Origin of the sequence: Myxococcus sp. AM010 (genome assembly GCF_013372585.1) — a bacterium.
Taxonomy (GTDB): domain Bacteria; phylum Myxococcota; class Myxococcia; order Myxococcales; family Myxococcaceae; genus Myxococcus; species Myxococcus vastator.
Window position 1 is genome coordinate 1 of record NZ_JABXEO010000061.1, and the last position, 54,377, is coordinate 54,377.

Below are 54,377 nucleotides of genomic sequence, written 5' to 3' on the forward strand. Positions count from 1 at the left end.
CCGCCCGTCCCGCCCACGCCCCCCGTCGTCCCCGCCACGGGGGGCTCGCTGACGCTGACGAGCCGGCTGTCCCATCCGTACATCCCCACGGGCGCCTCCGACCTGTTCGCCACGTTCGACCTGTCGGGTGCGCAGGTGCCGGGGGCGCAGCGCAGCCCCGTCAACCTGGCGCTCGTCATCGACCGCTCGGGCTCCATGAGCGGCTACAAGCTGGCCCAGGCCAAGCAGGCGGCGCGGCACCTCATCGGGCTGCTGAGTGACGCGGACCGGCTGGCCATCATCCACTACGGCTCGGACGTGAAGAGCCTGCCGTCCCTGGAGGCCACGGCCGCCAACCGCGAGCGGATGTTCCAGTACGTGGACGGCATCTGGGACGAAGGCGGCACCAACATCGGCGCGGGCCTGTCCGCCGGGCGCTACCAGCTGTCCACCGCGCAGCGGAACTACGGCGTCAACCGCCTCATCCTCATGAGTGACGGCCAGCCCACCGAGGGCCTCACCTCCGACGACGAGCTGACGCGGGTGGCGCGGGAGCTGCGCGCCACCGGCATCACCCTGAGCGCCATTGGCGTGGGCACCGACTTCAACGAGGACCTGATGCAGGCCTTCGCCGACTACGGCGCCGGCGCCTACGGCTTCCTGGAGGACGCCGCCCAGCTCTCCACCCTCTTCCAGAAGGACCTGCAGCAGGCCGGCACGACGGTGGCGCGCGGCGTGACGATGACCTTCACCCTGCCCCCTGGCACGTCCCTGGGCGAGGTGCTGGGCTACCGCGCCAGCCAGTCTGGCAATCAGGTGCACGTGTCGCTGCCCGACTTCTCCGCGGGCCAGTTGGAGCGCGTGGTCATGCGGCTCAACGTCACCGGGGACGCGGCGGGGCGGACGGCACGGGTGATGGACCTCAAGCTGGCGTACACCGACCTCATCCGCGACGCGGACGTGGCCACCGAAGCCTCTCTGTCCGCGGTGGTGACCCACCGGCGCGAGGAGGTGCTCGCCCGCCAGGACCGCGAAGCCACCGTCTACGCCGCCCGGGCGCGCAGCGCCGTCAACATGCAGAAGGCGGCCGAGGCGCTGAGCGAGGGACGCAAGGACGAGGCGAAGCTCTACCTCCAGCGCAACCAGGCGCTCTTCGACGAGGCCAGCGAGGTGTCCGGGAGCGCCGCGGTGGCGGCGGACCAGGCCGAGCAGCGGGCCGTCATGGATGCGTACGACAGCGCGGAGGGCGAAGAGGCCCGGCGCTCGCTCGTGAAGCAGAGCAAGGTGAAGGCCCTCAAGAGCTTCGGCAAGCTCGGCTCCACGTACTGAGAGTCGTCCCGCACGTCACCCAGACGCCCCGCCGCACTGCGTCGTGTTCACGATTATGTGCAGGTGGAGCGTGAAGTTTCAGGAATGGGCCCACCCGGGACGCGTTCAGCCTTAAGCTGCGGCGCCTCAAACCAACCTGTTTCCGAGTGGAGCCCCCCTCATGCAGCTCCCGCAGTTCCAGACCCTCATCGACATCTTCAAGCGCAGCACCTCCACCTTCGGCAGCCGCGACCTCTTTGGGGAGAAGAAGAACGGCCAGTGGGTCTGGACGACCTACTCCCGCTTCGGAGAGATGGTCGACGACCTGCGAGGCGGGCTCGCACAGTTGGGCGTGGGCGTGGGCGACCGCGTGGCCGTCATCTCCAACAACCGCCTGGAGTGGGCGGTGGGCGCGTACGCCACGTACACGCTCGGCGGCGCCTACGTCCCGATGTACGAATCGCAGCAGGTGAAGGAGCTGCAGTTCATCATCAACGACAGCGGCGCCAAGGTCGTCTTCTGTGCCACGGATGAAATCGCGCAGCGCATCCAGTCCGTGCGCGCGGAGTTGCCGCACCTGGAGCACATCATCCGCCTCAGCGGCACCCCCAGCGACGCGGACAGCTTCGCGACGCTGCTGCGGCGGGGCGCGGAGACGCCCACGCCGCTGGTGAGCCCCAAGCCCACGGACCTGGCCGGCCTCATCTACACGTCGGGCACCACGGGACAGCCCAAGGGCGTGATGCTCAGCCACGCGAACATCGCCCGCAACGTGTCGGCGATGCACGAGGTGTTCCCCATGAGCACGGAGGACCGCTCCCTGGCCTTCCTGCCCTGGGCGCACGTCTTCGGCCAGACGGTGGAGCTGCACGCGCTGCTGTCCATGGGCGCGTCCATGGCCATCGCGGAGGCGGTGGAGAAGATCATCGACAACCTCTCCGAGGTGAAGCCCACGCTGCTGTTCAGCGTGCCGCGCATCTTCAACCGCATCTACGACGGCCTGCAGAAGCGCATGGCCGGCGAGAAGGCGGTGACGCGGTTCATGTTCCACCGCGGCCTCGCGGTGGCGGCCCAGCGGCGCGCGCTCGCGGAGGCGGGCAAGTCGAGCGGCCTGCTGGACTTGCAGCACGCCTTCTTCGACAAGGTGGTCTTCTCCAAGGTCCGCGCGCGCTTCGGCGGGCGGCTGAAGTACGCCTTCTCCGGTGGGTCGGCCATCTCCAAGGAGGTGGCGGAGTTCATCGACAACCTCGGCATCACCGTCTACGAGGGCTACGGCCTCACGGAGACGTCGCCCATCGCCACGGCCAACTTCCCCAACAACCGGAAGATTGGCTCGGTGGGCAAGGCGCTGCCCGGGGTGCGCATCGAAATCGACACGGCGGCCACCGGCGAGGCGACGCAGGGCGAAATCGTCGTCCACGGCCACAACGTGATGATGGGCTACTACAACAAGCCCGAGGAGAACGAGAAGGTGTTCACCGGGAACGGCGGCTTCCGCACCGGTGACATGGGTGTCCTGGACGCGGACGGCTACCTCTACATCACCGGCCGCATCAAGGAGCAGTACAAGCTGGAGAACGGCAAGTACGTGGTGCCCAGCCCCATCGAGCAGTCGCTGACGCTCTCCACCTACATCGCCAACGCGTTGGTCCACGGCATGAACAAGCCGTACAACGTGGCCATCATCGTCGTGGACGTGGACACGCTGAAGAAGTGGGCCACGGAGAAGGGCCTGGACACGACGTCCATGCCGGAGCTGCTCAAGCGCCCCGAGGTGCTCCAGCTCTACCGCGAGCAGGTGAACGAGTTCACCCGCGACGTGAAGGGTTATGAGCGGCCGCAGCGCTTCCTGCTCGTCAGCGAGGACTTCACCGTCGCCAACGACATGCTCACCCCCAAGATGAGCGTGAAGCGCCGCAACGTCGTGGCCCGCTACAACGACGCCATCGAGGCCCTCTACCGCGAGGGCAGCGACCGCAACGTCTCCGCGGCCTAGCCGTCTGGGTGGCGGGCAGGGGCTCCTCCCCTGCCCCACCCTGTGTGCGGGTGCACACCGGGAATGCGGGAAGGCCGGCGTGTCATCCGTGTCACCCGCGCCTTTCCGTGTTGACCCGCGGAATCCCCCCGCCCTATCTCCGCGTTCCTCCTGGTTTCGGCGGGACAGCGCACGGAGGCGCGCACACCAATGGCGAGCACGGTCACCCCATGGGTCGGGGTCATCATGGGCGGGAAGAGCGACCTGGAGCACCTGCAGCCCGCGGTCGACATCCTCAAGGAGCTGGGCATCCCGCACGAGGTGCGCGTGGTGTCCGCGCACCGCACCCCGGACTGGATGATGGAGTACGCGTCCACCGCGGAGTCGCGCGGGCTGTCCGTCATCATCGCCGCGGCGGGCGGCGCGGCGCACCTGCCGGGCATGGTGTCCAGCAAGACGCTGCTGCCCGTCATCGGCGTGCCCATGCCCACCACGCTGCTCAGCGGCCTGGACGCGCTGCTGTCCATCGTCCAGATGCCCAAGGGTGTGCCCGTGGGGACGCAGGCCATTGGCAAGCCAGGCGCGGCCAACGCAGCCCTGCACGCCGCGGCCATCCTCTGCCTGAAGTACCCGGAGCTGCGCGAGCGGCTCGGGGCCTGGCGCAAGGCGCGCACCGACGAGGTGCTGGCGCACCGGGAGCTGTCATGAGCTCGCGCGTGGTGCTGCCCGGCGGCACGATTGGCATGCTCGGCGGCGGCCAGCTGGGGCGGATGATGGCCCTGGCCGCGCGCACGCTCGGCTTCCAGGTCCAGGCGTTGGACCCGGACGCGGACTGCCCGGCCCACTCCGTGGTGGACCGGTGTGTCACCGCGTCCTTCGGTGACACCGCGGCCGCGGAGACGCTGGCGCGCGCGTGCGACACCGTGACGCTCGAAATCGAGAAGATTCCCCTCGCCACGCTGGAAGCGGTGGCGCGGCACGCGCCCATGCGCCCGGGCGCGGACGTGCTCCGCGTGATTCAGCACCGGGGCCGGCAGAAGGGCTGGCTCGCCAAGGGCGACTTCCCCCTGGGCCCCTGGCGCGAGGCGCACTCCGCCGCGGAGCTGGCCGAGGCCATCCAGGCGCTGGGCGGACGCTGCTTCGTGAAGTCCAGCGAGGGCGGCTACGACGGGCGCGGGCAGGTGGAGGTGACGTCCGCGGGCGAGGCCGCCCAGGCGTGGCGCGAGCTGGGTGAGCGCTCCGTGGTGGTGGAGGCCGCGCTGGCGCTCCAGTCCGAGCTGTCCGTGCTGGTGGCCCGCAGCCCCAACGGAGAAGTGGCGGTGTATCCGCCGGCCTTCAATCACCACGAGGAGCGCATCCTCGCGTGGTCGCTGCTGCCGGGGCCGCTGCCGACCGCGGTCCTGGACAAGGCCACGGAGCTGGCGCGCGGCATCACCGAGTCGCTCCAGGTCGAGGGCCTGCTCGTCATCGAGCTGTTCCTGCTGAAGGACGGCGGCGTGCTCGTCAACGAGCTGGCGCCGCGCCCGCACAACAGCTTCCACTCCACCGAGGTGGCGTGCCTCACCTCGCAGTTCGAGCAGGCGGTGCGCGCGGTGTGCAACCTGCCGCTGGGCTCCGTGGAGGTGGTGCGTCCGGCGGCCATCGTCAACCTGCTCGGCGACTTGTGGCTGAAGGACGGCGGCCCGCGCTTCCAGCAGGTGCTGGCCATGCCTGGCGTCCGCCTGCACCTGTACGGCAAGCGGGAGGCGCGCAAGGGCCGGAAGATGGGGCACCTGTCCGCGGTGGGCAGCTCGCCCGAGGACGCGCTCGCCCGCGTGCAGGCCGCCGCCACCGCGCTGGGGATGTAGGGCCGTGAAGACGAACGCCGCCCGGCTCCTGGACTCGCTCGGCGTGACGTACTCGCTGCGCGACTACGACGTGGACCCGGAGGACTTGTCCGCGGAGACGGTGGCGGCCAAGGTGGGCATGCCCGCCGAGCAGGTCTTCAAGACGCTGGTGGCGCGCGGCGACCGCACCGGCGTGTTGATGGCGGTGGTGCCCGGCAACGCGGAGCTGGACTTGAAGGCCCTGGCCCGGCTCAGCGGCGATCGCAAGGTGGACACCGTGCCGCTCAAGGAGCTCCAGCCGCTCACCGGGTACATCCGGGGCGGCTGCACTGCCATCGGCGGCAAGAAGGACTTCCCCGTGTACGTCGACGAGACGATGGCGCTGTTCGACGCCATCGCCGTGTCCGCGGGCGCGCGTGGCACGCAGCTCGTGCTCGCTCCCGCGGACTACCTGCGCGTGACAAAGGCCAAGACGGGCCCCATCTCTCGCGACAAGGCGTGAGTCCGGCTCACGGTGACTGCCCCTGCCCGGGCATGAAGAGCACCTTGCCGGACGTCATGTCCGCGGAGGCGATGCGCACCGCCTCGCCCGCCGACTCCAGCGGGAGCCGGGCGCGCACGGGCGTCTCCAGCGTCTGGCCCACCAGCGATGGCACGCCCATCAGCGCCTTGATTTGCGCGGCGCCGAAGCCCTGGCGGTGCCACTCCGACAGCCAGAAGCCCTCCACCCGCTTGCGCCCGAAGATGAGGTCCGCGGGCGCGATGCGGCACTCCTGTTCGGAGAGCGCCCCATACACGATGACCGTGCCGCCTTCCGGCAGCGCGTGGAGCAGTTGCCCGGTGAGCCGGCCGCCCACCGGGTCGAAGGCGAGCGACACCTTCAGCTCGTGACAGACGCGGAGCAGCCGCTCCTCGAACTCGGGCTCGTGGGTGCTCAGCACGTACTCCGCGCCCAGGTCCTGAAGCAGGGCCACCTGCTCCGGGCGCCGCACCACGTTCACCAGGGCCACGCCGCGTCGCTTCGCGAGCGCCAGCAGCATCCGTCCCATGGTGCCCGCGGCGGCCGTCTGGGCCAGCGCGGCGTGGCCGCCCTCCTTCGCGCGCTCCATCAACACCCACGCGGTGAAGGGGTTGATGAAGAGGCTGGCGCCTTGTTCGTCGGAGACCTGGGAGCGCAGGGGCAGGCACTGGCCCAGCGGCACCGCCGCGTACTCCGCCCACAGGCCGTCCCCCTCACCGGGCGCCACACACGCCACGCGGCGCCCCACCAGGAGCCGGCCCGCGACGCCGCCCGAGTCCACCACCGTCCCGCTGGCCTCCAGGCCCGGCACCACGGGCAGCGGCTTGCGGATGCCGTACTGCCCGCGCATGAACATCAAGTCCGCCGGGTTGATGGGCGCCGCGGCCACGCGAACCAGGACCTGGCCCGTGGTGGGCCGGGGCACCGGCCGGGACTCCACGCGCAGGGACTCCGGCCGTCCGTCATAGGCGGTGAGGACCAGCGCGCGCATCGTCTCGGGAACGACGGGGCTCTTCATCGCAGACCTTTTTCGCCACCCATGCGTGAAAGGAACAGTTCCTGCCCGGCCTACATCCGTGGGGAGTCGATGAACGCCACTCTATTGCAGCTCCATCACCGCGAGGCCTTCGAACAGACCGTGACGCGCGCGCTCACTGCGGGGGCCGGGGCCGGCATCCTGCATCTGGCCATCACGCGTCTGGGCCTGCCGCTGCCATTGGCGTGGATGGTCCCCGCCGCCGTCGTGCTCGGGTGTGCGCGAGGCGACAGGTGGGACCGCGTGCTGCTCGGGGGCCTGGGGGTGCTCCTCACCGCGCTGCCCTATGCCCTGGGCATGGCCCCAGGCTGGACGGTGGCGTTCAGCGCGGCGGCGGCGGGGGCGCTGCTGGTGCGCTCGCGACTCAGTGAGCGCGGGGAGAATGGCCAGGTGGCGGAAGCGCGCCCCACCCTCTTCCACTTCGGACTGGGCGCGGCGCTGTGCGCGGGATTGACGCTGGGCGGCATGGAAGTGTCCCGCGTCTTCTCCGCGCGACTGACGGACCTGGCCACGCCGGCGCTGCTGGGCGCGGGCGTGGCGGGCGGCATCCTGGGCCTCTTCGTGGGACTGAGCGCGGTGGCCGCGCACCTGGCGCTGTCAGCGGACCCCGTGGAGGCGCGCGTGGAGGCGCTGTTGCCGCAGCTCGCCGGTGACTTCCATGCGCTGACCGAGCGGGCGTTGAACCTGTACCGGCAATGTGGCCAGTCCCTGGCGATGCTCCCTCGTGAGCCCGCGCGCGAGGAGCTGGCGCGCACGCTGGGGAAGATGACGCGCGACGCGGCGGAGCTCGCGTCCGAGTGGGCGGGCGTGGAGGCTCAACTCGAGGAGCACGCGCAAGCGGACCTCCAGGCCGAGCGCGAAGACTTGGAGCGCAGCGCCCGCGCCAGCACGGATGCCTTCGCGCGACGTCAGCTCGAGCTGGCCGCGGCCTCCCTGGGCGAGGAGGTGGAGCGGCTGGGCGGCCTGAAACAACGGCGCGAGCGCATCCTCGCCCGCCTGAGGGTAGAGGTGGCGCAGTTGGAGCGGGCCCGCGTGGCCCTGCTGTCACTGCGCAGCGGCCAGGCCCAGCTCAAGGCCGCGGAGCTGTCCGCCCTGGCGCGCCGCTTCCGGGCCCTCTCCTCCCTTCAGTCGGAGGAAGCTCAGTCCATGGAGGACGTAGTTCCAATGATTCAGGGGGCTTCCATGCACTCGGATGCGTCGGACGGCAGCCCGGCGTCTGGCTCGGCAGGCGAGCTGCCGAGGGTCCGCGAGCCTTGAGCGCCGGCCTCGCCCTGGCGTTTTGCCACGCCATGACATGCGGCCCTGCAGCTTCTTTCGGGGAGGGCATGGAGCCTGCGGTGGGTTCGGCTACAATTTCCACACATGAGCCTGCCCCTCTCCTCCGCACCAGCCCCCGCCTGGCTGTGGAATGGTGACGAGCCGAGCGTCACCTCGGTGTTTCAGCCCATCGTGGACTTGCTGCGAGGTGAGGTCATCGGGCACGAAGTGCTGTCGCGAGGACCAGGCGAGTTCCGCGAGCCGCACGTGCTCTTCACGCAGGCGCGCTTGGAAGGCTACACGTGGGAGCTGGAGCGCGCGTGCTGGACCTCCGCGCTGCGCTGCATCGCCACGCTGCCAGAGGCACAACGCAGCGCGCCCTTCTTCTTCAACGTCAGTCCCGACGTGTTGAGCGACCCGCGCTTCGGGGATGGCTCCACGGAGGAGTTGCTGGCGCGCTACGGGCTGAACCCGAAGAACCTGGTGCTCGAAATCACGGAGAAGGCGGCGTTCGAGGACAACGCGCTGCTACAACGGCTGACGCGGCAGTGCTCGGCGCTGGGCTTCGGCATCGCGCTGGATGACTTCGGCGCGGGGCACTCCGGACTGGTGACGCTGGTGAACAGCGCGCCGCAGTTCATCAAGCTGGATCAGGCGCTGGTGCGCGACATCCACCGGCACAGCTATCAGCAGCACCTGGTGAAGTCGCTGGTGGCCTTCGCGGCAAGCGTCAACGCGACACTGATCGCCGAAGGCGTGGAGACGTGGGACGAGCTGACCGTGCTGCTCCGCCTGGGCATCCGGCACGCGCAGGGTTACCTGGTGGCCCGCCCCGCGCCCGTGCCGGTGCTGCCCAGCGGCGAGTTCGAGGCGCGGCGCCATGAGGCCATGCGCGCGCTCGACTTCCGCGAGGACGAGGACGACGAGACGGTGGGCAGCATCGTCATCCGCCGCAACTGCGTGGAGCGGCCCGTCACGCCCGAGGAGCTGGAGCGGCTGTTCCAGCAGAAAGCCGACGTGGACCACGTCGCCGTGGTGCATGGCGAGCGGCTGGAGGCGCTGGTGCTGCGGCGCCTGACGGGCACGAAGGGCGCGGCGCAGGTGGCTCCGCTCATCGTCGAGGACCGGATGGCGCTCACCACCCTGGCGCGGCTCGCCATGGAGCGCGCGCCCGAGGCGCTCTATGACCCGGTGGCCGTCACGGATGCCCAGCAGCGGTTCCTGGGCACCGTCACCATTCAGCAGCTCATCCGCCGCGCCACGGAGCTCCTGGAGCGGCGCACGCCAGCTTGATTACGGGCAGGGCATTTCGGGCAGCCGCTCGATGACGTGCATCGACCTGCGTCCCCAGGCCACTGGCGTCGAGCCGCACGCACACCCGACTTGTCCGACGAGCGTCTGGTACGAGCTGGCGCTGTAATAGTCATACCAATCATCTGCATACCCCCTCGGTTGCGTCACGCGTTGTTGCCTCAACCACGGACTGTGATGGGGTGGAATCGGTCCGTCCATGACTTGCCGAGCAAGCGCGCTCATTCACAGACACGGGCTCGTGCCGTCCGCGCCTGGCGCTGACTCCAGTGCGCGTCGATTCGTGACGCGAACGACTCCAGCACGCCGGGTTCCGCGGTCAGCAACGTCTCGTCAATCTCATCGAGATTCGCCCACCACGCCGGGGCCCGGATTGTCCCACGGGTCGGTCATGTCACTTTGGTTCGGAGGTCGTGGCCGTTCCTCACGGCTCGATATCCAAGCCCGCCACGCCCTCGAAGCGGACGGTGCTGCCCTTGCGGATGCCGACCTTCTCCGTCCAGCCGCCAGGCACCTCCAGCACGTACTGGCTGGGCGCGCCCACGGAGCGCGTCGCACGCGACCGGGGCTCCGCGCGCGACACGATGCCCGCCACACGCAGGTCGGAAGTGATGAAGAGCATGTCCAGCGGAATGAGCGTGTTGCGCATCCAGAAGCCCTGGACCTCTTCGTGCGGGAAGAGGAACAGCATGCCCTTCCCCTCCGCCAGCTCCTTGCGCCACATCATGCCCCGGGCGCGCGCGTCCGCCGTCGCGGCGATCTCCACCTCCACCCGGTGCGCTCCGCCAAAGGCGTCCTCCAGCCGCACATATCCACGCGGAAGCGGCTGCATGACGTAGTCCTCGGCGGTGACGTCGGTGACGCGCGGACGCGGCTCGGCGGCCTTCGGCGTGGCGCGGGGCGCGCTGCCCTGCGCCTCCTGCTGGCAGGCCGATGCCAGCAGCGGCACCGCCACCACCATCCACCGAAGGCCGTGCTTCATGAGTGCGAGTGCAGCGGCTTGTTGAGCAGCTTCTCCGTCAGCTCGCCGCCGAGGCTGTCGGACATCAGCCCCTCCACCACCGTCTCGAACTCCACCCGCTGCGCTTCGCTGCTGTAGATGAAGCGGATGCCCATGCCGGGCTCGTCCGCGTCCGCCTTGGACCAGACGACCTCACCCAGCAATTCGAAGGGGGCCTCCCGGTGTGGCACCGTCAGCTTGAAGAGGAAGCGCGTGCCGATAGGCAACGGCTTCTTCGTCTTGATGAACGTGCCACCCTTGCTGATGTTCTTCGTGTAGTCCGCGAAGAACGAGTTGAGCTTCTTGTAGTCGACCTTCAGCTCGATGGGCGCCCGCCCGTTCTGGCGGTGCTCTGGACCTGTCTTCTGTTCGGACATGCTGGCCGGGAGTATAGGAGAGGCCATGCGGCAAGTCCTCACCCGCGCCTCTGGCCTGTTGCGTCGCCCCGCCGTCCTGGCCACCGGCCTCCTGCTCGCGGGCGGGGGCTCGGCGCTCGTCCTGCTCCCCCTCTTCGGCGTCCCCGGCTTCGAGCTGAGCCTGGCCCTCTCCATCGCCGTGGGCCTGCTCGGAGGGGGGATGGGCATCGCCGCGGCCGCCCAGGAGCGCCGAATCCTCATGGGCACCGCCCCGACGCCCCCCGGGGCCCTCCGGCCCCAGACGCCCGCCGGAGCAGTGGCCCGGGCCCTGGGCGCCGCCCTGCTCCTCAACGTCGGCGTCCTGGTGCCCCCCTTCCTGGTGGCCACCCTGTTCGCCTGGCTGCGCACCGAGTGTGACCCGTTCGCACTGGTGGGCTTCTATCCGATGCTCACCCTCCCCTCGGCCGCGCTGGCCGCCTCGGCGGGCGTGCTGTGCGGCTTCACGGCCGAGCGCCCCCGCCGGGCCGTGGGGCTGTACGCCCTCCTCATCCTCGTCTCCGCCGTGCCCACCGCGTGGCCCATCGTCGCCGGGCCCCAGGTGTTCGCCTTCAACCACTTCCTGGGGCACATGCCCGGGCCCCTGTACGACGAGGCCCTGGGCGTCTCCGCCGCGCTCGGCTGGTTCCGCCTGGAGACGCTGCTGTGGGTCACCGTGCTCGCGGGGCTCTCCTGCGCCCTGCTGGACCTGGGCACCGGGCGCCTGCGCCGTACCGGCCTGCGCCGCGCGACGCTGGCCGCCCTGGCGCTGCCCCTGGCCGCCATCGCCTACATGGAGGCGCGCGGCCCCGCCCTGGGCCTGCGGATGACGGACGCGTGGCTCACCCAGGAGCTCGGCGGCCTGCGGGAGACGGAGCACTTCGTCTTCCACTACTGGCGAGGCAAGCCGCGCGAGGACGTGGACCGCTTCGCGCGCGACTTGGAGTTCCGCTGGGCCCAGACGCGGCACTTCCTGGGCGTGGCCCCCACCGAGCCCATCCACGTCTGGCTCTACCGCGACGAACACGAGAAGCAGCGCCTGGTGGGCGCCGGCCGCACCCAGTTCGCCAAGCCCTGGCGCCATGAGCTGCACATCCAGGACCGGCCGTTCCCCCACTCCGTGCTCCACCATGAGCTGGCGCACGTCATGGCAGCCCCCGCGGGCAGCGGCCCCTTCCGCGTCACCACCCGGCTGGGCGTCTGGCCGCTCATGGGCGTCATCGAAGGGTTCGCCGTCGCCGCGGACGGCCCGGTGCAGGGCGACCTCACGCTGCACCAGTGGGCAGCGGGCATGCGCCGGCAGAAGCTGGCGCCGGACATGCGCAAGCTGATGGGGCCGCAGGGCTTCTACCAGTCGGCGCCCGCGCGCGCGTACACCGTGGCGGGCTCGTTCCTGCGCTACCTGGCGGACACCTACGGCGCGGACCGGCTGCGCGCCGTCTATGCCCACGCGGACTTCGACGCCGCCTACGGCCGTCCCCTGGGAGAGCTCGTCACCGAGTGGGAGCAGTACGTGGACGCGCTCCCCCTGGACGACGCCTCCGTGGCGCGGGCCTTCGCGCGCTTCCGCGCCGGCAGCCTCTTCACCCGCGCCTGCGCCCGCGAGGTGGCGCGGCTGTCGGACGCCGCCCGGCAGGCGCTGGCGAGCGACCCCGAGGACGCGCTGGCGCGCTACCGCCGCGCCGCCGAGCTCCAGCCCGACGAGCCCTACTTCCGCCTGGGCGAGGCCGTCGCCCTGTCCCAGTTGGAGCGCTACGCGGACGCGGACGCCGTGCTCGCCGCGGTGGGCGAGCGCATGAAGGGACAGGCCGTGCTGGAGGCGGAGGTCGCCATGGCGCGGGCGGACGTCGCGCTGCGCCGTGAGCAGCCCGGCGAGGCCCGCCGCTTCCTCGACACCGTCCTGTCGAAGGACGCCGGGCCGGAGCTGACGCGCACCGCCCAGGTGAAGCTCGCCGCCATGGAGGACGCCGCGCGCCAGGCCCCCATCGACGCATACTTCCGGGCCGGCCAGGACGAGGTGCGCCTGCTGCTCCTCGCGCGCGCCCTGGACGCGGTGCCCACGGACCCGTTCCTCAACTACCTCATGGGCCGGCGGCTCCAGCAGGTGGGCTCGCCCACGCTGGCCACCGGCTACCTGCAACAGGCTCTGGCGGCGGAAGGCCTGCCGGACGCGCTGCGCCGCGAGGCCCTGCGCATGCGCGTGGAGTCCGCCTACTTGTCAGGCGACTGCGGCGCGGTGCGGCACGAGGTCGGTGCACTACCGGACTTTGGCGCCGCCTTCCGGGCCTCCGCCGACGAGTGGCGGGAGCGCTGCGACTTCGAGGAGAAGACCTTCCGTGGACTGCTCGTGCCACGACAGGCTTTCCGCTAGCCACGCTTTTCGGCTAGGCAGGCAGCCAGACAGCGGTGACGTGCCAGCCTGGCAAGGAGGACGTGGATGCGTTTCGAGTCGCGGCATCGGATTCAGGGGACGGTGGATGAGGTGGAGCGCGCGCTCCTCGACGAGCGGTACTTCGCGTTCCTGCTTCAGCACCACGGCGTGCTGCTGGAGCTGCAGCCCCTGGAGGTGAAGCCGGACGGAGACGTCGTGCGCCGCCGCGTGCGCTACCGCCCCAGGCCCGTCATCGAGAAGATTGGCCCCAAGACGGTGCCCCCGGAGTGGTTCGCGTTTGTCGAGACGTCCACCTATGACAAGCGCCGCAAGGAGCTGAGGTTCGAGAACGTCCCCACCTCGAACAAGATCTCCAAGATGTTGGTGAACACCGGCACCATGCGCTTCCGCGACGTGGGCGGTGGCCAGACGGAGCGGGTGATGGACGGTGAAATCGCCCTCAAGCTGCCCTTCCTCCTCAAGCCCCTGGGGCTCATCGCGGAGAAGGTCATCCAGTCGGAGGGCCTGAAGATTCTCGACAACGAGGTGCCGGTGCTCAACCGGTTCATCGCCGAGGTCATCCGCCCCGGTTAGTCGTCCACCCGCCCCTGGCGGGGCCTGGGAATGGGTTGACTTCCGTCGGGTTGTCCCAATAAGGCCCCGCCATGCTCAAACGCTTCCTCGCCTTCTGCGTCCTGTCCCTGCTGGCCGCGTGCGCCCCGAAGCGCATCCCCGGCACGGACATCGTCGACAACTCCGACACGCGCGCCATCCTGGCCGTCATGGAGCAGTACCGCACCGCGCTGGAGGCCCGGGACGCCCAGGCCATCCAGAAGCTCATCTCACCTTCGTTCCGGGATGATGGCGGCACGCCGAACGACCCCAGCGACGACCTGACGGCGGAGACCCTGGTGCCCTACCTGGAGCGGGTGTTCCCCCGCATCCAGGGCCCGCGCATCGAGCTGAGCATCCGCCGCATCCAGGTGGGCGAGGACGTGGCCGCCGCCATCTACTACTGGGACGCCACCTGGCGGATGCCGTCGCTCCACTCGCGCCCCATGAAGGAGTCCGAGCTGGAGCAGATGGTGCTGCGCAAGGAAGACGGCACCTGGAAGATCATCACCGGCATCTGACGCCGCCGGGCCCTCACAGGCCCAGCAGCGCGGCGAAGCCCTCGGGCCCCATGGCATTCAAGGCACGGGCCCGGTTCAGGTAGGTGCGGTAGTCCTTGCGCACCAGCTTGTCCGCCGGCAGCGGGGACAGGTGATAGTCGCGGATGCGGCTCGCCGTGAAGCGCACCGCCCCGTAGAGCGCATGGCCGAAGAGGTTCGTGCGCTCCACGGCGGACAGCGGCCGGACGTCCACGTAGCCACGGATGAAGGCCCGGCACAGCTCCGGCAGGTACTGCCCGCCGTCGAAGCACCAGGCATTGAGGGTGATGGCCACGTCCAGGCCGTAGTCCTCCCGGCACGCCATCTCGAAGTCGAAGAAGGCGCCCACGCGGTCCCCCAGCCACTTCACGTTGTCCATGAAGAGGTCCGCGTGGATGACGCCGCGAGGCTCCAGCCCCTGCCGCAGGGTGCGCGACGTCTCCATGTCGCGTTGAAGCTCACGCGCCACGGCCGCCAGCGCCGCGTCCGGGTGCGCCGCCAGCGCCTCCAGCCAGCCGCTCACCGTCTCCGGGCCGTAGGGATTCTCCCGCGAGCCGGAGAAGGACTGCGTGTCGCGGTGCAGCTTGCCCAGCTCCGCGCCCAGCCGCTCCAGGTGGTCGGCGGTGAGGGCCGGGTGGCGCAGCTCCTCGCCCGGCAGCCAGCGGAAGACGCTGACGCGGCCGCCCTCCAGCTCCAGGAAGGTCGCCCCGTCGAGCGTCGTCAACTGCACGGGCCCGGGGAAGTGGTACGCGGCCAGGTGCGCGAGCAGCGCGGATTCGAAGCGCAAGTCGTCCGCGGAGCGCACCGTGGTGTGCCGGACGAAGTAGCGCCCGCGCTGCGTCTCCACGCGGTGGTTGGTGTTGATGGAGCCCTGGGGAATGGGCGTCACCTCGTGCACAGCCCCCAGCCCGAATGCCTCCGCGACCCGCTCGAATGCCTCGGGGGGTAGCGCCGTGTGTACCGCCATACCTCTGACCTCCCACGTCCGTGTTCACGCCGCCGCCCCCCGTTGACAGCCCGGGGGACCATTCCTATCTGAGCGCGGCTCCTATACCCGGCATCACGGCCGGCGCACATCCAACTCCAGCGCGGGGGACAGGTCCATGGGCACCGAAGGGCGCAAGGACTGGCAGCGGCGCGAAAGTCTCACCAGCGCGCTGGTTCAGGTGGGCGTGGTGGCGGTGCTGCTCGCGGGAGCGGTGGCCCTCTTCGTCCACCGAGGCACCGTCCGCAAGCAGACGGAGGAGCACCTGCGCGCGGCCCGCACGGCCGCCATGCGTGGCAACCCCGCCGACCTCGCCCGCGCGATGACGGAGCTGGAGGCCCTGTTCCAGCTCGACGCAGAGGCCCGCGACGCCCAGGCCCTGGCCGCCGACATCCAGACGGTGCTGTGGCTGGAGCACCGTCAGCCCGGCGCGGACGCCAAGGCCCGCGAGCACCTCTCCCGCGCCGAGCAGTTGGAGTCGCAGTCCGGCGAGCGCTACGGCGCCCACGCCCTGCACCTGCTGGCCGCGGGCAAGGCCGCCGAGGCGGAGCAGTACCTGGCCGGGCTCGAGGCCCGCGGCGCCAACAACGCCCGGCTGACGCTGGCCCGGGCCCTGGCGCTCCAGGCGCGCGGCGACCTCCCCGGCGCGAGGCAGGCCTTCGCCCGCGCGGCGGAGGCGGCCTGGCGCGACCCACGCTTCACCACCGCATACGGCGAGGCCCTGCTGGATGAAGGCCAGTACCCGCAGGCGGTGGAGGCCTTCGCCAAGGCCACCAGCGTCAACCCGGACCACCTGCTGGCCCGCGTGTCCACCGCGCTGGCCCACACCTACCAGGGGCGCAAGGCGGAGGCGGCGCGGCAGGTGCTCTCCGGCGTGGAGGCCCGAGGCGCGGAGCTGACGCCCGGCCTGAAGGCCCGCGCGGGCGCGCTGAAGGCGGAGCTGGCGCTGGCCCGCGGCGCACCCGACGAGGCACTGAAGGCCGCGGACGAAGCGCTGAAGGCCGTCCCCGATGAGCACTACGCCCTCTTCGCCCGGGCCCGGGCCCTGGCGGTGAAGCGTGACGCCCAGGCGCGCGCGGCGTTCGAGGCGGCCGTGGCCCGGCGTCGCAACGCCCCCCTGCTCTACCTGGACGGCGCGCGGGCGCTGCAGACCGCGGGCGACACCGACGGCGCGGTGGCCCTGCTGGACGCATACGAGGCCACCTTCGGCCCGGTGCGGACCACCAGCCCGGACGGCACGCAGGTGGGCCTCCTGGAGAAGGACAGCCGCTACTGGCTGGCGCGCGGCGGCGTGCTGGAGGCCGCCTCTCGTCAGGACGATGCCCTGGCCGCCTACGACAAGGCCCTTGCCGCGCGCGGCGTGGACCTGGCCCGGGCCCAGTACGCCAAGGGCGCGCTGCTGCTGGCGCGCAAGGACTACGAGGGCGCCCGCCCGCTGCTGGCCGCCGTGGCCCCCGACAGCGGCGCGGGGTTGATGGCGGAGGCCTATACCGCCATGGGGGACCTACTCTTCGCGCAGGGCGAGCACGCCGCCGGCTGCCAGCACTACTTCTTCGGGCTCGCGCGAGCCCGGGCGCAAGGCACTCCGCGCGAGGCGCTGGCGGAGCGCGTGGAGGACATCCGCGAGCGGCTGGAGTCCGCCGGCCAGGCCCGCATGGCCAAGGCCTGGAAGGCGGAGTCGGGCTCGCTCCTAGAGTAGGTCCGTGGGGCTGATGGACTCAGGGCGGGCGCGCACCACGCGCCACTCGCCGTCCTCTTCCTTCTCGAAAGCGCCTTCGATGAGGTAGGCGCTCAGCACGCTGTCGGCGGCCAGGTCCTCCACCTTCTCCGCCTGCGAGCGGCCGAAGATGAAGCGCGCGTTGAACTCCCCTTCCGTGGGAGACACCTCGCGCACCTCCAAATTCGTCACGAAGACGCGCACCCACTGGCCGCGCAGCACCTGCGCGGTGAGGATGCCGCGCACGTCCTTCTTCGACCAGCCGCCCTGCCCGTTGGAGCGGAAGCGCTCGGAGACGTGCGCCATCACCCCGCCCACGTCCTTCTCCTCCGCCTCCCGCGTCATCACCACCACCTGGCGGCGAATGGCCTCCTCCACGGTGAGCTGCTGCCGAGGCCAGAAGTACAGCACCGCGCCGGCCGCCAGCAGCGCCAGCACCCCGCCCACCACCTGCGAGCGCGTCACGTTCACCATGGCCGCCTCACGCCGCCTCGGGCTCGAGCACCAGTTCGTCCGCGTCGATGATCTCCGCGGGCCGCAGCGCCTCGCCAATCTGCTTCAGCCGGCGGTCCGACAGCTGCTCCAGGTATGTGCGGATGTCCGGGACGGCCGTCACCAGCTCGTGGAAGGCCGCGCGCTCCAGGAAGGCCGCCGCCGTCTTGCGCGCCGCCGCCACCGTGGCCGTGGCGCGCAGGCCCGTCAGCAGGGAGATTTCGCCCGCCACCTCGCCCTCGCGCAGCATGCCCAGCGTCACCACGCCGCCCGCCGGGTCCTCCTTCTGCACCACCAGCTCCCCGGCCAGCACCAGGAACAACCCCGGCGAGTGCTCGCCCTCCACCAGCACCTTCTCCCGCGCCTGGAGCGCCCGGAAGGTGAAGCGCCCCAAGAGCGCGCCCCGCTCCGACTCCGGCATCGTCTGGAACATGGGCGAGGTGGCCATCAGGTTGCGCGCCATGCGCTGCTGCGCGAAGTCCGCCAGCACCTGCGGCACCGAGGGGTGGCTCTTGGCCACCGCGTTGAGGTGCTCGCGGCGAATCTCGAAGACCTCCGTGTCCGACACCGCGGACACCGTCGCCGTGGGCGGCGCGCCCGTCAGCAGCGCGATTTCACCGAAGATGGAGCCGCCGCCGAGGAAGCCCAGCGTGCGCGCCTCGCCCTCCATCTGCCGCGTCACCTCCGCCTTGCCAGCGACCAACACGTAGAGGGAGTCGGCGGGCTCGCCCTCGCGGCTCACCGCCTCCTCCGGCTTCACGCGGCGCCACGCCATCAGCCGCACCAGGTCCACGAAGGCATCCCGCTCCAGCTCCGCGAACAGCGGCAGCGGCGGACGGCTGTTGGGGTCCGCCGCGCCGCCCGGGTCCGTCGCGGCCAGCACTTCGATGGCGCGGCTGGACAGCTCCTCGCCCTGCAGCCCCATCAGGTCCGTCTCCACCTTGCCGTCGTAGAGGACCTCGGGCGGCAGCGGCGGGGGCACCACCGCGCGGCCCGGCGCGTTGCGCACCGCGCGCGCGTGCACGCGAAACAGCGTCTCCTTCAGGCGCCGCTCGTTGGGCGCCAGGTCCAACGCCAGCTTGCACGCGGCCATGGCGGACAGCAGGTAGTCACGGCGCAGCAGCCCCTCCGCGCAGGCGTGGTAGGCGGTGACGGCGCGCTCACGCTCGCCCAGCTCCGCCAGGCAGCGCGCGGCCAGCATCCGCGCGCGGTGGTCCGCGGGGACGCGGCGGACCGCCTCGGCGAATACGGCCAGGGCTCGCTCGAACTGGCGCTCCTCGATGAGGTCCATCCCGAGCTCACGCAGCGACGACTCGTTCATCCCTTTTCTCCCCGGCAAATCATGGTCGGCCCGCCGCCACTCACGGCTGCAGCTCGCTCAGATACATCTCCGCCTTGCGCTTGACGTCGGAGCCTTCCGAGGCCGTCTCGATGACGACCTTGAACATCTCCGCCGCGGCCTGCGGATCCCTGTCCCGCTGGATGTAGGCCCGGAGGAAGAGCTCCTCCGCCTTCTTCTGCAGGGTCTCCAGTCCCTCACGCGCCCGCCCGTCGCCCGGGTTGAGCCGCAGCGCCTCGCGGAAGTGCGCGCCGGCCGCGCCCAGGTCGCCCTTCTTGAGCGCGCTCTGCCCCGCCGCCAGCGAGGACGACGCGAGCTGTTCGTCGATGCTGTTCCCCAGCGAGCCCCGGAAGCCAATCTGGCGGTACAGCGCCGCCGCGCGCCGCAGGGGCTTCGCCGCCGCCTCCAGCGAGTTGGCGTCCAGCTTCTTCTGCCCGTCCTCCAGCGCGCGCCGGAACTGGGGAATCAGCCGCTTGAGGGCCAGGGCCCGGTCCTTCACGTCCTTCTCCGCCCGGTGCTTGTCCATCACCCGGTCACACTCCAGGACGGCGCGCTGGTAGTCCCCCCCGTTGAAGCGGCGCTCCACGTCGGCGAAGGCCTCGGCGATGAACTCCTTGCGCCGCTCCTTGGCCAGCTCCGCCGCGCGCGCCGCGGCGTTGCGGTTGCGCCGCGACGCGTCCTGGGCCTCCTTCGCCAGCTCGGCCTCCAGGTCCGTCAGCTTCACCTCGTAGGCCGGCCGGTTCAGCGGCGGCAGCTGCGAAATCAGCGGGCGAATCGTCTCCGGGTCGCGCGAGGCGAAGGACTCCTCCACCTGCTGGAGCCGCCAGGCGATGTCCTGCTCCTCCAGCTCCGTCGCCAGCTTGCGGCGCAGGTCATCCGTCTTCGCCGTGCCCTGCGGCGTCGCCTCCAGCTTCGCGCGCGCCTCGTCGAACTGCTTCTCCTCGATGAGGCCCCGCACCGCGTCCAGCGAGGTCATCACCTCCAACTGCGTGCGCGCCCCCCCGGGCCAGGTTGTCCGCGTCGATGCCCGGCACCAGCTTCTCCGCCTCCCCGACGAGGCGGACGGCGTTGGCGAAGTCCTCCGCGCGCACGGACTCGCGCGCCTGCTGCATCAACACCTTCGCCCGCTCCACGTTCGGGTCCGGTGGAGGCGGGGGCGGCGGCCCGGACGGAATCAGCATCAGCCCGATGACCAGCACCACCACCAGCGCGCCACCACCGCCGATGAGCGCCTTCTGCTTGCCCGTCAGGGCACCGCCGCTCGAACGCGTCGGCGTGCTCCGGATGGGCGGACGGGACCGGGGCACGGCCACCGCGCCCTTGCCGCCGGAGCCCTCCTTGAGCGAGTCGGGCAGCTTGTAGTTGGCGTTGGTGGCCTCGTTGAAGCGCGGGTCGTTCGGGTCCGCCTCGCTGCCACGCGCGGCGGCCTGGTTCTTCCGCTTCTCCTCCGCCTCGCGGGCGGCCGCCTCGCGCTCGCGCTTCTCCTCCGCCTCGCGGGCCTCCGCCTGGGCGCGCAGCTCCTTGATCTGCTCCGCCTCGTCCACGAAGCGAAGGCGCGTCTTGCCCACGGAGATTTCGTCACCGTGCTTCAGCAGGCACTCGTCCACGCGCTGGTCGTTGACCTGGGTGCCACTGACGCTGCCTAAATCCCGCATCACCACGCCGGCCTGCCCGTACACCAGCTCCAGGTGCCGGCGGGACACGGACTGGTCCTCCAGCACGAAGTCGCAGTCCTTGTTGCGGCCCACCACCATCCGCACGCTCTGGAAGCGCTTCCTGCGGCCCTTGTCCGGCCCCTCCAGCACCTCCATCTGCACCGGAGGACCCGCGCGCGTGGCGTCCGCGTTGTCGTCTTCGTCCTCGTCGCGGGAGCGGCGCTCCGCCTCCACCGACTCGACGGAGGCCACGCGCGTCTCACCTGTGCGGGAGCGGCCCGGTTCCTCCTCACCGTAGAGGTCCGGGTTGGGCGGCCCGTCGTCTGGGTAGCCGTCCTCGCCGGATGCGGGCGCGGCGAAGTCCTCGTCCTCGGACACGGGGCGGCGCCGGGCGGGGGACTTCATGGAGTCTGGGTCCTCACCCGCAGCACCACCGGAACGACCGGCGCCAGCACGGGAAGAGGGAGGAGGACGAGGAGGCATGGGGCGGTTTCCAGTCTCGAAGCGCCGGGCATCTTAGAGCGCCGTCTCCATGGTGGGAATGCGGACAGGCCGCGGATCAGGGAAAGAACGGGGGCCCTTGAGCGTTGCTCCCGGCGGCGCCCCCTCCTATGTAGGCTGCCACATACCCCATCGACTTCACCGCGGGAGTTCCGAAATATGCCCCGAGCGTCTGCGCCCTCGAAGCGCGCCCCCTCTTCGAAGCTGGCCCCACCCGTGGCCCGGCGGTCCACGCCCGCCGCCCTGCTGCCCCAGCCGCTGCTCGAGCGCCTGCTCGCCGTGGCCATGGAGCGTGGGGGCGACTTCGCGGAGGTGTACGTCGAGCGCACGCTCACCACGGCGGTGCAGTTGGAAGAATCCCGCATCAAGAGCGCCCAGACGGGCCTGGTCCAGGGCGTGGGCGTGCGCGTCATCTCCGGCGGGAAGGTGGGCTACGCCTTCTCCGACGACTGGGACGAGCCCGCACTGCTGCGCGCGGCCTCCACCTCGGCCATGATTGCCCAGGGTGGCGGCGCCGAGCGCAGCTTCCCCGTGCGCCGCGCCGCGGTCCCCAGCCACTACCACGTCAGCACCCCGCTGATGGACGTGGAGGTGTCGCTGAAGACGGGCCTGCTCATGCGCGCCGACAAGGCCGCCCGCGCCTTCGACGCACGGGTGAAGCAGGTCAACGGCGGCTACGTGGACCAGACGCGGCGCATCGCCGTGGCCAACACCCACGGCCGCTACACCGAGGACACCCAGGACCTGTGCCGGCTTTCGGTGAGGGTGGTGGCCCAGGGCAAGGGCGGCGAGCAGCGCACCGGCATGTACGGCGGCGGCGGGCGCGTGCCCTTCAGCCACTTCGACGCCTTCTCCCCGGAGGACGTGGCCCGGGAAGCGGCGCGTCAGGCGGTGGCCACGCTGGGCGCGGTGGACTGCGCGGCCGGCCCGCAGACGGTGGTGCTGGCGCCGGGCTGGAGCGGCATCCTCCTGCATGAGGCGGTGGGCCACGGCCTGGAGGCGGACTTCATCCGCAAGGGCACCTCGCTGTTCGCGGGGAAGCTGGGTGAGCAGGTGGCGTCCGACCTGGTCACCATCATCGACGACGGCACCGTCTCCAGCGGGCGCGGCTCCATCAACATCGACGACGAGGGCAACCCCGGCGAGCGCAAGGTCCTCATCGAGAACGGCGTGCTCAAGGGCTACCTCTACGACAGCCTCAACGCGCAGCTCATGGGCCAGCGCAGCACCGGCAGCGGGCGGCGCGAGTCCTTCAAGCACCTGCCCATGCCGCGCATGACGAACACCTTCCTGGCCCCGGGTGACCACGCCCCCGAGGACATCCTCAAGGAGGTGAAGCGCGGCCTGTACTGCGCCACCTTCGGCGGCGGGCAGGTGGACATCACCAACGGCAACTTCGTCTTCGAGGTCAGCGAGGCCTATCAAATCGAGGACGGCAAGCTGGGCCGCCCGGTGAAGAACGCGACGCTCATCGGCGTGGGGCCGGAGGCGATGAAGAACGTGTCACGCGTGGGCTGCGACCCCATGCCGGACCCGGGCATGGGCATATGCGGGAAGAATGGCCAGTCCATGCCCGTGGGCGTGGGGCTGCCCACCGTGCGCATCGACAACATCACCGTTGGCGGAACCAAGGTCGCCTGAGAGAGAGCACCAACCATGGACTACCAGCAGCTCGCGAAGAGAATCGTCCAGCGCGCCAGGCGCAAGGGTGCCCGCCAGGCGGAGGCCTTCCTGGAGGTGGGCCGCCAGAGCAGCGTGCGCGTGCACCAGGGGCAGATTGAAGACCTCACGCAGTCCACCAGCAAGGGCGTGGGCGTGCGCGTGGTGCTCAAGGACCGCCTGGGCTTCGCCTATACGTCCGACTTCGAGCCCGGCGCCGTGGACCACATCGTGGACCAGGCCCTGAAGCTGGCCGAGTTCTCCGCCCCCAGCAAGCTCAACGGCCTGCCCTCCGGCAAGGACCTGGGCCGCTTCGGTGACACCGGCCTGCTCTTCGACACCCAGGTCGCCGAGCTCCCCGGGGACTGGAAGATCAAGACGGCGCTGGAGGTGGAGAAGGCGGCCCGGGCGGAGGACTCGCGCATCATCGCCTTCAACGGCGTGGGCGCCGGGGACTCCGTGTCCGAGGTCTACATGGCCTCCAGCGAGGGCGTGACGGGCGCGTACTCCGGCACCTACGTGTACCTGTACGCGGCGCCGGTGGCCTCCGACGGCAAGGGGCTCCAGACAGGCTACTGGATGGACTACCGCCGCTTCCTGGATGACCTGGACGGACCGGAGTCCATCGGCCGCGAGGCCACGCGCCGCGCGGTGCGGATGCTGGGCGCCAGGCGGGTGAAGACGCAGCAGGTGCCCGTGCTGTTCGACCCGCAGGTGGCCGCGTCCTTCGTGTCGGACGTGGCCGGCGCGGCGGACGGCAACGCCGTGTACCAGAAGGCCAGCCTCCTGGCCCCGCTGCTGGGCAAGCGCCTGGCGGGCGCGCACGTCACGCTGGTGGACGATGGCCTCATGCCCCGCGGGCTGGCCACCGCGCCCTTCGACGGCGAGGGCGTGCCCACGCGGCGCACGCCCATCATTGAACAGGGCGTGCTCAAGTCCTTCCTCTACGACGCGTTCACCGCTCGCAAGGCGAAGGCGCGCACCACCGGCAACGCGTCACGCGGCTACAACGGGCTGCCCTCCATTGGCACCAGCAACCTGTACCTGGAGGCGGGCTCGAAGACGCCGGAGGCGCTGCTGCGCGAGGTGGACAGCGGCTTCTACGTCACCGCCCTGCTGGGCCACGGCACCGACGCGGTGACGGGCGAGCTGTCCGCGGGCGCCAACGGCCTGTGGATTGAGAAGGGCGAGCTGACGCACCCCGTGCAGGAGGTGACGGTGGCGGGCAACCTGCTGCAGATGCTCAAGGACCTGGACGGCATCGGCAGCGACCTCCAGTTCCGCGGCGGCTCGGTGGGCGCGCCCACTGTCCGCTTCCGGCAGCTCACCGTTTCGGGCGAGTAGCCCACCCTGACACGTCCCCCCTACCGTGCGCCGGCGGGGGACGTGTCAGGGCCCCCTCGTAGAACGCTCCAAGCAGCACGAGGAGGGTGCAGCCCATGGCAGCGAAGTCCGCACGCAAGTCCCCCGCCGTGAAGAAGGCGGCCACGCCGCGCAAGCCCCGCCGCGAGAAGGCGGCGGCGAAGTCCCGGGGCCTGTCCCCCGCGGAGGTGGCCAGCGACTCGGTGGAGTACCCCACGCAGCTGCTGGAGGCGGTGCGCGAGGACGGCGGCGAGGTGCTCGGCGTGTACCGCGACCCGCTGGGCGGCCACCCTGTGGTGTTCTCCGTGCTGCCCATCGACAAGGTGGAGCCCACGCCCTACCAGCGCGACGTGTCCGAGCCCCACGTGAAGCGGCTGGCCGGCGCCATGGAGCGGTTGGACCGCTTCCTGGACCCCGTCATCGCCGTGCGCAAGGACGGACGGTACTGGACGCCAAACGGCAATCACCGCCTGCACGCCAGCCGGCTCCTGGGCGCCAAGTCCATTATCGCCCTGGTGCTGCCGGAGGAGGACGTGGCCTACCAGATTCTGGCCCTCAACACGGAGAAGGCCCACAACCTCAAGGAGCGCTCGCTGGAGGTCATCCGCATGTACCGCGGCCTGGTGGGCGCGGAGCGCAGGGGGCCGGAGACGGCCTTCGCCCACCTCTTCGAGGAGCCCTCCTTCGTCACCCTGGGCGCCGCCTACGAGCAGCGCCCCCGCTTCTCCGCGGGCGCCTACCACCCCTTCGTGAAGGCGGTGGAGGACTTCCTCGACACGCCGCTCCAGGACGCCCTGCCCCTGCGCGAGGCCCGGGCCCGGCGGCTCCTGGAGCTGGATGACGCCGTGGTGGCCGTCGTGGACGCCCTCAAGGAGCGGGGCCTCCAGAGCCCGTACCTCAAGAACTTCGTCGTCGCCCGCATCAACTTCCTGCGCTTCCGCAAGGACGGCGGGAAGCCGGACTTCGACGCCACCGTGGACCGGATGCTGGCCAGCGCCCGGAAGTTCAACGTCGACAAGGTGCGGCGCGAGGACATTGGCCGGATGGGCGGAGGGCCACTGGAGCCGGACGAGGAATCCGCTTGAAGGAACACGACTTGCAGGAGGTTGCGCACAACATGACATCCCCCACGGTCCTGGTCGTCGACGACGACCGCGCGAACCTCGACTCGGTCGTCCGCATCTTCCAGCGCGAGGGCATGGCCACGCTGGCCGCCGCCAACGGCACGGAGGCGCTGGAGCTGCTGCGCCGGCCGGAGGTCGCCGCCATGGTGACCGACCTGATGATGCCCAACATGGACGGCCAGGAGCTGCTGCGCGCCGCGCGCGCCATCCGCCCGGACGTGGAGGTGGTGCTGATGACGGCCTACGGCACGGTGGAGACGGCCGTGGCGGCCATGAAGGACGGCGCCTACGACTTCATCACCAAGCCCCTCAAGCGCCACGCGCTGGTGAAGGCCATCCAGAAGGCGCTGGAGAAGCGGGCGCTGGTGGCGGAGAACCAGTCGCTCAAGGCGAAGCTGGCGGAGATGAGCGCGGCGGGCGGGCGCTCCATGGTGGGCCAGTCCCCCGCCTTCCGCGCCATGCTGGACACCATCCGCCAGGCGGCCCCCTCCACCGCCACGGTGCTGCTGCTGGGGGAGTCCGGCACGGGCAAGGAGCTGGCCGCGCGCTCCGTCCACGAGTTCTCCCAGCGGGTCCGTGGCCCCTTCGTCGCCGTCAACTGCGGCGCGCTGCCGGAGAACATCCTGGAGGCGGAGCTCTTCGGCGTGGAGCGCGGCGCCTTCACCGGCGCGGTGGCCCGGCGCGAGGGCCGCTTCGAGCGCGCCCACGGCGGCACCCTCTTCCTGGACGAAGTCGGGGAGATGCCGCTGCCCGCCCAGGTGAAGCTGCTCCGCGCGCTGGCCGAGGGCGAAATCGAGCGGCTGGGCGGCACGCAGACGGTGAAGGTGGACGTGCGCCTCGTCGCCGCCACCAACAAGGACCTGCAGAAGGAGGTGGCCGAGGGCCGCTTCCGCGAGGACCTCTACTACCGGCTCAACGTGGTGGAGCTTCGCGTGCCCGCGCTCGCCTCACGGCGCGAGGACATCCCCCTGCTGGCGGACGCCTTCCTGCGCCGCTTCGCCGCCAAGAATGGCAAGGTGCTGCGCGGCTTCTCGCAGGAGGCGCTGGGCGTGCTGGAGAACTACGCCTGGCCCGGCAACGTGCGCGAGCTGGAGCACGCGGTGGAGCGCGCGGTGGTGCTGGCGCGCGGCGAGGTGCTGGAGGCCAGCGACCTGCCCGAAGCCGTGCGAAAGGGCCCGCTGGGCTCGGCCGGACAGCTCGTCATCCCCATTGGCACGCCCATGGAGGAAATCGAGCGCCGGGTGATCCACGAGACGCTCCGTCACACCCGCGGAGACAAGACGCTGGCCGCACGGCTGCTGGGCATCGCCGCGCGGACCATCTACCGCAAGCTGGAGCGCGAGCAGTCCACCGGGGACGGCCCCGGCGCCGCGCCGCCAGGCCCCGACACCGACACCGACGACTGACAGGGCGTCACACCGCCCCCCGCCTGCCTTTGACAATTTGTCCGGCGGGGTTTCAGGGGCCGCAGCGCGTGTCAGGGGCGCCTGCTATTCCGAAATAATTTCAAGTAGTTGGCCGTAGGTCCTGTCTTGCCCGCCTGGCCCGCGATGGCACCTGGCTTGCTCAATGAGGGCCCGGCTTTCTCCTGGAAGCGTGATGGAACTCTTCTTTCGAAAATACTTTTGGACGGTGAACCTGGTGTTCATCCTGCTCGTCGGAGTGCTGGCGGCGAGCACGGTGAACCTGTTCGTCGAGTCCGCCATCTCCCCCGTTCCCACCGGGGGGTCGTCCGCTCGCGCGCCTTCACAGCCGCGCCGCAGCGAGACGGCCATGGCGATGCTCGACCTGGACCGTCTGTCGCGGCTGACGGGCATCAGGCTGCCCGAGCCCGAGCCCGAGGTTCAGGAGCCCGGCGGCGCTTCCGCGGAGGTGGACCCCAACGCCGCGCCCGTGAAGAGCGGCCTGCGGGTGAAGCTGCTCGGCACGCTGGTGGCGAGCAACCCCGACTGGTCCTTCGCCTCCATCCTGGACATGACGACGCAGCGCTCGCAGACCTTCATGGTGGGCAACTCCCTGCAGGGTGCCACCGTGGAGGCCATCGAGCGCGAGCGCGTCATCATCATCAACGGCGGTCGGCGCGAGTTCATCGACGGCAACCCGGGTGACGGGGCCTTCGTGCCGCCCTCGCCTCCGGTGGCCCAGGCCAACACCGCGCCGCCTGGTGACGGCAGTGGCATCCGCGCCACCAGCGAGAATGAGTACGAGGTTCCGCGCGCGGAAATCGACAAGACGCTCAACAACCTCAACAGCGTCGCCATGCAGGCGCGCATCGTGCCCGCGTTCAAGGACGGTCAGGCGGTGGGCTTCAAGCTCTTCTCCATCCGTCCGGACTCCATCTACTCCAAGATTGGCGTCCAGAATGGCGACGTCATCCGTCGCATCAACGGATTCGACCTCAACAGCCCGGAGAAGGCGCTGGAGGTCTATTCGAAGATGAAAGACGCAGCCCGCATCGAGATCGAAATCGAGCGCAACGGTGCGCCGATCCGCAAGTCGTACAACGTCCGTTAATCACCTCCGCAGCGCCCGCTCCTCCATGAAGACGCTCCCGTCCTGGATGCTTTGCCTGTGCCTCGCGCTCGCCGTTCCCGCGCAGGCCCAGCGCCGCTCACCGCCCTCTGGCTCCGCCGGAGAGCGGACGATTTCCCCTCAAGGCCCTGGCTCCACCAACGCCGGTGAAGCCAACGCGGGTCCCCGCCGCACGCCCACGTGCGAGGAGGCCCGCCGCAATGCCCGTTACGGCATCTACTTCGACAAGGTGGAGATCGAAAAGCTGGTCCAGACGGTCGCGGACGCCACCTGCCGCACCTTCATCCTGCCGGAGAACGTGCGCGGGAAGATCTCCATCATCGGCCCGGAGAATGGCCGGGTGGAGGTCAACGCGGACGCCTTCTACTCCGCCTTCCTCGCCTCGCTCGACGCCAACGGGCTCGCCGTCTACCAGTACGGCCGGTTCATGAAGATCGTCGACAAGCGCTCGGCGAAGCAGAACCCCATCCCGACCATCATCGAGGACGGTGAGCCGTACACCACCAACGAGCAGATGGTGACCAAGCTGTTCCGCGTGCAGAACGTGGAGGTGGAGCCGCTGCGCGGCGTGCTCCAGCAGCTGGTGTCCAAGGACGGCGACACGATTCCGTATCCGCCCGACACCATCATCATCAACGACGTGGGCTCCAACATCCACCGCCTGGAGCGCATCATCCACCAGTTGGATACGCGCGCCGCCAGCGATGAGATGCGCATCATCCAGGTGCAGTACGCCTCCGCGCAGGACGTGGCCAACACGGTGCAGCGCCTCTTCGAGGCCAAGGGCGCCCGCCCCGGCCAGCCCGCCGCGCGCAACCTGCCTGCCGGCAGCCCCCAGGCCCAGGCGGCGGCGCAGGCGGCCCAGGGCGCTACGGGCGGTCCGGTGACGCTGTCGCAGATCATCCCGGACGAGCGCACCAACAAGCTCATCATCGTCGCCAGCCCCGCGGCCTTCGACCGCATCCAGGACATCGTCGGGCAGATTGACATCCCCACCAGCGGCGGCGGGCGCATCAACGTCTACTACCTGGAGAACGCCAACTCGGAGGAGCTGGCCAGCACGCTCCAGTCGCTGGCCCAGGGCACCGGCGGCACGCCCCAGCGAGGCCGCATGCCGATGCCGGCCCGCCCGCCGGGCGCGCCCGCCGCGACCACGACGCAGGCGGCGGAGCTGTTCAGCGGCGAGGTGAAGATTTCGGCCGACAAGGGCAGCAACTCGCTGGTCATCGTCGCCAGCGCGGCGGACTACAAGAACATCGTCCAGGTCATCCAGCAGCTCGACAAGCCGCGCCGCCAGGTGTTCGTGGAGGCCGTCATCATGGAGGTCAACCTGGACCGCAACGCGCGGTTCGGCATGAACCTGCACAGCGGCTTCAGCCTGAGCACGGAGAATGGCCCGGTGCCCGGCCTCATCGGCACCAACACCTCCGGCAACGGCCTGCCGCCGTCCCTGTCGCTCACCAGCCTGGCGTCCTACGGCGGCTTCCTCGCCGGCCTCCAGGGCCCCGTCATCCCCGCGCTGGAGAAGCTGGGCATCCCGGCCTTCGGCGTGGTGCTGCACGCCATGCAGCAGAGCTCGGATGTGAACGTGCTCTCCACGCCGCACATCCTCACCAGCGACAACGAGGAGGCGGAGATCACGGTGGGCCAGAACGTGCCCTTCCAGTCCGGCTTCAACCCGTCCTCGCTGGGCTCGCTCGGGGGCGGCGTGGGCACCGGCGGCGTCGCGGGTGGCCTGGGCGGCGGCCTGCTGGGCGGCCTGGGCGGCCTGGGGTCGCTCTACGCCCCCATCACCCGTCAGAACGTGGAGCTGAAGCTGACGGTGAAGCCGCAGATCAACGAGAGCGACTACATCCGCCTGGTCATCAACCAGCAGACGGAGGAGATCGCCTCCACCGACCCGGTGCTCGGCCCCACGACGTCCCGCCGCAGCGCGAAGACGACCGTCATCGCGCGCGACCAGGAGACGCTGGTGATTGGCGGCATCATGCAGGACCGCACCCTGGAGAGCGTGTCCAAGGTGCCGCTGTTGGGAGACATCCCGCTCCTGGGCCACCTGTTCCGCGACACGACGCGCCGCAAGACGAAGACGAACCTGCTGCTCTTCCTGACGCCCTACATCATCCGGGGGCCGGAGGACTTCCGCGTCATCTTCGAGCGCAAGATGAAGGAGCGGCAGCAGTTCGTGGAGCAGTTCTATGGCCAGGTGCCCGGCTACGACGTGGCGGTGGACTTCACCCGCAAGCCCGGTCCGCTGTCGCGCATGGGCCAGAAGGTGACGCAGGAGGAGCAGCGCGCGGAGAACGGCGGTCCGGGTGTATCCGGCGAGCGCATCATCGCCCCGACCCCTCCCCCGGGCAGCAGCCCGGGAGCCGTGCCCTCCACGCAGCGGCAGGCGCCTGTTGCCCCGGCGGAGGAAGGTGAACCGGCGGTGCGGGAAGGCATCCCGCCTCCGGATGGTTCGGAAGAACCAGTGCCCGCCCCGCAGAACTTCGAGCAGCCCCCGCCCGAGGCCATCCCGGTCCCCGAGGCGGGAGACGCCGAAAGCCTGCGCATCCAGCCGGAGGCGGGGGAATAGACGCCATGAACCCGACCGCCGACCCCATCCTCACCAGCGCCGCCTCCAGCGGCGCGGCTTCCCCGCGCAACGACGCCACGCAGCTCGTGGCGCACGGACAGGCCTACCTGTGTGGCCGCCCACTGGGGGAGATCCTGCGCGCCATCGTCCCCTCGCTCACCGCGGAGAAGCTCCAGGAGGCGCTCGCCGTCCAGGACGAGAAGGGGCAGCGCATTGGCGAGGCCCTGGTGGGGATGAAGGCGGTCTCCGAGGAGGACGTGGCCAAGGCCCTGGGGCACCAGCTGGACTTGCCCTACCTGGCGCGCATCTTCGCCGAAGAGGTGGACGCGGAGCTGGTCAAGCGCATCCCCATCAACTTCGCCAAGCAGTCGCGCATCCTCCCGCTGTCCCTGGAGGGGGACACGGTGGCGGTGGCGGTGGCCGACCCGCTGGACACCGCGGCGCTGGACCACGTGCGCGTGCTGCTGGGCCAGAGCGTCAGCCAGCGCATCGCGCTGGGCTCCACCATCACCGACGCCATCAACAGCGTCTACGACCGCTCCGTCAATGAGACGGAGCAGCTCGTGGACGAGATGGAAACGCAGGACCTGGACGCCATCGCCCATGAGCTGGACGAGCCCAAGGACCTGCTCGACGAGGACGACGAGGCGCCCGTCATCCGGCTGGTGAACTCCGTGCTGTTCCGCGCCGCCAAGGAGCGCGCCAGCGACATCCACATCGAGCCGATGGAGCGCGAGCTGCTGGTGCGCTTCCGCGTGGACGGTGTGCTGCAGGAGGTCATCAAGCCGCCCAAGCGCTACCAGAACGCCATCGTCAGCCGCGTGAAGGTCATGGGGCAGCTCAACATCGCGGAGAAGCGCCTGCCGCAGGACGGCCGCATCCGCATCAAGCTGGCCGGCCGCGACATCGACATCCGCCTGTCCACCATCCCCACGTCCTTCGGCGAGCGCATCGTCATGCGTCTGCTGGACAAGACGGCGACGCTGCTGGACCTGGCGGAGATCGGCATGAGCCAGAAGACGCTCGAGTCGATGGAAGCCGTCATCAAGCGCTCGCACGGCATCGTCCTGGTGACGGGCCCCACCGGCTCCGGCAAGACGACGACGCTCTACGGCGCGCTGTCCAAGATCAACACGCCCGACCTCAACATCCTCACCGTCGAGGACCCGGTCGAATACCAGCTCAAGGGCATTGGCCAGATGGCCATCAGCCCGAAGATTGGATTGACGTTCGCCCAGGGGCTGCGCTCCTTCCTCCGCCAGGACCCGGACGTCATCATGGTCGGCGAGATTCGCGACAAGGAGACGGCGGAGATCGCCATCCAGGCGTCGCTGACGGGCCACCTGGTGCTGTCCACGGTGCACACCAACGACGCCGCGGGCGCCGTGACGCGGCTGGTGGACATGGGCGTGGAGCCCTTCCTCGTGGCGTCCTCGCTCACCGGCATCCTGGCCCAGCGGCTGGTGCGCCGCGTGTGCCCGGACTGCCGCGTGCCCCACGAGCCCACGGACGCGGAGCTGAAGGAGCTGGGCCATTCAGTGGCCTCCTTCAAGCAGCGCTACGGCGTGGAACGCATCTTCAAGGCCACGGGTTGTCCCTCCTGCAACCGCAACGGCTACCGCGGGCGAACCGGCATCTACGAGTTCCTCCCCGTGGATGACGACGTGCGCCAACTGGTGCTGAAGAACGTGGACGCCTCCACCATCAAGCGGTCCGCCACGTCCAAGGGCATGACGACGCTGCTGGATGACGGCGCGCGGAAGATCGCCCTGGGCGAGACGACCATCGCCGAGGTGCTCAGCATCACCCAGGAGGACATGTAGCCGACAGCTCCTCCCTGGGAGGGGCCGGGGTTCCTGAACCATGCCGGTCTTCGAGTACAGAGGTCTCAATTCCGCGGGCAAGCAGATCAAGGGCCTGCTCGAGGCGGACTCACCCAAGACGCTGCGGTCCAAGCTGCGCGCCGACGGCATCTTCCTCACGGACGTGCTGGCCCAGGCCGAAGGCAGCCGGGCCGCCGTGTCCAAGGGCACCAACGCGGCGCTGGTGGCGCGCGACATCGACCTGCGCAAGCTGGGCCGGGGGCGCGTCAACACCGACGACGTAGCCATCTTCACCCGCCAGCTGTCCACGCTGCTGGGCGCGGGCGTCACGCTGGTGGAGTCGCTCAGCGCGCTGGTGGACCAGGTGGAGAAGGAGCGCTTCAAGCGCGCCCTCTCCGACATCAAGCAGCGCGTCAATGAAGGCTCGTCCCTGGCGGACGCCATGGGCCAGCACCCGAAAATCTTCCCCAGCATCTACGTGAACATGGTGCGCGCGGGCGAGGCCTCCGGCGCGCTGGACGCGGTGCTCACGCGCCTGGCGGACTTCACGGAGAACCAGGCCCGCCTGCAGCAGAAGATCCTCAGCACCATGCTCTACCCCGCCATCATGATGGTGGTGGGCGGCGGCATCCTCGTGGCCCTCATGGTCTTCGTGGTGCCGAAGGTGACGAAGATCTTCGAGACGATGAAGGCCACGCTGCCCCTGAGCACGCGCTTCCTCATCGCCTCCAGCAACTTCTTCCAGAGCTGGTGGTTCATCCTGCTGCCGGGCATGGCGCTGGGCGTGGTCCTCTTCATGCGCTGGACGCAGAGCCCGACGGGCAAGCCCAAGTGGGACCGCTTCACGCTCAAGGCCCCCGTGGTGGGCAACCTGGTGCGCCTGCTGTCCATCTCCCGCTTCGCCCGCACGCTGTCCACGCTGCTCAAGAGCGGCGTCCCGCTGCTGGCGGCCATGGACATCGTCAAGGCCATCATGACGAACACCGTCCTGGCGGAGGTCGTGGAGAAGGCCCGCGACTCCATCCGCGAGGGCGAGAGCATCGCCAACCCGCTGAAGCGCTCCGGGGAGTTCCCCCCGCTGGTGTACCACATGGTCGCCATTGGCGAGCGCTCCGGCCAGCTGGAGGAGATGCTCACCAGCGTGGCGGACAACTACGAGACGCAGGTGAACGTGCGCATCAGCGCCCTCACCTCGCTGCTGGAGCCCCTCCTCATCGTGGTGATGGGCGCGGTGATTGCATTCGTCGCGCTCTCCATCCTGATGCCGATTCTGCAGGTGAACTCGGCCATCCGGTGAGGTGTGGCGGAATGATGAACGACATGGCGGACCGTTGGATTCAACGCGTCACCCTGGCGGCCATGGTCGCCATGGCGGCGGCGCTGCTGACCGTGGGGGCCCGGCTGTATGGTCCCCAGCAGCCGCGCCCGCCCGCCGGGGCGGCGGACAGCGCCCGGACGCCCTGACAAGAAGACACGACGACACCAGGGTGGACTGCCAGAAAGTCACCCGGGATGGAGAGCAGACATGCGCCAGAGCCAGAAGCAGCAGAAGAAGCAGCGCCGCAACCGCGGCATGACGCTCATCGAAATCATGGTGGTCATCACCATCCTCGGGCTCATCGCCGCGGCGGTGGGCGTGGCCGTCATCCCGCAGCTGGAGGCGGCCCGTAGAGACCGCGCCGCGCTGGACATCAAGAACATCCAGGGCGCGATGAAGCTCTACTACACGAAGAAGGGGAAGTACCCGGACACGGCCTCCGGCCTGCAGGCGCTGGTGGAGGTGCAGGCGCTGGAGCAGATGCCCAAGGACCCCTGGAACAACGACTACGTCTACATCAACGAGGGCGGCAAGCCGGTCATCATCTCCTACGGCGCGGACGGCGCCTCCGGCGGTGAGGGCAGCGACGCGGACATCTCGTCCGCGGACACGGCCACCGCGAACAAGTAACGAACAAGTCGCGCGCGCCACGCGTTGACAGGGCTTGGGCATGAAAGAGCACGACGCCATTCCATCCCCGACGCCCTCGCACGAGGGGCCGGACCGCCGCCGGCTCCTGGGGCGGATGCTCCTCGCGTTCGTCTTCGTGGCGGCCACGGGGCTCGCCTTCACGCTCGTCTATGTGACGGAGGACCGGACGCTGGACGCAAGCCAGCGCCGGGCGCGCACGGACATCCGCAAGCTGGAGGGCATGTTCAAGTCCCACCACCGGCTGATGGGCCGCTTCCCCACCAAGACCGAAGGCTTCACCCCGCTCATCCAGGCCCGGCTCCTGGACCGCGTGCCGGAGGACCCCTGGGGCCACCCTTACGTGTACTGGATGGACGGCTCCACGGGCGCCGTCATCTCCTACGGCGCGGACGGCAAGCCGGGCGGAACGGGGCCTGACGCGGACCTGAGCAGTGGCGGTGTGCTGGCCGCCGGTTGGGGGGAGCCATGACGAAGCGGAGCCACCGCCACCAGCGTGGCCTGACGCTCATCGAAATCTCCATCGCCATCATCATCGTCGCGATGCTGTTCTCCGCGGCGGTGATGGGCATTGGCTCCATCACCGGCGCCAAGGCCAAGGGCAGCGCGGGCGAGCTGGCGGGCCTCATCCGCTCGCTCTATGACTCCGCGGCGCTGCGCGGGCAGACGTGCCGGCTCGTCTTCGAGATTCCCGACCCCAAGAGCGAGCAGGCCACGCGCTATCACGCTGAATGCGCGGAGGGCGCCGTCACCACCGCGAGAGACCGCGACGAGACGCTGCGCGCGGAGAACAGCGAGCGCGAGCGCGCCGCGCGCAACCGGGGCAGCGGCAGCGGCCGTGACGAGCGGCGCAACTACCTGGGCGGCGGCAGCGGGACGAACGCCCCCAGCGCGCAGGAACTGCTGGAGGGTGAGCAGCTGCGCGTGGAGAACGCGGCCCGCTTCTCCTCCTACACGTCCGAAGAGGTCCCCGCGCGGGAGCTGCCCGCGGACGTCAAGGTCTCCGTGTGGACGCGCAACCAGCGTCAGCCGGTGGAGAACGGCGTGGCGTACCTCTACTTCTTCCCGCAGGGCTACACGGAGAAGGCCTACGTCTACGTGCAGCAGGGAGACAACGTCTGGACGCTGGACGTGTCACCGCTCACCGGCAAGGTGCAGATTGTCGCCGAGGCGCTGGAGGTGCCGCGATGAAGCGCGCTCAGGGCTTCACGCTGCTGGAGGTGGTGGTGGCGCTCGCCATCCTCGGGCTGGCGCTGATGGCCATCTTCGACCTCAACGCGGGCGCGGTGTCCAACCACGTCTACACCAAGCGCCTCACCGTGGCGTCGCTGCTGGCCCGGTCGAAGATGACGGACCTGGAGCAGGACCTCTACGACGACGGCTTCAGCCTGGACGACCAGGAGGAGTCCGGGGACTTCTCCGATGAAGGCTGGAACCAGTTCAAGTGGCGCGCGCGCATCATCGCGCCCAAGACGGACGGCGTGACGCCGGACCAGCTCATTGGCGCCATCTTCAACCTGCCCATTGGCGACAGCGGCGGCGGTGATGACCCGCTGTCCGGACTGGCGGGCCTCTTCGGAGGCGCCGCCGGCGGCACGGACGGCGCGTCCTCCGGCGGGCCCCAGGCCGCGGGCCTGGGCGGCATGGGCGGCGCGGCCATGGGCATGGCCCAGCCCATGTTCACGCAGATGGTGGAGCAGATCACCCAGACGGTCCGCGAGGTGCATCTCACCGTCTACTGGCAGGAAGGCACGCAGGTGGAGAGCATCGACCTGGTGACGCACGTCGTGTCGCTCGGGCCGGGCTCGGACCGCAACGGCGGCGCCGCCGCGGCCCAGGGCGGAGGCTCCGACAACCAGTGGGTGACGCAGGACGGGCGGCCCGTGGCCAACCCCATCCCCGGCCCCAACGGCATCATGCTGGACCCGGCGACGCGGCAGCCGCTGCGCCGCCTGGGTGACGCCCAGCAGGACCTGGGCCGCCGCGGCGGCAACATGGGCAGCAACCCGCTGATGCCGGGCGGCCCCCGGGGGGTGCAATGATGCGGCGTCGCATGCGCGGGTTCACGTTGATGGAGGTCATGGTGGCCGTCGCCATCACCGCCCTCATGGGCACGGTGGTGGCCATGGCCTTCCAGACGGGCCTGACGGCGAAGGAGACGGTGGAGGTGGACGCGGACCGCTACCGGCAGGTCCGCGTGGCCATGAACCGCATGGCGCGCGAGATTGGCTCGGCCTACGTGAGCGACCGCTACGACTCCACCCGCTTCCGGGACCAGAACGACCGGCCCACCAACTTCGTGGGGGAGCGTGGCAAGCTGCTGCTCACCACCTTCGCGCACCAGCGCCTCTACACGGACGTGAAGGAGTCCGACCAGGCCATCGTCGAGTACTTCGTGGAGGCGTCGGAGGACCGGGAGGCCCGCGGCCGGCAGGACCTCAAGCGGCGCGTCAACCCGAACATCGACGAGCGCATGGAGCAGGGCGGCCACGTGGACGTGCTCTTCGAAGGCGTGAAGGAGCTGGAGTTCGCCTACTGGGATTCGGAGAAGAAGGAGTGGGACGACGAGTGGGACACGCGGCGCACCGAGCGCAAGGCGATTCTTCCCACCCGGGTGCGCGTGACGCTGACGGCGGTGGACGAAACCGGCAAGGAGGCCCGTTACGTCACCCAGGCCCGAATCATGCTCAACACGGAGCTGCCGAGGTACTGAGCCATGCCCCTGCCCTTCTTCCAGCGGCCGCCCCGGCGGCGACAAAGGCCCCTGCCCCGCCCGGCTCGGCGTGAGCGGCGCTCGCGCGGCGTGGCGCTCATCATCGCCATCGTCTCCATCGCCATCCTGACGGTGATTGCCACCGACTTCGCCTACAACAGCCGGGTGGACCTGCAGCTGGCGGCCAACCAGCGGGACGAAGTGCGCGCCTACTATCTGGCGCGCTCGGGCATCTCCCTGTCGCGGCTGCTGCTGCGCTTCCAGAAGCAGGTGGACCAGACGCCCATCCCCAACCCGGCGGCCATCCTGGGGCAGCTGGGCATTGGCGGCACGCCGCAGGCCGGGCAGGTGCAGCCCTCCTCGCTCAACATCCAGCTCTTCAAGATGGCGCGCGTGGACTGCCACATGCTCCGCGGGCTGGTGAAGAACGACGGCGCGGGCGGCGGAGAGCTGTCCGCGCTGGAGCCCGAGCAGGACGACAACTTCAAGCTGGATGACGAGGACGCGGACCCGGCGGCGCGCGAGGTGGCCTCGGAGATGACCATGCGCTCGTTCGGCGGCTTCGAGGGCTGCTTCCTGGCCACCATCACCGACGAGGAAGAGAAGCTCAACGTCCACCGCCTCATCGCGGGCGCCGGCGACGCGCGGCCCACGGCGCTGCGGCTCATGGACATGATGGCGGACCCGCGCTTCGAGTTCCTCTGGGAGCGGGATGACGCCAACAACGTGCGCAGCACGCCCCAGGACGTCCTCCTGGCCCTCAAGGACTGGGCGGACGACGACCGGACAGGCTCGGCCTTCAACCCGGTGGACCCGGTGAATCCGCTGCCGGGCGGGTTCTCGGATGAAGGCGCGTCCTACAGCCGTTATGAACCCAGCTATCAGCCCAAGAACGCGCGCTTCGACAGCGTGGACGAGCTGTACCGGGTCCACGGCGTCAACGACCAGTTCATGTCGGCGTTCCGGGACCGCCTCACCGTCTTTCCGGACATCAACCGCCGGCCCAACATCAACACCGATGACCCGGTGATGATGGGGCTGGCCATCATGTCGGTGGCGGACCAGACGCGGCCGGACCCGCGCCTGAGAGATCCGGTGTTCCTCAACGAGCTCATCGAACGGGTGCGCGCCGCGCGCATGTTCAGCTTCTTCGGGATGTCCGTGCAGGACTTCGTCGCGGTGGTGGAAGCGGCGGGCATCCTGGTGGACCCGGCCGTGAAGTCCAACGTCGCGGGCAACCGGCTCGTGGGCGACAAGAGTCAGACCTTCACCATCAAATCTGTGGGAGAAGCGGGCAGCGTGCAGAAGACGCTGACCGCCGTCATCCGGCTCGACGACACCCTGGGCCGGCTCCTGTATTGGAGAGAGGAATAGCATGGCCCGTATCCTTGGCCTGGACCTCGGCAGTCACGCCGTGAAGGGCGTGGTGCTGGAGGCGAAGACGAAGACGCACACCACCCATGGGTTCGCCGAGGTCCGGCGTGCCCAGGAGGGCGAGCGCGCCGACACGCTGCGAGCCGCCGTGCAGGAGCTGCTGGGCCAGCTCCCGCCGGGCAACGTGGACCAGATTGTCGTCGCCCTGCCCGGCCCCGCGCTCACCACGCACGCGCTGAGCCTGCCCTTCTCCGACGCCCGGCGCGTCGAGGCGACGCTGCCCTTCGAAATCGGCAGCCAGCTGCCCTTCGACATCTCCGACGTCGTCTACGACTACCAGGTCGTGGGTTTGAAGGACGGCGAAGGCAAGGACAAGGCCAGCGACCTGCTGGTGGGCGTGGTGCGCAAGGAGGAGCTGACGGCGCTGCTGGCGCTGCTGGCCGAGCTGAAGGTGGACCCGCGCATCGTCACGCACCCGGGCCTGGCCTACCAGAACCTGTTCCAGCAGCACCCGGGCCTCTTCCAGGGCACGGGTGAAGGCGGCGCGGTGGCGGTGGTGGACATCGGCCATGAGCGCACCACCGTGTCGGTGGGCAAGCCCGGGGAGGGCGTCCAGTTCGCGCGCACCTTCTCCGGTGGCGGCAAGGACTTGAGCAAGGCGCTGGCGACGGAGTTCCAGACGTCGCTGGCGGAGGCGCACCACTGGAAGGAGCAGCACGGCGCGGTGGCCAGCGCGGCCCAGGGCCCGGACGCGGAGCGCGCGGCGGCGGCCTTCGTGCGCGGCCTGCAGCCGCTGCTGCGCGAGCTGCGCCCCACCCTCAAGGCCTTCACGGCCCGCAGCCGTCAGCAGGTGGGCGCGGTGGTGCTGTGCGGCGGCACGGCGAAGCTGCCGGGCCTCGCCGAGCAGCTCTCCCGGGACTTGAACCTGCCGGTGCGGGTGCTGGCGCTGCCCGCGGACGCAAAGCCGATTCCCGAGGCGGAGCAGCCCGTGGCGGCCCAGGCGTACTCGCTGGCCCTGCGCGGCAACGCGGCGGGCGTGCGCGCGCCGCGCTTCAACCTCCGCCGGGGCGAGTTCGCCTTCAAGGGCGACTTCGACTACGTGAAGGACAAGCTGGGACTCCTGGCGTCCTTCGCGGCCACGCTCATCCTGCTGCTCATCGCGTTCGGCGTGGTGCGCAACTCGGTGCTGGCGCGGCGCGAGGCGCAGGTGGACGCCGTGCTGTGTGACACCACCCAGCGAATCCTGGGCCGGTGCGAGAAGGACTACAACCGCGCGCTCAACATGCTCGCGGGCGTGGAGAGCCCGGCGGCGGCGCTGCCCCGGCTGACGGCGGTCAACCTCCTGGCGGAGGTGACGGGGCGCGTGCCGGACGACATGCCGGTGAAGTTCACCCGCATCCAGATTGACCTGGGCCGCGTCATCCTCGAGGGCGAAACGGACTCCTCGAAGCAGATAGACACGCTGTCCAACGCCATCAAGGGCCACGACTGCTTCAAGGACGTCCGGCAGGGCAAGGTGGAGAAGACCCGGGACGGCAGCAAGATGTCCTTCCGCCTGGACGTGCAGGTGCAATGCCCTGGTGAGCAGGGAGGAGAGAGCTGACCATGGCCAAGCTTCAGGAAGTCTTCGCCCCCATCCAGACGTGGTTCGAGCGGCTCAGCGAGCGCGAGCGCCGCATGGTGTCCATCGCCGGCGCGGCGGTGCTGGTGTTCGTCCTGTTCGCCGTGGTGATGACGTTCACGAACAGCGCGTCCGGGTACCGCAAGCGCACCGAGGAGAAGCTGACCAAGCTGCAGGAGGTGAACACGCTGGCCGCCAGCTTCCGCGAGGCGCAGGCCAACCGTCAGTCGGTGGAGCAGCAGCTCACGTCCAACAACGTGCAGCTCATCAGCTACATCGAGGACAAGGCGACGCTGGCCGGTCTCCAGGTGCCCAACATGACGCCCAAGGGCGAGGTGGGCATCGGCGACGGAAAAATCGTGGAGAGCGCCGTGGAGCTGACCTTCACGGACGTGGACCTGCGCAAGCTGACCGACTTCCTGCAGACGGTGGAGAGCGGTCCAGGCGTGGTGAAGGTGAAGCTGTTGCGCATCGAGCCGCGGCCCGCGTCGGACACGCTGACGGCGTGGACCACTGTCGCCACCTACCGGATGAAGCCCTGACCCATGTCCTCTGACTCCAAAGCCGCCCGCTGGAAGATTCTCCTCGGCTACGCCGCGTTCGCGGTGGTGGCCTTCGTCGTGGGCCTGCTCATCACCTTCCCATACGACGCCATCCGCAAGCGGCTGGTCAGCGAAGCGGCCCAGGCGGGGCTCGCGGTGCGCATCGGCTCGCTGCGGCCCGGCCTGGCGGGCATCACCGCCACCAACGTGCGCGTGAGCAAGCCGCCCCAGCCGCTGAGCGCGGACACGGTGGCGTCGCTCGCGCAGGGCGAAGGCATGCTGGGCGCCGCGGAGCTGGGCGAGCCGCTGGTGCTGGAGAGCGTGGCGCTGCGCCCCGCCCTCTTCCCGCCGGGCGTCGCGATGCGCGCCAGCGTCATGGGCGGCACGCTGAGCGCCTCCGTGGGACTGCTGGGTGACACGCGCGTCAAGGTGACGGCGGACGGGCTCCAGGCCTCCGGCGGCAACCTGCCGGCCTTCACCGGCCTGGACCTGGACGGCGAACTGAACGCAGCCCTGTCGCTGACGATGCCCAAGAGCGGCGCGCAGGCGGACCTGTCCCAGGCCGACGGCGAGCTGACGCTGGACACCCGGAACATGGTCATCAAGGGCGGCAAGGTGGCCATCCCCATGGGCGGCGGCACGGCGGTGCCCATGGACCTGCCGCAAATCGACCTGGGCGCGCTCACCGGACGCATCCAGTTCGTCAAGGGCCTGGGCACGGTGGAGTCGCTGCGCCTGAAGAGCAACGAGCTGGAGGCCCTGGCCACCGGAACGCTGAAGCTGGGCAAGCGGCTGGAGTACAGCGAGCCCGGCATGGATGTGAATATCAAGCTGGACCCGGAGTTCCAGAAGCGGCTGGGCCTGGTGGGCGCTGGCGTCACCATCCTCCCGCCGGACAAGAAGGACCCCAGCTTCCGCGCCGCACGGCTCGGCGGCTTCCTCAACCGGCCGACGTTCCTCCCGCGGCGCTGACGACCGCCTCCTTGGCGTGCCTGCCGGGGCGCGGGGTTGAAAGCGGAACGCCAGGGCGTGTAAAGCGCTCACGGGCTGGACTGCACAGAGGGCTGGGATGCCGGAGCTGGTGTTCTTTCGTCGTGGCGAGGAGGTGTTGCGGGTGGGGGTGGACCGGGCACGGCTGGTGCTTGGTCGCGGCGAGCAGAGCGACGTCGCCATTCCCGACCCCGAGGTGAGCCGCCTCCAGGTAGCCCTGCTGTGGGACGGCGAGCGCTGCCGGGTGGAGGACTTGTCCGGCAAGGGCACCACCGTCGCCGGCCAGTCCATCACCCACGGCGAGCTGCCGGACGGCGCGGACCTGGCGCTGGGCCAGTGGCGCGCGGTGTTCCGCATCAGCGGCGGCAGCGAGGGCGCGGACGTCACCACCGAGGTCGGCCACACGACGTCCGTCCAGTCCCGCGACGCGCAGGCCCCACGCTGGCAGCCCGCGCAGGTGCGGGTGAAGCAGGGCCTCAACGAGTCCGTCCACCGCTTCACGGGTGACGGCTTCACGGCGGGCAAGGACGCCAGCTGCGACCTGGTGCTCCAGGACCGCTTCGCATCCAGCCGGCACCTGAAGGTGACCCGCCGCGACGGCGTCTTCCACGTCGTGGACTTGCGCTCCACCAACGGGACGTGGCTGGGCCCGGCGCGCATCTTCGAGGCGGAGGTCCCGCTGCCCACCGTGCTGCGCGTGGGTGAGACGGAGCTGGTGCTGGAGCCCGCCGCGCCCACCTCGCGCAAGGAGCCCACGGCCTTCCACGGCATCATCGGCGGCGATCCATCCGTGCGGCAGCTGGCGGAGCTGATTGAGCGGGTGGCCCCGTCCTCCGCGGCGGTGACGATTCTGGGCGAGTCCGGCACCGGCAAGGAGCTGGTGGCCCGCGCCATCCACGCCTGCTCGCAGCGGGCGAACCGGCCGCTGGTGCCCGTCAACTGCGCGGCCATCTCCAAGGAGCTCATCGAGAGCGAGCTCTTCGGCCATGAGAAGGGCGCCTTCACCGGCGCCCTGGGCGCGCGCAAGGGCGCCTTCGAAGAGGCCGACGGCGGCACGCTCTTCCTGGATGAGATTGGCGAGCTGCCGCTGGACTTGCAGGCCAAGCTGCTGCGCGCGCTGGAAGGCGGCGAAATCAAGCGCGTGGGCGCCAGCCGTCCGCAGACGGTGGACGTTCGCGTGGTGGCCGCCACCAACAGGGACTTGCTGGCGGCGGCGCGCGAGGGCCGCTTCCGCGAGGACCTGTACTACCGGCTCTGCGTCATCCCCCTGCACCTGCCGCCGCTGCGCAGCCGCAAGGCGGACCTGGGCGCGCTGGCGGAGCACTTCGTGCGCACCTACGCCCCGCGTGGCCAGTCCGTGCGCTTCACGCCCGCGGCCCTGGAGCGGCTCCAGCACCACGCGTGGCCGGGCAACATCCGCGAGCTGCGCAACGTGGTGCACCGCGCGCTGCTGCTGCGCAAGGGGCCCCTCATCGACGCGGGGGACATCTCCTTCGACCAGGAGCTGAACCGCGAGACGGGCATCGCCGTGCCGGAGCTGCCGCCGGGGATGACGCTGGAGCAGATGCTGGAGAAGCTGGAGCGACAAATCGTCGAGGCGGCGCTGCGGCGGTACAACAACAACCGCGAGCGCGTGGCCCGCGAGCTGGGCGTGGCCCGCTCCACCCTCTTCAAGCGGCTGAAGGACTGGGGCCTCACGAAGCAGGACGAGCAGGAGTAGCCGCTGTCTTCCAGGGAGGTGGGGGTGTCCGCGGATGGACGCCCCCGCCCGGAAGACTGTGTCCCACGGTGCATGGCCCCGGAGGGCGATAGACCCTTCTGGCGGCTCGTTCGTTCCTTGTCCTGTTACGTCCATCCCGGCGTGTCAGGAGAGCACCCGTCATGCACGCATACGCGCTTCCGCCGCTGTCCGAGTTGTATACCGAGCACCGTCCTCGCGCGCTGGCCATTGCCCGACGCATCGTCGGTGACACCGCCGACGCGGAAGACGTGGTGCAGGACGTCTTCGCCCGGCTCGCCCGCCGCGCCCCCGGCTACGGCGGCCGCGCGGCGTGGAGCACCTGGCTGCACCGGGTCATGGTGAACAGCAGCATCAACTGGCTGCGGGCGCGCAAGCGCCGGGACAGGCTGAGCCACGATGTCCAGGAGCCCCTGTCCCCGGAAGCCCTCGCCGTGGGCGCGGAGATGGAGCGCCACTTCGGTGAGGCGCTGGAGGACATCAACGAGCAGCAGCGACAGGTGCTGTACCTGCGCGAGGTGCGCGGGCTGAGCTACCCGGAAATCGCCCGACTGCTGCGCATCCCCGAAGGCACGGTGAAGAGCACGCTCCACCGCGCCCGCCAGCGCACGCTCTGCCTGATGGAGGAGCGCGGCCAGCAGCCCTGAGCGGGGACGGGCTCAGTCCTCGCTCTTCGAGCCGACGAACTGGTTCGTCTTCTCCTTGAAGAGGACGTTGAAGCTGGTGAGCGAGCCGTAGACGCGGGTGATGTAGCTCTGCAGCTCCACCTTCTCCGCGTCAGACAGCTTCGGGTGCGCGTTGAGCTTCTGCTCCAGCACCCGGAGCCTGTCTCGCACCATGACGACCTTGTGGAACAGGTTGTCGATGGGCAGGTCCTTGGGCTGCAGCTCGGTGTTGGCGGGCACCAGCCGCATCGTGCCGCCCTCCCACTTGTTGGCCAGGGGCGGCGAGTCCAGCAAGCCAGACGCCTCCCGGAAGATGTCCATCAGCTCTTCACGCGTCATGCTCAACCCTTCCAGGTCCACCACGTCGTTGGGGTCCGCGCGGCGCCGGACCACCACCGGCGCCACGCTGCGCGCGGTCCGCTCGCGCGCGGGTGCAGCCGCCAGGGGGGCCGCGCTCCCCCGGGGCGTGTACTTGTCGCAGATGGGCGCGGACGGGGGAAAGTTGCCCCGCCACGAGTGCAGCCGGCATGCGCCCACCCAGCCCCGGCGCTCATCCACCGACTGCGGGCTGAACAGCTTGCAGTTGCCACACACGCGCTCTTCCGGCTTGAAGACCGGAAAAGGAAGCGAGCCGTCCCCCGCGTCCGACATCAGCGCGTCTCCCTCGCCACCGGCGGGCCCTTGCGCACGCCCAGCTCGCGCAGCAGCACGTCCGCGTCCTCCACCTGGTCCAGCATCCAGAGGATGTAGCGCACGTCCACGTTGACGTTGCGAGCCACGTCCGGGTTGTAGCCGAAGTCGTTGGCCACGTTCTCCCAGACGCGGTCGAAGTTGACGCCCACCAGCTGGCCCTTGCCGTTGACGGTGGGGCTTCCGGAGTTGCCGCCGGTGGTGTCCGCGTCCGACAGGAAGTTCACCGGGACGTCCTTGAGCTTCTTGTCCTGCCACGCGCCGAAGCGCTTCGCCTCGGCGACCTTGGAGACCTTCTCCGGGACGTCGAAGGGCTCCTCGCCGGTGTGCTTGGCCAGCATGCCCGACAGCGTCGTCTGCGGCGTGTAGATGGCGCCATCCCGCGGCGCGTAGCCCCGCACCTTGGCGAAGCTCACGCGCAGGGTGCTGTTGGCGTCGGGGGCCACCGGCTTGCCCGCGTGCGCCAGCACCGCCTTGCGCCACTCCGGCCGCAGCCGCAGCGAGGCGCCCTGGCGCCGGTCCTTCACCTCGTCGAGCGCGGCCTGCTCCCTGGCCAGGTCCAGGCCGAACGCGAGCAGCGGGTCCTTGCGCGCCTCGAGCTGGCCCACCGACTCGGTGGCCATCTTCAGGCGCTCGTCCAGCTTCAGCACCTGGGTGCCCGCGTACATGGCGTCAATCTTCGCCAGGACGGCCTTCTCAGAGAACGTCTTGCCGAAGTGCTTGTCCACCGCGGCGATGCGCTCGTCGGCGCCCAGCGCCTGCGCGCGGCGCACGAAGGCCAGCAGCAGCTGGCGCTCGGCGGGGAGGAACAGGTTCTTCTGTTCACGCTCCAGCCGGTCCTTGATGCGGACGTGCTCGCGCTCCATGTACTCCGGGCGGCGCTCCAGGTCCGGCCTGGCGCGCTCCGCGGCCAGCCGCGACACCGTCACCGCCAGGGCCGGGGCCCGCGCCAGGCGCGACGACGCGGCCAGGAGGAACTCACGCTCGAAGGCCTTCGAGATGGCGGAGAGCTCGACGAGCAGCGCGGCCCGCGCGTCCAGCGCCGGCTGCCACTTCGCGCCCGCCTTCTTCGCCCACACCGCGACGGCGGCCTCCGCCTCGCGCTGCTTCTCCACGATGCGGCCCCGCTTCAGGCCCGCGAGCTGACCGCCCGAGTTCTTGTAGACGTTGTGCAGGCCCTTGAGCTGCGAGGCGACGGCGATGCTGCCCGCGGGGTCCTTCTCCCCTTCCGCCTCCAGGATGCGGATGGCCTCGCCGAACACGTCGCGCATGCGCGGGTAGAGGCGCGACTGGCGCTCGGCCATCTCCTCCGCGAGCAGCGCGCGGTACGTCATGCCCGGGTAGCCCAGCACCATGACGAAGTCGTCGGGCTTCACGCCCTGGGTGGCCAGCGGGAAGAAGAACTCCGCCTTGTAGGGGACGTTATTGTCGCTGTACGGCGCGGAGGCGCCGTCCGGCGCGGTGTACGCGCGGAGGATGGCGAAGTCACCGGTGTGGCGCGGCCACATCCAGTTGTCCTCCTCGCCGCCGTACTCGCCCACCGCGCGCGGCGGCGCGTAGACGAGCCGCACGTCGGTGAGCTCCACCGCGTCCACCAGCGTGTAGTTGACGCCGCCATCAAACGTCGCCACCTGGCAGCGGGTGGCGGGGCGCTTCTCGCACTCGGCGACCAGCTCCTTCTGCTTCCGCTCGATGGCCTTGTAGCGGGTGATGTCATCCGCGTTCGCGGGCACCGCGGCGAGCACCGTCTTCGTCACGTCGGTGAAGCTGCGGGGCACCTGGACGCGGGAGCCCTTGCCGGGCAGCTCGTCCTCGCGCTTGGAGGCGAGGAAGCCCTGGGTGATGAGGTCGCGCTGCGGCGTGCTGTGCTCCTGGATGACGCCGAAGGCACAGTGGTGGTTGGTGATGACCAGGCCCGAGGCGGCGATGAACGCGCCCGAGCACCCACCGACGTTCACCGCACCCGCCAGCAGGCCGGTGCCACGCTTCGGGTCCCAGAGCTTCTTGGGGGAGACCTGGAGGCCCTGGGCGCGCAACCACGCCGGGTCCAGCTCCAGGACCTGCTGGGGAGTCCACTTGCCTTCCCCGGCCAGAGCGGGGGCAGCCACGAGCGACAGGAGGAGGAGCGTCTTCTTCATGGTATCTCTCCCTACTCCGTCCGGCGCCCGCAAGCGACTCCCTTTGCCGTGACGCTTCGCGGCCTGGAGACCGGGCTTTCTCGTGGAAGGCGCACCCGGAGGAGGCGGCCTCTGCGCAGTGGCCTTCGCCGAGGGGCGAAGGCCGCCAGGCCTGTTCACGGGCAGCACCGCGCCACCACGTCCCCGTTTCGCGCAACTTCCGGACGCCTCCCGGGTTCACAGGACATTTCTCCGGAGGAATCACCCCATGAAGTACGACAGAAGGAAGACGCTCATCTCCGCGCGCGGGCTGCTGGCCCTGGGCCTCATCGGCTGTGGCACCGCCGAGGACGCCGTCGCCCTCCTCACCGATGCGCCCCCGGGCACCTCCCGCGCGGCCCTCACGGTGTACGAGCAGGCCGCGCTGGACACGGCCAACGCTTCCGCGAGCTGCGCGCCGCTCGGGAACTTCTACTGGGAGCTTGGCGATGGCGCGGGGCCGCTCTATGGAATCCCGCGAGGCAGCGGCGTGTCGGCCACGACGGTGATGCCCATCGCGTCCGCGAGCAAGTGGCTGTACGCGGGCGCCTACGTGCAGTCGAAGGGGTACGCCAACCTCACCCCGGATGAGAAGAAGCGCCTCAACTTCACCAGCGGCTACATCGACGGGAACACCACCTTGTGTGGGGACGCCGGGACGCGCGTCTCGGATTGCTACGGCCCCGCCTACAAGGACGTCTCCTACCGCCCGCTTCAGGATGGCCGGTATTTCTATAACGGAGGCCACATGCAGAAGCTGGCCCTGGACGATATCGGCGCGAGACGGGGCACGGGCGTGTTGAGCGTCATGGACTGGCTCAACGCCCGGCTGGGCACCACCCTGCCGGAGTCCGACAGCGACGTTGCTCCGGCCGGAGGTTTCTCGGGCAGCGCGGCGCACTACCGCGTCTTCCTGATGAAGCTGCTCAACGGGCAGTACGCGCTGTCCTCCAAGCTGACCGCGGATGCCATCCCCGCCTGGCAGGGGGGCCCCGGCGTGTCCTTCACGCCGTGGACGGCGGGCACGGCGTATTACGGGCTCGGGCATTGGATTGAGGGAGAGACTGTCAATGGCGCGTGGACGGTGACGGGCCACTCCTCAGCGGGAGCGTTCGGCTTCTATCCCTGGGTGAACGCCGCCGGGAACCGGTACATGCTCCTGGCCCGCAGTCGCCAGCTCGGCGCGAATGGAGAGGGCGAGAAGTCACGCGCCTGCGCCCAGGCCATCCGCGAGGCCTACCAGTCGGGCGTGCCGCAGCCGTAGCCGCCGCGCGTCCGCGCATGCCCCGGCCTCCCCGTCCCCCGCTCGGGCCCCTGACGCGGTAGTGTCACGTGTTGGGGTGTTCCAGGAAGGGAGCGACCGATGCGGACCGCCAGCGGTGCACAGCTCGATTTCGGCCGGTTGGCCCTGCTCGTCCTCATGCTGGGGGTGGGCTGGTACTTCTGGGATTCGCCCGCCCTGTGGCCCATGAAGGTGCTGGTGGTGATGATGCATGAGAGCGGGCACGCGCTGGCGTCCTTGCTCGTGGGGGGCTCGGTGGACCGCATCCACCTGGCGGCCAACGAGTCGGGCTCCTGCCTGTCCCGCCTGCCGCCGGGGCTGTTTGCCAGGGTGGCGGTCTACTCCGGGGGCTACCTGGGCAGCGCGGTGGCCGGCGCGGGGCTGCTGCTGGCCACCTTCCGCTTCCGGCTCCGCCGCTGGGTGCTGGGCGCCGCCAGCGTGTGGCTCACCGTCATGGGCGTGCTGTACGCGGGGGACGGCTTCACCCTGCTCTTCTGCCTGGGCACCGCCGTGGTGCTCGCGCTGGGCGCGAAGTTCCTGCCGGATGGCGCGGTGGACGCGCTGAACCTGTTCATCGCGGCCTTCACGGCGCTGTATGCGCTGTTCGATTTGCGCTCGGACTTGTGGAACAGCGAGGTGCGCTCGCAGAGTGACGCGGCGCTCCTGGCGGACCTCACCTACGTGCCCGCGGTGGTGTGGGCAGCGCTGTGGTCGCTGCTCGCCATCGTCCTGCTGGCGGTGGCGGCGTACACGTCCCTGCACGCCAGGCCCAAGGGGCTCCAGATGCCCCCCGTCACGACGCGGGCGCGTCGGGTGTAGCGGCACCACTTGCGACTGGAATGTTCATGGTGAGAGCCAGCAGACGCCTCAGTCCACAAGCACAAGCAACTCAATTTCACAATTCACTCGCTCGGCGCATCTGTTCTTTGAGCTGCTCGGATTCCAGCGCACGTTTCAACATGACGCTACTGTAGTGGACGACGAGAGCGAAACTGCCCTGATAGGAGGGCGATGACACAAGATTGATAGTGGACTCAGCCGTCTCCCAAACTGATCGACCCCAGAACGGACTCCCCGCCAACCTGTCGAGCGCCTTGTCTTCCCGCATTTCCCGCGCTTCATCGCGAATGGCCTCTGCAGTCGACTCTTCGCGGTCGTCCCCTGCGATTAGGCGTGCACTGTCACGGAATCCCCTTCCGATTTCTCGTGCTGCCCTACCAGCCGCCCTCGACTCCAATGCCTTGTCCGTCGATTCCTCCTGCATTGGTTCCCCGTACTTCAAAGCGAGCAAATGGCGCAGGTCCGCATAGCTTCCTCGGCCATCCGCACCTTCAAAAAAACAAAACATCTACCATTGCAAGACAGCCACCAGCAAAACGGTACATTACCTGCGCTCTGCGTTCGGCAACTGTAGCTTCGGATGAAATGCTCCCATCAGGAAGGCGCATGGCGGATGTCACCGTGCTGAGAGCCTCTTCCTGATTCATTCCTCATCAGACAGCCTGAAAACCTTCCTGGCTCCTCCATGCAGGCCCAGCTGCATTCATTGCCCGAATTGCATCCCGTCGGTGAACAGCCCGACTCGGAGCACTTGTGCACCCAATTAGGAACCCGAGAGGGATGGCGAAGAGTCGAAATGCGAGCATGGAGCAACTCTCGGGCGTACGCGAAGCACTCGTCAAGTCAGTGAGATGAAGGGGCAACTACGGCAAGGACCGCTTCATCCTCACAGAGGATTGACACCCTACCTCCCTTCGCTGCCAAATGACCTGAACGGACAATGCGGTGCTTCTGGATACGCAAGGAGCGGACGCCGGCATTCACCGGCAGCTTCGATGCCACGCACAAGTGGCGTCTGCCCGGCGTGCAGTGCCACGCCTGTGGCGTGACGTGGGGTGGAGCCGGGCACCAGTACCCCTCGGTGGACCTTTCTCACCTGCCTGAGCGGTCGCGCTTCGTGCGCCCCTGGCCTGTTCCCGTTTCGGAACTCGCGCAGCTGAGAGAGTGGGTTCGCCCCTGGGTGCCCTCCGGCGTGCAACTTCCGCCGGGCACGCAACTGGGGCCTCTTGAGGGCACTGCCTCTGGGAGATTCGGCCCACTGACGTCACAGGGGGACATTCTGTGGCTCGTGCGGCGAGATGCTCTCGAGCGCCTCCAGGTTCAAGGCATCAGGGGGCTGCTGGGCTGCAAGACGGAATTGAGGTTCCGTCAGAAGGAGCCCCCGGAGTTGCTGGAACTCCAAATCGAACCTCGCGGCCGACTTCATCCGGACTGCCATCCATCGGACCTTGCTCCGCCATGCGACGCCTGCGGCCGGGTCGCGCTTCGATTGCCGGACGAACCCCTTCTTGACGCAGCATCCCTGCCCGTCGACTGCGATGTCTTCCGCGTCGGTGACTACGCCACCGTCATCGTTTGCACCGAACGGTTCATGGAGACCGTGCGCCAGCTCGGTTTGGAAGGAATGGCGTTTCGCGAGCTTCCCACGCGCGGATGACGCTGGAGTCCGCCGCCGTTCAGATGTAGCGCCCGAGGGCCAGACGCCGTCACGCCGGACACAGCGGCCCCACCCACAATCGCACGCATGCGTCCCGTGGGTTGTCGCGCGAAGGCCGCCGCCTCATATCGAGGCCTCCAGCCCGCGAGCGGCCTTGGGCCGCGGCACGAGGAGAGACGATGAGATTTCCTGGCACGTGGCGCGCGAGGCTTCGCGGTGGACTCCTGCTGGCCAGCGTGTGCGCCGTGGGAGGCACGCTCGTCACCCAGGGCGGCTGCGCGTCCACGCCCGACAGCGCGGTCCGCGCGGCCATCCCCCTGTCGCCCACCCCGCTCTACGGCAAGTTCGTCTGGCACGACCTCGTCACCGACAACCCCGCCGCCGCGAAGCGCTTCTATGGCGACCTGTTCGGCTGGGAGTTCGTGGACATCCGAGGCGGCCGCCGCCCCTACTCCCTCATCCGCGCCCAGGGGCGCTGGATTGGCGGCATCGTCCATCCGGCGAACGCGGCCGAGAGACGCGAAGGCGCGCTGTGGCTCGGCTACCTCTCCGTGCCCGACGTGGACCGCGCCGTCACCGAGGTGAGCGCCCGCGGCGGCAAGGCGCTCGATGGCCCCATCGACGTGCGGAACATCGGCCGGGCCGCCGTGGTCTCCGACCCGCAAGGCGCGGCGGTGGGCTTCGTGCGCTCCCAGCCCGGTGACCCGGCCGACACGGGCGTGCCCGATGAGGGCCAGTTCTTGTGGATGGAGTACCTGGCCCAGGACCCCGTCGCCGCGGCGGGCTTCTACAAGGAGCTCCTGGGCTACGAGGTCCGCGAACGCCCACTCGGCGGCGGGCCGCACTACGTCCTCGCCCAGGGACCGCATCCCCGAGGCGGCGTGCTGGCCAACCCGGTGAAGGGTGCGCGCCCCAACTGGCTCACCTATATCCGCGTGAAGGACCCCGCCGCGCTCGCCGCACGGGCCCAGGCCCTGGGGGGCCGCGTGTTGCTGGCCCCATGCCCGGAAGCGCGGGGCGGCTCGCTCGCGCTCATCGCCGACCCGAGCGGCGCGGTGCTCGCGCTCCAGCGCTACCCCTTCGAGACGTCCAACTCCGCAACGGCGCCGTGATGCGCCACCCTCGAGGAGAACCCCACATGCGTCTGCGCCGACACACATCCCCCCGCTCGCTGTCCTGGGCCGTCCTGATGGCCGGTGCCCTCCTCACGTCCGGCTGCACGGAGCAGCCCGCGGGCGTCGGACTCGGCTTCACCACACCGTCGCCCTGGAACGCGGCGCCGCAAATGGAAATCACGACCACCTGGAACGGCGGTCCGATGTACTGGACGTCGCCCTGAAGACTGCCTCCCCGGAGGCGGGCGGCGGACCTCACCGTCGCGCCTCCGGGGAGACGTCGCATCACGCCTGCGGGGCGTGCACGCCGTTGGACAGCTCGTTGCGGACGACCTCGGAGACGCGCTCGCGGACCATCTCGCCCACGCGCTCGCGGACGTCGGCGCTCACGCTCTCACGCACCGCGCTCGCGATGCGCTCGGGGTCGACGGCGCCACCACCGCTGTGCTGCATCTGCGGCGTGGACGGACCGGCGCGCATCGCCTCACCGAGCGCGGAGCGGACGGCCTCGGGGAGCTGCGAGCGGAGCGCCGAGTCCAGCTCCGAGCGCATGCTGCTGATGAGCCGCTCACGCAGCGAATCCGCCAGGCGGCCGCGGATGGCGTCCGCCAGCCGCTCCACGTCGTAGCCGCCCTGCCCCATCATCCCGCCCTGCCCCATCATCCCGCCCTGGCCCATCGTGCCCCGGTGACGGGCCATGGCGCCGCGCAGCAGCTCGCCCATGCGCTCCCGCAGCACCTCGCGGACGCGCTCACGGACCGCCGAGTTGATGCGCTCGCGCAGCCCCTCGGACAGCCGGTCCTGGAGGGTCATCGCGATGCGCTCGGGGTCGAACGAGCCGGCCGCCATGCCGCCCCACTGGCGCGTCATGACGCCGCGGAGCCCGTCGGCCAGGCGCTCGCGCAGGGACTCGCGCACGCGCTCACGCAGGCTGTACACCAGCCCCTCGTGGAGGGCCTCGGCCAGGCGCCCGCGGAGGGCGTCCGCCAGCCGCTCCGCGTCGTGGGGGCTGAAGCCGGGCACGCGCTCCGACATCACCGAGCGCAGCGTGTCCGCCAGCCGCTCGCGCAGGGCCTCGCGCACGCCGTCATGCGCGGCGGTGTTGATGCGCTCGCGCAGGGACTCCAGCAGCCGGGTGCGCACCGTCTCCGCCAGCCGCTCGGCATCCGGGCCGCCGAAGCCGTGGGAGGACATCTGCCACTGCTCGATCATCGCCGCGCGCACGCACTCGGCCAGCCGCTCGCGGATGCCGTCGCGGATGCGCTCGTGCACCACGGAGGCGATGCGCTCGCGCAGCGTCTCAGCCAGGCGGGAGCAAAGCGCGTCCGCGATGCGCTCCGGCTCCGGCATCCCGTAGCCCTGGGGCATCATCCCGTACCCCTGCGGCATGCCGCCGCCGCGCTCGGAAATCGCGTGGCGGATGGCCTCCCCCACGCGCTCACGCACCTCGCGGCCAAGCCGGTCCTCAATCGTGGAGACAATCTGCTCGCGAACGGCTTCGACGACCCGCTCCTTCAGCGACTCACCGAACATCTGCTGCGACTGGGGGGAAAGCTGATCCTGAAACATGAGAACGCTCCTGATTCGACGCCTGGACTGCGAGGAAACACGGCAGGCGAAAACGCCTCTCCTGCCGGGCGCGATTCAATAGACAGGCACGCACTCGGGGTAAACGTGTCGCCGGTGTGAGCGCGCGTTGGACGCCAGACACCGGAGGCGCGGGCGGCTACTTGCGCGGCCGCATGCGGAACGCGACGAAGGCGTCCACGCTGTCGAAGGCGAAGTACGGGTTCTTCTGTCGCACCGTCTCCATGGAGGTCACCGGCACGTCGCCATAGTCGTGCCCCGGATACAGCTTCGCGCTGTCGGGCACCTTCGCCAGCACCTGGGACAGGGAGCGGTACATCTCCTCCGGGTCGCCGCCGCTCATGTCACACCGGCCGCATCCATTGATGAACACGGTGTCCCCGGATACGAGCGCGTCGCCGGCCAGCAGGCAGTGCGAGCCCGGCGTGTGCCCGGGCGTGTGCAGCGCCTGGAACGTCTCCGTCCCCACGCGCACCTCGTCCCCTGGCCCCAGGGGCCGCAGCGCGCCGCCCAGCTCGCGCAGCTCCGGGGAGAACTGGACCTCTTCGCGCTGCGCGAACACCGGCACGTCCCACTTCGACAAGAGGTCCGGCAGGCCGTTGATGTGGTCGAAGTGGCAGTGTGAGACGAACGCGCCCACCACGCGCTTGCCGTCCTGCTTCACCGCCTGCTCGATGGCCTCCACGTCCCACGCGGGGTCCACCACCACCACTTCATCCGAGTGGCGGGGGCCCACCAGGTAGACGAAATTGTCCATGGGCCCGAGCTTGAGCTGCCGCACGTACGGTTCACGCATCGCGAAATCCTCCTCGTCGAAAGCCCCACTCTAACGTCCGGGACTTGAAGCGGCGGCCCCCTTCCCTCTTGAATAGGTCCTTTTGTCTCTGGGAGGTCTCCACGTGAAGCGCCCATTGCTCCTCTGCGCCCTGCTCGCCGGCACCGCCTTCGCCGCCAAGGAGCGCGCCACCTTCCGCTACACCGCGCCTCCGGAGGGGGAGCGTCCCGTCATCGTCAACGCCGTCATCGGCCCCCAGGGCAGTGACTTCGCCATGCGCCTGCGCTTCGACAAGGTGCCGTTTGGAGACGCGTGCAAGAACCGCTGCGCCAACACCACGCTGCTGCTGGACACCGACAACAGCAAGCAGACGGGCCTGCGCCTGGCGGCGAAGAAGGCGCCCGGCAACGGCGCTGATGTCGCCGTCGTCATCCAGGGCGTGCGCGACTACGCGAGCCAGGAAGGCGCCCCGGCCGCGAGCTGGCTGCGGGTGAAGGTCCGCCTGCTCGGCAGCGAGGCCTCCTCCGTGGATGACGGCGAGCTGCTGGCCGAGTTCAACCACCGCCAGGACCCCGAGCGGCTCCACGTGGACGGCGAGACCATCTACCTGCTGGTGGACGCCACCAGCGCCGCCCTGCCCTCCGCCCGGAAGGCCCGCGTCGTCTACCAGCCGCCCGGCGCCAAGCCCCTCCAGGCCACCATTCCAGGGATGATTGGCGGCGGGAGCGGCAAGGGCGTGCGCATCTTCAAGGACCTGTCTCTTATACACATCT

Annotated in this window: 48 protein-coding genes; 36 read left to right on the forward strand and 12 right to left on the reverse strand. The window is 69.9% G+C overall.

The window, feature by feature from the left end; translation table 11 throughout:
* The 5 genes from HV826_RS24860 to ybaK all read left to right on the forward strand — a co-directional run.
* Positions 1 to 1,308, forward strand: a 1,308-nt coding sequence (locus tag HV826_RS24860) for a VWA domain-containing protein (protein WP_176419469.1), incomplete at its 5' end; no start/stop codon positions are given.
* A 160-nt stretch (positions 1,309 to 1,468) separates the two neighbouring features.
* On the forward strand, positions 1,469 to 3,283 hold the full coding sequence (locus tag HV826_RS24865; protein WP_176419470.1) for a long-chain fatty acid--CoA ligase: 1,815 nt from the start codon (positions 1,469 to 1,471) through the stop codon (positions 3,281 to 3,283).
* A 189-nt stretch (positions 3,284 to 3,472) separates the two neighbouring features.
* On the forward strand, positions 3,473 to 3,970 hold the full coding sequence (gene purE, locus HV826_RS24870) for a 5-(carboxyamino)imidazole ribonucleotide mutase (RefSeq protein WP_176419471.1): 498 nt from the start codon (positions 3,473 to 3,475) through the stop codon (positions 3,968 to 3,970).
* Complete coding sequence (gene purK, locus HV826_RS24875) at positions 3,967 to 5,109, forward strand: 5-(carboxyamino)imidazole ribonucleotide synthase (protein WP_176419472.1); 1,143 nt, start codon at positions 3,967 to 3,969, stop codon at positions 5,107 to 5,109. The genes purE and purK overlap by 4 nt, the downstream gene beginning before the upstream one ends.
* A 4-nt stretch (positions 5,110 to 5,113) precedes the next feature.
* Complete coding sequence (ybaK, locus tag HV826_RS24880) at positions 5,114 to 5,590, forward strand: Cys-tRNA(Pro) deacylase (protein WP_176419473.1); 477 nt, start codon at positions 5,114 to 5,116, stop codon at positions 5,588 to 5,590.
* Between the two features lie 7 nt (positions 5,591 to 5,597).
* Here the strand turns inward: ybaK and HV826_RS24885 are convergent, their stop codons facing one another.
* A complete protein-coding gene (locus HV826_RS24885) occupies positions 5,598 to 6,626 on the reverse strand; it encodes a zinc-binding dehydrogenase (RefSeq protein ID WP_255208020.1) in 1,029 nt (342 codons plus the stop codon).
* A 69-nt stretch (positions 6,627 to 6,695) separates the two neighbouring features.
* Here HV826_RS24885 and HV826_RS24890 point away from each other — a divergent pair, with 69 nt between their 5' ends.
* A complete protein-coding gene (locus tag HV826_RS24890) occupies positions 6,696 to 7,901 on the forward strand; it encodes a hypothetical protein (RefSeq protein WP_255217393.1) in 1,206 nt (401 codons plus the stop codon).
* A gap of 105 nt (positions 7,902 to 8,006) precedes the next feature.
* The gene (locus HV826_RS24895) at positions 8,007 to 9,194 is read left to right on the forward strand and encodes an EAL domain-containing protein (RefSeq protein ID WP_255217394.1); all 1,188 of its coding nucleotides are present in this window, start codon (positions 8,007 to 8,009) and stop codon (positions 9,192 to 9,194) included.
* Positions 9,195 to 9,636: 442 nt separating this feature from the next.
* On the opposite strand, the gene HV826_RS24900 is transcribed toward HV826_RS24895, so the two are convergent.
* Positions 9,637 to 10,173: a DUF192 domain-containing protein gene (locus HV826_RS24900; protein ID WP_176419510.1), complete on the reverse strand. Its 537-nt coding sequence runs from the start codon at positions 10,171 to 10,173 to the stop codon at positions 9,637 to 9,639.
* 17 nt (positions 10,174 to 10,190) lie between these two features.
* Positions 10,191 to 10,589, reverse strand: coding sequence for a motility regulator PlpA (gene plpQ / locus HV826_RS24905; RefSeq protein ID WP_002639025.1), 399 nt, complete (start codon positions 10,587 to 10,589; stop codon positions 10,191 to 10,193).
* A 25-nt stretch (positions 10,590 to 10,614) separates the two neighbouring features.
* Between plpQ and HV826_RS24910 the strand changes: the two genes are divergently transcribed.
* From HV826_RS24910 to HV826_RS24920, 3 genes are all read left to right on the forward strand, one after another.
* Positions 10,615 to 12,975, forward strand: coding sequence for a tetratricopeptide repeat protein (locus tag HV826_RS24910; RefSeq protein ID WP_176419475.1), 2,361 nt, complete (start codon positions 10,615 to 10,617; stop codon positions 12,973 to 12,975).
* A 66-nt stretch (positions 12,976 to 13,041) separates the two neighbouring features.
* A complete protein-coding gene (locus HV826_RS24915) occupies positions 13,042 to 13,569 on the forward strand; it encodes a hypothetical protein (RefSeq protein ID WP_163782400.1) in 528 nt (175 codons plus the stop codon).
* 71 nt (positions 13,570 to 13,640) lie between these two features.
* Positions 13,641 to 14,108 (forward strand): nuclear transport factor 2 family protein, encoded by a 468-nt coding sequence (locus HV826_RS24920; RefSeq protein WP_176419476.1) that lies wholly within the window; start codon positions 13,641 to 13,643, stop codon positions 14,106 to 14,108.
* Between the two features lie 13 nt (positions 14,109 to 14,121).
* Here the strand turns inward: HV826_RS24920 and HV826_RS24925 are convergent, their stop codons facing one another.
* Positions 14,122 to 15,093: a homoserine kinase gene (locus HV826_RS24925; protein ID WP_176419477.1), complete on the reverse strand. Its 972-nt coding sequence runs from the start codon at positions 15,091 to 15,093 to the stop codon at positions 14,122 to 14,124.
* Between the two features lie 136 nt (positions 15,094 to 15,229).
* Between HV826_RS24925 and HV826_RS24930 the strand changes: the two genes are divergently transcribed.
* On the forward strand, positions 15,230 to 16,810 hold the full coding sequence (locus tag HV826_RS24930; RefSeq protein ID WP_176419478.1) for a tetratricopeptide repeat protein: 1,581 nt from the start codon (positions 15,230 to 15,232) through the stop codon (positions 16,808 to 16,810).
* On the opposite strand, the gene HV826_RS24935 is transcribed toward HV826_RS24930, so the two are convergent.
* Genes HV826_RS24935 through HV826_RS37435 form a run of 4 tightly spaced genes read right to left on the reverse strand, consistent with a single transcriptional unit; the run spans position 16,802 to position 20,719 of the window.
* The gene (locus HV826_RS24935) at positions 16,802 to 17,302 is read right to left on the reverse strand and encodes a hypothetical protein (protein ID WP_176419479.1); all 501 of its coding nucleotides are present in this window, start codon (positions 17,300 to 17,302) and stop codon (positions 16,802 to 16,804) included. The two genes, HV826_RS24930 and HV826_RS24935, sit on opposite strands and share 9 nt — an antisense overlap.
* A 7-nt stretch (positions 17,303 to 17,309) precedes the next feature.
* The gene (locus HV826_RS24940; protein WP_176411073.1) at positions 17,310 to 18,641 is read right to left on the reverse strand and encodes a cyclic nucleotide-binding domain-containing protein; all 1,332 of its coding nucleotides are present in this window, start codon (positions 18,639 to 18,641) and stop codon (positions 17,310 to 17,312) included.
* Positions 18,642 to 18,681: 40 nt separating this feature from the next.
* Positions 18,682 to 19,635: a hypothetical protein gene (locus tag HV826_RS37430; protein WP_255217395.1), complete on the reverse strand. Its 954-nt coding sequence runs from the start codon at positions 19,633 to 19,635 to the stop codon at positions 18,682 to 18,684.
* A complete protein-coding gene (locus tag HV826_RS37435) occupies positions 19,532 to 20,719 on the reverse strand; it encodes an FHA domain-containing protein (RefSeq protein WP_255217396.1) in 1,188 nt (395 codons plus the stop codon). The genes HV826_RS37430 and HV826_RS37435 overlap by 104 nt, the downstream gene beginning before the upstream one ends.
* 255 nt (positions 20,720 to 20,974) lie before the next feature.
* On the opposite strand from HV826_RS37435, the gene HV826_RS24950 reads away from it, so the two are divergent.
* The 20 genes from HV826_RS24950 (at position 20,975) to HV826_RS25045 (ending at position 43,484) form a co-directional block, all read left to right on the forward strand.
* Positions 20,975 to 22,456, forward strand: a complete 1,482-nt coding sequence (locus HV826_RS24950) for a TldD/PmbA family protein (RefSeq protein WP_176419480.1) — start codon at positions 20,975 to 20,977, stop codon at positions 22,454 to 22,456.
* A 15-nt stretch (positions 22,457 to 22,471) separates the two neighbouring features.
* The gene (locus HV826_RS24955) at positions 22,472 to 23,818 is read left to right on the forward strand and encodes a TldD/PmbA family protein (protein ID WP_176419481.1); all 1,347 of its coding nucleotides are present in this window, start codon (positions 22,472 to 22,474) and stop codon (positions 23,816 to 23,818) included.
* 95 nt (positions 23,819 to 23,913) lie between these two features.
* Positions 23,914 to 24,921 (forward strand): ParB/RepB/Spo0J family partition protein, encoded by a 1,008-nt coding sequence (locus HV826_RS24960; protein WP_176419482.1) that lies wholly within the window; start codon positions 23,914 to 23,916, stop codon positions 24,919 to 24,921.
* A gap of 32 nt (positions 24,922 to 24,953) precedes the next feature.
* A complete protein-coding gene (locus tag HV826_RS24965) occupies positions 24,954 to 26,366 on the forward strand; it encodes a sigma-54 dependent transcriptional regulator (protein ID WP_176419483.1) in 1,413 nt (470 codons plus the stop codon).
* A 193-nt stretch (positions 26,367 to 26,559) separates the two neighbouring features.
* The gene (gene gspC, locus HV826_RS24970) at positions 26,560 to 27,474 is read left to right on the forward strand and encodes a type II secretion system protein GspC (protein ID WP_176419484.1); all 915 of its coding nucleotides are present in this window, start codon (positions 26,560 to 26,562) and stop codon (positions 27,472 to 27,474) included.
* A gap of 25 nt (positions 27,475 to 27,499) precedes the next feature.
* Entirely contained in the window at positions 27,500 to 30,070 is a 2,571-nt protein-coding gene (gspD, locus tag HV826_RS24975) for a type II secretion system secretin GspD (RefSeq protein WP_176419485.1), read from the forward strand.
* 5 nt (positions 30,071 to 30,075) lie between these two features.
* Positions 30,076 to 31,893 (forward strand): type II secretion system ATPase GspE, encoded by a 1,818-nt coding sequence (gene gspE, locus HV826_RS24980; protein ID WP_176419486.1) that lies wholly within the window; start codon positions 30,076 to 30,078, stop codon positions 31,891 to 31,893.
* 40 nt (positions 31,894 to 31,933) lie between these two features.
* Positions 31,934 to 33,190: a type II secretion system inner membrane protein GspF gene (gene gspF / locus HV826_RS24985; protein WP_176419487.1), complete on the forward strand. Its 1,257-nt coding sequence runs from the start codon at positions 31,934 to 31,936 to the stop codon at positions 33,188 to 33,190.
* Positions 33,191 to 33,201: 11 nt separating this feature from the next.
* On the forward strand, positions 33,202 to 33,357 hold the full coding sequence (locus HV826_RS24990) for a hypothetical protein (protein WP_176419488.1): 156 nt from the start codon (positions 33,202 to 33,204) through the stop codon (positions 33,355 to 33,357).
* Positions 33,358 to 33,418: 61 nt separating this feature from the next.
* Entirely contained in the window at positions 33,419 to 33,841 is a 423-nt protein-coding gene (gene gspG, locus HV826_RS24995; RefSeq protein WP_176419489.1) for a type II secretion system major pseudopilin GspG, read from the forward strand.
* A 40-nt stretch (positions 33,842 to 33,881) separates the two neighbouring features.
* Positions 33,882 to 34,331, forward strand: coding sequence for a type II secretion system protein GspG (locus tag HV826_RS25000; RefSeq protein ID WP_176419490.1), 450 nt, complete (start codon positions 33,882 to 33,884; stop codon positions 34,329 to 34,331).
* Positions 34,328 to 35,050 (forward strand): prepilin-type N-terminal cleavage/methylation domain-containing protein, encoded by a 723-nt coding sequence (locus HV826_RS25005; RefSeq protein WP_176419491.1) that lies wholly within the window; start codon positions 34,328 to 34,330, stop codon positions 35,048 to 35,050. The genes HV826_RS25000 and HV826_RS25005 overlap by 4 nt, the downstream gene beginning before the upstream one ends.
* A complete protein-coding gene (locus HV826_RS25010) occupies positions 35,047 to 35,901 on the forward strand; it encodes a prepilin-type N-terminal cleavage/methylation domain-containing protein (RefSeq protein ID WP_176419492.1) in 855 nt (284 codons plus the stop codon). Before HV826_RS25005 ends, HV826_RS25010 begins: the two co-directional genes overlap by 4 nt.
* On the forward strand, positions 35,901 to 36,572 hold the full coding sequence (locus HV826_RS25015) for a type II secretion system protein GspJ (RefSeq protein WP_176419511.1): 672 nt from the start codon (positions 35,901 to 35,903) through the stop codon (positions 36,570 to 36,572). The genes HV826_RS25010 and HV826_RS25015 overlap by 1 nt, the downstream gene beginning before the upstream one ends.
* A gap of 3 nt (positions 36,573 to 36,575) precedes the next feature.
* Positions 36,576 to 37,946, forward strand: a complete 1,371-nt coding sequence (locus tag HV826_RS25020) for a general secretion pathway protein GspK (protein WP_176419493.1) — start codon at positions 36,576 to 36,578, stop codon at positions 37,944 to 37,946.
* A 1-nt stretch (position 37,947) separates the two neighbouring features.
* On the forward strand, positions 37,948 to 39,549 hold the full coding sequence (gene pilM, locus HV826_RS25025) for a pilus assembly protein PilM (protein ID WP_176419494.1): 1,602 nt from the start codon (positions 37,948 to 37,950) through the stop codon (positions 39,547 to 39,549).
* Between the two features lie 2 nt (positions 39,550 to 39,551).
* Entirely contained in the window at positions 39,552 to 40,109 is a 558-nt protein-coding gene (gene gspM / locus HV826_RS25030; protein ID WP_176419495.1) for a type II secretion system protein GspM, read from the forward strand.
* A gap of 3 nt (positions 40,110 to 40,112) precedes the next feature.
* Positions 40,113 to 41,081 carry a type II secretion system protein GspN gene (gene gspN / locus HV826_RS25035; protein ID WP_176419496.1) on the forward strand — a complete coding sequence of 323 codons (969 nt, stop codon included), beginning with the start codon at positions 40,113 to 40,115 and terminating at the stop codon, positions 41,079 to 41,081.
* Positions 41,082 to 41,178: 97 nt separating this feature from the next.
* Complete coding sequence (locus HV826_RS25040) at positions 41,179 to 42,819, forward strand: sigma 54-interacting transcriptional regulator (protein ID WP_176419497.1); 1,641 nt, start codon at positions 41,179 to 41,181, stop codon at positions 42,817 to 42,819.
* Between the two features lie 161 nt (positions 42,820 to 42,980).
* On the forward strand, positions 42,981 to 43,484 hold the full coding sequence (locus HV826_RS25045; protein ID WP_176419498.1) for an RNA polymerase sigma factor: 504 nt from the start codon (positions 42,981 to 42,983) through the stop codon (positions 43,482 to 43,484).
* Positions 43,485 to 43,496: 12 nt separating this feature from the next.
* Here the strand turns inward: HV826_RS25045 and HV826_RS25050 are convergent, their stop codons facing one another.
* Positions 43,497 to 44,153, reverse strand: a complete 657-nt coding sequence (locus HV826_RS25050) for a hypothetical protein (RefSeq protein ID WP_176419499.1) — start codon at positions 44,151 to 44,153, stop codon at positions 43,497 to 43,499.
* Positions 44,153 to 46,330 (reverse strand): S46 family peptidase, encoded by a 2,178-nt coding sequence (locus tag HV826_RS25055; protein WP_176419500.1) that lies wholly within the window; start codon positions 46,328 to 46,330, stop codon positions 44,153 to 44,155. The genes HV826_RS25050 and HV826_RS25055 overlap by 1 nt, the downstream gene beginning before the upstream one ends.
* A gap of 247 nt (positions 46,331 to 46,577) precedes the next feature.
* Between HV826_RS25055 and HV826_RS25060 the strand changes: the two genes are divergently transcribed.
* The 5 genes from HV826_RS25060 to HV826_RS25080 all read left to right on the forward strand — a co-directional run bounded on the left by HV826_RS25060 (position 46,578) and on the right by HV826_RS25080 (position 51,466).
* Positions 46,578 to 47,612 carry a hypothetical protein gene (locus HV826_RS25060; RefSeq protein ID WP_176419501.1) on the forward strand — a complete coding sequence of 345 codons (1,035 nt, stop codon included), beginning with the start codon at positions 46,578 to 46,580 and terminating at the stop codon, positions 47,610 to 47,612.
* A gap of 99 nt (positions 47,613 to 47,711) precedes the next feature.
* Positions 47,712 to 48,449 carry a M50 family metallopeptidase gene (locus HV826_RS25065; protein WP_176419502.1) on the forward strand — a complete coding sequence of 246 codons (738 nt, stop codon included), beginning with the start codon at positions 47,712 to 47,714 and terminating at the stop codon, positions 48,447 to 48,449.
* Between the two features lie 961 nt (positions 48,450 to 49,410).
* Positions 49,411 to 50,127 carry a double-CXXCG motif protein gene (locus HV826_RS25070; protein WP_176419503.1) on the forward strand — a complete coding sequence of 239 codons (717 nt, stop codon included), beginning with the start codon at positions 49,411 to 49,413 and terminating at the stop codon, positions 50,125 to 50,127.
* 179 nt (positions 50,128 to 50,306) lie between these two features.
* Positions 50,307 to 51,239 carry a VOC family protein gene (locus HV826_RS25075; RefSeq protein ID WP_176419504.1) on the forward strand — a complete coding sequence of 311 codons (933 nt, stop codon included), beginning with the start codon at positions 50,307 to 50,309 and terminating at the stop codon, positions 51,237 to 51,239.
* 26 nt (positions 51,240 to 51,265) lie between these two features.
* Positions 51,266 to 51,466: a hypothetical protein gene (locus tag HV826_RS25080; protein ID WP_176419468.1), complete on the forward strand. Its 201-nt coding sequence runs from the start codon at positions 51,266 to 51,268 to the stop codon at positions 51,464 to 51,466.
* A 61-nt stretch (positions 51,467 to 51,527) separates the two neighbouring features.
* Here HV826_RS25080 and HV826_RS25085 read toward each other — a convergent pair whose 3' ends face one another.
* Positions 51,528 to 52,811, reverse strand: a complete 1,284-nt coding sequence (locus HV826_RS25085; RefSeq protein WP_176419505.1) for a hypothetical protein — start codon at positions 52,809 to 52,811, stop codon at positions 51,528 to 51,530.
* Between the two features lie 157 nt (positions 52,812 to 52,968).
* The gene (locus HV826_RS25090) at positions 52,969 to 53,625 is read right to left on the reverse strand and encodes an MBL fold metallo-hydrolase (protein WP_176419506.1); all 657 of its coding nucleotides are present in this window, start codon (positions 53,623 to 53,625) and stop codon (positions 52,969 to 52,971) included.
* Positions 53,626 to 54,377: the final 752 nt, after the last annotated feature.

What these genes read in the sequence shown, in the direction of transcription:
- HV826_RS24865 (WP_176419470.1), top strand. Translation starts at nt 1,469, where the DNA reads ATGCAGCTCCCGCAGTTCCAGACCCTCATCGACATCTTCAAGCGCAGC.
- purE (WP_176419471.1), top strand. Translation starts at nt 3,473, where the DNA reads ATGGCGAGCACGGTCACCCCATGGGTCGGGGTCATCATGGGCGGGAAG.
- purK (WP_176419472.1), top strand. Translation starts at nt 3,967, where the DNA reads ATGAGCTCGCGCGTGGTGCTGCCCGGCGGCACGATTGGCATGCTCGGC.
- HV826_RS24885 (WP_255208020.1), bottom strand. Translation starts at nt 6,626, where the DNA reads ATGAAGAGCCCCGTCGTTCCCGAGACGATGCGCGCGCTGGTCCTCACC.
- HV826_RS24890 (WP_255217393.1), top strand. Translation starts at nt 6,696, where the DNA reads ATGAACGCCACTCTATTGCAGCTCCATCACCGCGAGGCCTTCGAACAG.
- HV826_RS24895 (WP_255217394.1), top strand. Translation starts at nt 8,007, where the DNA reads ATGAGCCTGCCCCTCTCCTCCGCACCAGCCCCCGCCTGGCTGTGGAAT.
- HV826_RS24900 (WP_176419510.1), bottom strand. Translation starts at nt 10,173, where the DNA reads ATGGTGGTGGCGGTGCCGCTGCTGGCATCGGCCTGCCAGCAGGAGGCG.
- plpQ (WP_002639025.1), bottom strand. Translation starts at nt 10,589, where the DNA reads ATGTCCGAACAGAAGACAGGTCCAGAGCACCGCCAGAACGGGCGGGCG.
- HV826_RS24910 (WP_176419475.1), top strand. Translation starts at nt 10,615, where the DNA reads ATGCGGCAAGTCCTCACCCGCGCCTCTGGCCTGTTGCGTCGCCCCGCC.
- HV826_RS24915 (WP_163782400.1), top strand. Translation starts at nt 13,042, where the DNA reads ATGCGTTTCGAGTCGCGGCATCGGATTCAGGGGACGGTGGATGAGGTG.
- HV826_RS24920 (WP_176419476.1), top strand. Translation starts at nt 13,641, where the DNA reads ATGCTCAAACGCTTCCTCGCCTTCTGCGTCCTGTCCCTGCTGGCCGCG.
- HV826_RS24925 (WP_176419477.1), bottom strand. Translation starts at nt 15,093, where the DNA reads ATGGCGGTACACACGGCGCTACCCCCCGAGGCATTCGAGCGGGTCGCG.
- HV826_RS24930 (WP_176419478.1), top strand. Translation starts at nt 15,230, where the DNA reads ATGGGCACCGAAGGGCGCAAGGACTGGCAGCGGCGCGAAAGTCTCACC.
- HV826_RS24935 (WP_176419479.1), bottom strand. Translation starts at nt 17,302, where the DNA reads ATGGTGAACGTGACGCGCTCGCAGGTGGTGGGCGGGGTGCTGGCGCTG.
- HV826_RS24940 (WP_176411073.1), bottom strand. Translation starts at nt 18,641, where the DNA reads ATGAACGAGTCGTCGCTGCGTGAGCTCGGGATGGACCTCATCGAGGAG.
- HV826_RS37430 (WP_255217395.1), bottom strand. Translation starts at nt 19,635, where the DNA reads ATGACCTCGCTGGACGCGGTGCGGGGCCTCATCGAGGAGAAGCAGTTC.
- HV826_RS37435 (WP_255217396.1), bottom strand. Translation starts at nt 20,719, where the DNA reads ATGAAGTCCCCCGCCCGGCGCCGCCCCGTGTCCGAGGACGAGGACTTC.
- HV826_RS24950 (WP_176419480.1), top strand. Translation starts at nt 20,975, where the DNA reads ATGCCCCGAGCGTCTGCGCCCTCGAAGCGCGCCCCCTCTTCGAAGCTG.
- HV826_RS24955 (WP_176419481.1), top strand. Translation starts at nt 22,472, where the DNA reads ATGGACTACCAGCAGCTCGCGAAGAGAATCGTCCAGCGCGCCAGGCGC.
- HV826_RS24960 (WP_176419482.1), top strand. Translation starts at nt 23,914, where the DNA reads ATGGCAGCGAAGTCCGCACGCAAGTCCCCCGCCGTGAAGAAGGCGGCC.
- HV826_RS24965 (WP_176419483.1), top strand. Translation starts at nt 24,954, where the DNA reads ATGACATCCCCCACGGTCCTGGTCGTCGACGACGACCGCGCGAACCTC.
- gspC (WP_176419484.1), top strand. Translation starts at nt 26,560, where the DNA reads ATGGAACTCTTCTTTCGAAAATACTTTTGGACGGTGAACCTGGTGTTC.
- gspD (WP_176419485.1), top strand. Translation starts at nt 27,500, where the DNA reads ATGAAGACGCTCCCGTCCTGGATGCTTTGCCTGTGCCTCGCGCTCGCC.
- gspE (WP_176419486.1), top strand. Translation starts at nt 30,076, where the DNA reads ATGAACCCGACCGCCGACCCCATCCTCACCAGCGCCGCCTCCAGCGGC.
- gspF (WP_176419487.1), top strand. Translation starts at nt 31,934, where the DNA reads ATGCCGGTCTTCGAGTACAGAGGTCTCAATTCCGCGGGCAAGCAGATC.
- HV826_RS24990 (WP_176419488.1), top strand. Translation starts at nt 33,202, where the DNA reads ATGATGAACGACATGGCGGACCGTTGGATTCAACGCGTCACCCTGGCG.
- gspG (WP_176419489.1), top strand. Translation starts at nt 33,419, where the DNA reads ATGCGCCAGAGCCAGAAGCAGCAGAAGAAGCAGCGCCGCAACCGCGGC.
- HV826_RS25000 (WP_176419490.1), top strand. Translation starts at nt 33,882, where the DNA reads ATGAAAGAGCACGACGCCATTCCATCCCCGACGCCCTCGCACGAGGGG.
- HV826_RS25005 (WP_176419491.1), top strand. Translation starts at nt 34,328, where the DNA reads ATGACGAAGCGGAGCCACCGCCACCAGCGTGGCCTGACGCTCATCGAA.
- HV826_RS25010 (WP_176419492.1), top strand. Translation starts at nt 35,047, where the DNA reads ATGAAGCGCGCTCAGGGCTTCACGCTGCTGGAGGTGGTGGTGGCGCTC.
- HV826_RS25015 (WP_176419511.1), top strand. Translation starts at nt 35,901, where the DNA reads ATGCGGCGTCGCATGCGCGGGTTCACGTTGATGGAGGTCATGGTGGCC.
- HV826_RS25020 (WP_176419493.1), top strand. Translation starts at nt 36,576, where the DNA reads ATGCCCCTGCCCTTCTTCCAGCGGCCGCCCCGGCGGCGACAAAGGCCC.
- pilM (WP_176419494.1), top strand. Translation starts at nt 37,948, where the DNA reads ATGGCCCGTATCCTTGGCCTGGACCTCGGCAGTCACGCCGTGAAGGGC.
- gspM (WP_176419495.1), top strand. Translation starts at nt 39,552, where the DNA reads ATGGCCAAGCTTCAGGAAGTCTTCGCCCCCATCCAGACGTGGTTCGAG.
- gspN (WP_176419496.1), top strand. Translation starts at nt 40,113, where the DNA reads ATGTCCTCTGACTCCAAAGCCGCCCGCTGGAAGATTCTCCTCGGCTAC.
- HV826_RS25040 (WP_176419497.1), top strand. Translation starts at nt 41,179, where the DNA reads ATGCCGGAGCTGGTGTTCTTTCGTCGTGGCGAGGAGGTGTTGCGGGTG.
- HV826_RS25045 (WP_176419498.1), top strand. Translation starts at nt 42,981, where the DNA reads ATGCACGCATACGCGCTTCCGCCGCTGTCCGAGTTGTATACCGAGCAC.
- HV826_RS25050 (WP_176419499.1), bottom strand. Translation starts at nt 44,153, where the DNA reads ATGTCGGACGCGGGGGACGGCTCGCTTCCTTTTCCGGTCTTCAAGCCG.
- HV826_RS25055 (WP_176419500.1), bottom strand. Translation starts at nt 46,330, where the DNA reads ATGAAGAAGACGCTCCTCCTCCTGTCGCTCGTGGCTGCCCCCGCTCTG.
- HV826_RS25060 (WP_176419501.1), top strand. Translation starts at nt 46,578, where the DNA reads ATGAAGTACGACAGAAGGAAGACGCTCATCTCCGCGCGCGGGCTGCTG.
- HV826_RS25065 (WP_176419502.1), top strand. Translation starts at nt 47,712, where the DNA reads ATGCGGACCGCCAGCGGTGCACAGCTCGATTTCGGCCGGTTGGCCCTG.
- HV826_RS25070 (WP_176419503.1), top strand. Translation starts at nt 49,411, where the DNA reads ATGCGGTGCTTCTGGATACGCAAGGAGCGGACGCCGGCATTCACCGGC.
- HV826_RS25075 (WP_176419504.1), top strand. Translation starts at nt 50,307, where the DNA reads ATGAGATTTCCTGGCACGTGGCGCGCGAGGCTTCGCGGTGGACTCCTG.
- HV826_RS25080 (WP_176419468.1), top strand. Translation starts at nt 51,266, where the DNA reads ATGCGTCTGCGCCGACACACATCCCCCCGCTCGCTGTCCTGGGCCGTC.
- HV826_RS25085 (WP_176419505.1), bottom strand. Translation starts at nt 52,811, where the DNA reads ATGTTTCAGGATCAGCTTTCCCCCCAGTCGCAGCAGATGTTCGGTGAG.
- HV826_RS25090 (WP_176419506.1), bottom strand. Translation starts at nt 53,625, where the DNA reads ATGCGTGAACCGTACGTGCGGCAGCTCAAGCTCGGGCCCATGGACAAT.